This is a genomic window from Secundilactobacillus sp. MJ173 (genome assembly GCF_059704265.1).
Map to the genome: position 1 here is coordinate 57,672 of NZ_BAAKGN010000013.1, position 57,671 is coordinate 115,342.

Annotated in this window: 47 protein-coding genes and 1 riboswitch (2 of these 48 cut by a window edge); of the genes, 31 read left to right on the forward strand and 16 right to left on the reverse strand. The window is 43.4% G+C overall.

Translation table 11 applies throughout. The annotated features are described in order from the left end of the window. The 4 genes in view from AC6H04_RS02065 to thiS are tightly spaced (at most 13 nt apart) and all read right to left on the reverse strand, a layout consistent with a single transcriptional unit that may run on beyond the window. On the reverse strand, positions 1-867 hold the 5' portion of the coding sequence (locus tag AC6H04_RS02065) for a M20 family metallo-hydrolase (RefSeq protein ID WP_497570119.1). The gene continues 357 nt to the left of window position 1, outside the view; 867 of the gene's 1,224 nt are visible here — the first part of the coding sequence; it begins with the start codon at positions 865-867; the stop codon falls past the left edge of the window. Then, on the reverse strand, positions 864-1,634 hold the full coding sequence (locus AC6H04_RS02070; protein WP_497570120.1) for a thiazole synthase: 771 nt from the start codon (positions 1,632-1,634) through the stop codon (positions 864-866). The genes AC6H04_RS02065 and AC6H04_RS02070 overlap by 4 nt, the downstream gene beginning before the upstream one ends. A gap of 11 nt (positions 1,635-1,645) precedes the next feature. Further along, positions 1,646-2,287, reverse strand: coding sequence for a sulfur carrier protein ThiS adenylyltransferase ThiF (gene thiF / locus AC6H04_RS02075; protein ID WP_497570121.1), 642 nt, complete (start codon positions 2,285-2,287; stop codon positions 1,646-1,648). 13 nt (positions 2,288-2,300) lie between these two features. Continuing rightward, positions 2,301-2,501: a sulfur carrier protein ThiS gene (gene thiS / locus AC6H04_RS02080; protein WP_098824854.1), complete on the reverse strand. Its 201-nt coding sequence runs from the start codon at positions 2,499-2,501 to the stop codon at positions 2,301-2,303. A gap of 112 nt (positions 2,502-2,613) precedes the next feature. Then, a riboswitch (TPP riboswitch) is annotated at positions 2,614-2,703 on the reverse strand. A 161-nt stretch (positions 2,704-2,864) separates the two neighbouring features. Between thiS and thiE the strand changes: the two genes are divergently transcribed. Then, positions 2,865-3,497 (forward strand): thiamine phosphate synthase, encoded by a 633-nt coding sequence (gene thiE, locus AC6H04_RS02085; RefSeq protein ID WP_497570122.1) that lies wholly within the window; start codon positions 2,865-2,867, stop codon positions 3,495-3,497. Between the two features lie 71 nt (positions 3,498-3,568). On the opposite strand, the gene AC6H04_RS02090 is transcribed toward thiE, so the two are convergent. Together AC6H04_RS02090 and AC6H04_RS02095 are read right to left on the reverse strand one after the other, a co-directional pair. Further along, the gene (locus AC6H04_RS02090) at positions 3,569-4,330 is read right to left on the reverse strand and encodes a flavodoxin family protein (protein WP_497570123.1); all 762 of its coding nucleotides are present in this window, start codon (positions 4,328-4,330) and stop codon (positions 3,569-3,571) included. A 153-nt stretch (positions 4,331-4,483) separates the two neighbouring features. Further along, the gene (locus AC6H04_RS02095) at positions 4,484-5,662 is read right to left on the reverse strand and encodes an RNA-guided endonuclease InsQ/TnpB family protein (protein ID WP_497570124.1); all 1,179 of its coding nucleotides are present in this window, start codon (positions 5,660-5,662) and stop codon (positions 4,484-4,486) included. A 458-nt stretch (positions 5,663-6,120) separates the two neighbouring features. On the opposite strand from AC6H04_RS02095, the gene AC6H04_RS02100 reads away from it, so the two are divergent. The 5 genes from AC6H04_RS02100 to recO are packed head-to-tail and all read left to right on the forward strand — an operon-like array spanning position 6,121 to position 9,689. After that, positions 6,121-7,089, forward strand: a complete 969-nt coding sequence (locus tag AC6H04_RS02100; RefSeq protein ID WP_497570125.1) for a PhoH family protein — start codon at positions 6,121-6,123, stop codon at positions 7,087-7,089. A 15-nt stretch (positions 7,090-7,104) separates the two neighbouring features. After that, positions 7,105-7,590 (forward strand): rRNA maturation RNase YbeY, encoded by a 486-nt coding sequence (gene ybeY / locus AC6H04_RS02105; protein WP_098824846.1) that lies wholly within the window; start codon positions 7,105-7,107, stop codon positions 7,588-7,590. Continuing rightward, positions 7,574-7,975 carry a diacylglycerol kinase family protein gene (locus AC6H04_RS02110; protein WP_497570126.1) on the forward strand — a complete coding sequence of 134 codons (402 nt, stop codon included), beginning with the start codon at positions 7,574-7,576 and terminating at the stop codon, positions 7,973-7,975. The genes ybeY and AC6H04_RS02110 overlap by 17 nt, the downstream gene beginning before the upstream one ends. A 14-nt stretch (positions 7,976-7,989) precedes the next feature. Then, on the forward strand, positions 7,990-8,895 hold the full coding sequence (era, locus tag AC6H04_RS02115; RefSeq protein ID WP_497570127.1) for a GTPase Era: 906 nt from the start codon (positions 7,990-7,992) through the stop codon (positions 8,893-8,895). Between the two features lie 14 nt (positions 8,896-8,909). After that, a complete protein-coding gene (gene recO, locus AC6H04_RS02120; protein ID WP_497570128.1) occupies positions 8,910-9,689 on the forward strand; it encodes a DNA repair protein RecO in 780 nt (259 codons plus the stop codon). A 91-nt stretch (positions 9,690-9,780) separates the two neighbouring features. Here recO and AC6H04_RS02125 read toward each other — a convergent pair whose 3' ends face one another. Next, positions 9,781-11,202 carry an NAD-dependent succinate-semialdehyde dehydrogenase gene (locus AC6H04_RS02125; RefSeq protein WP_497570129.1) on the reverse strand — a complete coding sequence of 474 codons (1,422 nt, stop codon included), beginning with the start codon at positions 11,200-11,202 and terminating at the stop codon, positions 9,781-9,783. A 351-nt stretch (positions 11,203-11,553) separates the two neighbouring features. Between AC6H04_RS02125 and AC6H04_RS02130 the strand changes: the two genes are divergently transcribed. The 5 genes from AC6H04_RS02130 to AC6H04_RS02150 all read left to right on the forward strand — a co-directional run bounded on the left by AC6H04_RS02130 (position 11,554) and on the right by AC6H04_RS02150 (position 18,651). Further along, on the forward strand, positions 11,554-12,963 hold the full coding sequence (locus AC6H04_RS02130; RefSeq protein ID WP_497570130.1) for an MFS transporter: 1,410 nt from the start codon (positions 11,554-11,556) through the stop codon (positions 12,961-12,963). A gap of 304 nt (positions 12,964-13,267) precedes the next feature. Next, positions 13,268-14,194 carry a glycine--tRNA ligase subunit alpha gene (gene glyQ / locus AC6H04_RS02135; RefSeq protein WP_497570131.1) on the forward strand — a complete coding sequence of 309 codons (927 nt, stop codon included), beginning with the start codon at positions 13,268-13,270 and terminating at the stop codon, positions 14,192-14,194. After that, entirely contained in the window at positions 14,194-16,266 is a 2,073-nt protein-coding gene (gene glyS, locus AC6H04_RS02140; RefSeq protein ID WP_497570132.1) for a glycine--tRNA ligase subunit beta, read from the forward strand. Before glyQ ends, glyS begins: the two co-directional genes overlap by 1 nt. Positions 16,267-16,492: 226 nt before the next feature. Beyond that, entirely contained in the window at positions 16,493-17,518 is a 1,026-nt protein-coding gene (locus tag AC6H04_RS02145; protein WP_497570133.1) for a hypothetical protein, read from the forward strand. Positions 17,519-17,775: 257 nt separating this feature from the next. Continuing rightward, positions 17,776-18,651: a DNA/RNA non-specific endonuclease gene (locus AC6H04_RS02150; protein ID WP_497570162.1), complete on the forward strand. Its 876-nt coding sequence runs from the start codon at positions 17,776-17,778 to the stop codon at positions 18,649-18,651. A gap of 121 nt (positions 18,652-18,772) precedes the next feature. Here AC6H04_RS02150 and AC6H04_RS02155 read toward each other — a convergent pair whose 3' ends face one another. Then, complete coding sequence (locus tag AC6H04_RS02155) at positions 18,773-19,405, reverse strand: HAD family hydrolase (protein ID WP_497570134.1); 633 nt, start codon at positions 19,403-19,405, stop codon at positions 18,773-18,775. A gap of 273 nt (positions 19,406-19,678) precedes the next feature. On the opposite strand from AC6H04_RS02155, the gene AC6H04_RS02160 reads away from it, so the two are divergent. The 6 genes from AC6H04_RS02160 (at position 19,679) to AC6H04_RS02185 (ending at position 23,798) form a co-directional block, all read left to right on the forward strand. Then, the gene (locus AC6H04_RS02160) at positions 19,679-20,041 is read left to right on the forward strand and encodes a hypothetical protein (RefSeq protein WP_497570135.1); all 363 of its coding nucleotides are present in this window, start codon (positions 19,679-19,681) and stop codon (positions 20,039-20,041) included. Between the two features lie 13 nt (positions 20,042-20,054). Then, entirely contained in the window at positions 20,055-20,609 is a 555-nt protein-coding gene (locus AC6H04_RS02165) for a helix-turn-helix domain-containing protein (RefSeq protein WP_497570136.1), read from the forward strand. Next, on the forward strand, positions 20,609-21,037 hold the full coding sequence (locus AC6H04_RS02170; protein ID WP_497570137.1) for a protein-export chaperone SecB: 429 nt from the start codon (positions 20,609-20,611) through the stop codon (positions 21,035-21,037). Before AC6H04_RS02165 ends, AC6H04_RS02170 begins: the two co-directional genes overlap by 1 nt. 236 nt (positions 21,038-21,273) lie before the next feature. Further along, on the forward strand, positions 21,274-22,050 hold the full coding sequence (locus AC6H04_RS02175; RefSeq protein WP_497570138.1) for a spr1630 family ClpXP-sensitive toxin: 777 nt from the start codon (positions 21,274-21,276) through the stop codon (positions 22,048-22,050). Positions 22,051-22,074: 24 nt separating this feature from the next. After that, the gene (locus AC6H04_RS02180) at positions 22,075-23,256 is read left to right on the forward strand and encodes a spr1629 family repressor/antitoxin (RefSeq protein WP_497570139.1); all 1,182 of its coding nucleotides are present in this window, start codon (positions 22,075-22,077) and stop codon (positions 23,254-23,256) included. 344 nt (positions 23,257-23,600) lie between these two features. After that, positions 23,601-23,798: a hypothetical protein gene (locus AC6H04_RS02185; protein WP_497570140.1), complete on the forward strand. Its 198-nt coding sequence runs from the start codon at positions 23,601-23,603 to the stop codon at positions 23,796-23,798. A gap of 51 nt (positions 23,799-23,849) precedes the next feature. Here AC6H04_RS02185 and AC6H04_RS02190 read toward each other — a convergent pair whose 3' ends face one another. From AC6H04_RS02190 to AC6H04_RS02200, 3 genes are all read right to left on the reverse strand, one after another. After that, complete coding sequence (locus tag AC6H04_RS02190) at positions 23,850-24,434, reverse strand: TIR domain-containing protein (RefSeq protein WP_497570141.1); 585 nt, start codon at positions 24,432-24,434, stop codon at positions 23,850-23,852. Next, a complete protein-coding gene (locus AC6H04_RS02195; protein WP_497570142.1) occupies positions 24,431-24,868 on the reverse strand; it encodes a DUF4231 domain-containing protein in 438 nt (145 codons plus the stop codon). Before AC6H04_RS02195 ends, AC6H04_RS02190 begins: the two co-directional genes overlap by 4 nt. A 438-nt stretch (positions 24,869-25,306) precedes the next feature. Next, positions 25,307-25,471, reverse strand: coding sequence for a hypothetical protein (locus AC6H04_RS02200; protein ID WP_497570143.1), 165 nt, complete (start codon positions 25,469-25,471; stop codon positions 25,307-25,309). A 195-nt stretch (positions 25,472-25,666) separates the two neighbouring features. Between AC6H04_RS02200 and relB the strand changes: the two genes are divergently transcribed. From relB to AC6H04_RS02215, 3 genes are all read left to right on the forward strand, one after another. Next, positions 25,667-25,906, forward strand: coding sequence for a type II toxin-antitoxin system RelB family antitoxin (relB, locus tag AC6H04_RS02205; protein ID WP_497570144.1), 240 nt, complete (start codon positions 25,667-25,669; stop codon positions 25,904-25,906). Positions 25,907-26,044: 138 nt separating this feature from the next. Beyond that, on the forward strand, positions 26,045-26,293 hold the full coding sequence (locus AC6H04_RS02210) for a hypothetical protein (RefSeq protein WP_497570145.1): 249 nt from the start codon (positions 26,045-26,047) through the stop codon (positions 26,291-26,293). Between the two features lie 211 nt (positions 26,294-26,504). Beyond that, on the forward strand, positions 26,505-26,636 hold the full coding sequence (locus tag AC6H04_RS02215; protein ID WP_497570146.1) for a hypothetical protein: 132 nt from the start codon (positions 26,505-26,507) through the stop codon (positions 26,634-26,636). Between the two features lie 11 nt (positions 26,637-26,647). On the opposite strand, the gene AC6H04_RS02220 is transcribed toward AC6H04_RS02215, so the two are convergent. Beyond that, positions 26,648-27,016 (reverse strand): DUF1828 domain-containing protein, encoded by a 369-nt coding sequence (locus tag AC6H04_RS02220; protein ID WP_497570163.1) that lies wholly within the window; start codon positions 27,014-27,016, stop codon positions 26,648-26,650. 581 nt (positions 27,017-27,597) lie between these two features. On the opposite strand from AC6H04_RS02220, the gene AC6H04_RS02225 reads away from it, so the two are divergent. The 3 genes from AC6H04_RS02225 to AC6H04_RS02235 all read left to right on the forward strand — a co-directional run bounded on the left by AC6H04_RS02225 (position 27,598) and on the right by AC6H04_RS02235 (position 29,357). Continuing rightward, positions 27,598-27,687, forward strand: a complete 90-nt coding sequence (locus AC6H04_RS02225) for a type I toxin-antitoxin system Fst family toxin (protein WP_497570147.1) — start codon at positions 27,598-27,600, stop codon at positions 27,685-27,687. Positions 27,688-28,033: 346 nt separating this feature from the next. Then, the gene (locus tag AC6H04_RS02230; RefSeq protein ID WP_497570164.1) at positions 28,034-28,102 is read left to right on the forward strand and encodes a type I toxin-antitoxin system Fst family toxin; all 69 of its coding nucleotides are present in this window, start codon (positions 28,034-28,036) and stop codon (positions 28,100-28,102) included. A gap of 493 nt (positions 28,103-28,595) precedes the next feature. Continuing rightward, positions 28,596-29,357, forward strand: a complete 762-nt coding sequence (locus tag AC6H04_RS02235) for a hypothetical protein (RefSeq protein ID WP_497570148.1) — start codon at positions 28,596-28,598, stop codon at positions 29,355-29,357. An 896-nt stretch (positions 29,358-30,253) separates the two neighbouring features. Here AC6H04_RS02235 and AC6H04_RS02240 read toward each other — a convergent pair. Continuing rightward, positions 30,254-31,444, reverse strand: a complete 1,191-nt coding sequence (locus AC6H04_RS02240) for a helix-turn-helix domain-containing protein (RefSeq protein WP_497570149.1) — start codon at positions 31,442-31,444, stop codon at positions 30,254-30,256. 114 nt (positions 31,445-31,558) lie between these two features. Between AC6H04_RS02240 and AC6H04_RS02245 the strand changes: the two genes are divergently transcribed. From AC6H04_RS02245 to AC6H04_RS02255, 3 genes are all read left to right on the forward strand, one after another. Continuing rightward, the gene (locus AC6H04_RS02245) at positions 31,559-32,539 is read left to right on the forward strand and encodes an NAD-dependent epimerase/dehydratase family protein (RefSeq protein ID WP_497570150.1); all 981 of its coding nucleotides are present in this window, start codon (positions 31,559-31,561) and stop codon (positions 32,537-32,539) included. An 82-nt stretch (positions 32,540-32,621) separates the two neighbouring features. Further along, a complete protein-coding gene (locus AC6H04_RS02250) occupies positions 32,622-33,356 on the forward strand; it encodes a glucose 1-dehydrogenase (RefSeq protein ID WP_497570151.1) in 735 nt (244 codons plus the stop codon). A 725-nt stretch (positions 33,357-34,081) separates the two neighbouring features. After that, positions 34,082-35,005, forward strand: coding sequence for a DMT family transporter (locus AC6H04_RS02255; protein ID WP_497570165.1), 924 nt, complete (start codon positions 34,082-34,084; stop codon positions 35,003-35,005). A 264-nt stretch (positions 35,006-35,269) separates the two neighbouring features. On the opposite strand, the gene AC6H04_RS02260 is transcribed toward AC6H04_RS02255, so the two are convergent. The 3 genes from AC6H04_RS02260 to AC6H04_RS02270 form a co-directional block, all read right to left on the reverse strand. Further along, positions 35,270-35,470 (reverse strand): hypothetical protein, encoded by a 201-nt coding sequence (locus AC6H04_RS02260; RefSeq protein ID WP_497570152.1) that lies wholly within the window; start codon positions 35,468-35,470, stop codon positions 35,270-35,272. A 218-nt stretch (positions 35,471-35,688) separates the two neighbouring features. Then, positions 35,689-36,789 carry an iron-containing alcohol dehydrogenase family protein gene (locus AC6H04_RS02265; protein ID WP_497570153.1) on the reverse strand — a complete coding sequence of 367 codons (1,101 nt, stop codon included), beginning with the start codon at positions 36,787-36,789 and terminating at the stop codon, positions 35,689-35,691. Between the two features lie 179 nt (positions 36,790-36,968). Further along, positions 36,969-37,217 (reverse strand): hypothetical protein, encoded by a 249-nt coding sequence (locus tag AC6H04_RS02270; RefSeq protein WP_497570154.1) that lies wholly within the window; start codon positions 37,215-37,217, stop codon positions 36,969-36,971. 246 nt (positions 37,218-37,463) lie between these two features. Here AC6H04_RS02270 and dnaG point away from each other — a divergent pair, with 246 nt between their 5' ends. The 5 genes from dnaG to AC6H04_RS02295 form a co-directional block, all read left to right on the forward strand. Then, positions 37,464-39,329 (forward strand): DNA primase, encoded by a 1,866-nt coding sequence (dnaG, locus tag AC6H04_RS02275; protein WP_497570155.1) that lies wholly within the window; start codon positions 37,464-37,466, stop codon positions 39,327-39,329. 11 nt (positions 39,330-39,340) lie between these two features. After that, complete coding sequence (gene rpoD, locus AC6H04_RS02280) at positions 39,341-40,468, forward strand: RNA polymerase sigma factor RpoD (protein ID WP_497570156.1); 1,128 nt, start codon at positions 39,341-39,343, stop codon at positions 40,466-40,468. 382 nt (positions 40,469-40,850) lie between these two features. Next, positions 40,851-47,849, forward strand: coding sequence for a mucin-binding protein (locus AC6H04_RS02285; protein ID WP_497570157.1), 6,999 nt, complete (start codon positions 40,851-40,853; stop codon positions 47,847-47,849). 365 nt (positions 47,850-48,214) lie between these two features. Next, positions 48,215-54,229: a mucin-binding protein gene (locus tag AC6H04_RS02290; RefSeq protein WP_497570158.1), complete on the forward strand. Its 6,015-nt coding sequence runs from the start codon at positions 48,215-48,217 to the stop codon at positions 54,227-54,229. A 347-nt stretch (positions 54,230-54,576) separates the two neighbouring features. Beyond that, positions 54,577-57,671, forward strand: part of the annotated coding region (locus tag AC6H04_RS02295) for a beta strand repeat-containing protein (RefSeq protein ID WP_497570159.1) (this coding region is incomplete at its 3' end). 771 nt of the annotated region lie beyond the right edge of the window; 3,095 of its 3,866 annotated nt are in view.

Genomic DNA, 57,671 nt, shown 5'->3' on the forward strand with positions numbered 1-57,671 from the left:
AGCATGACGGGCATCAATCGTAAAGGTTACAGTTCCTGGAATCACGTTTGACGTATTCGGTGAAACTGTTAGCTGACCCACGGTGAAGGTTAAATGATCGCTCAACTGGTGAGCATACTGGTTCAGTGACGAAATCATAGTTACTGTGGCTTGAAGTGCGTCGTGCCGTTCATCCATCGGGGTAGTGCCAGCGTGATTTGACTCGCCTTGAACGGTGACCGTCCAACGACGCTGACCAACGATGCCAGAAACTAAGCCAATCTGGTCGTGACTCGTAATCAGTCTAGGACCTTGCTCAACATGCAATTCGGTAAAACTAGCTGGAATCGCCGGTCGTTGCACCATCACGTTGGACAATGACTGCAGTTGGTTGACAGCATGATGACGAGCTTGTTCAAAACTTACACCGCCAGCATCGATTAACGCGGTCACTGATTGGTGAAGCGCATAGTATTTAGAACCGCTGAAGGTGGTGTTGAAGCGGCTACCTTCTTCTTCGCTAAAAGAAATGAGACGCAGGGTGTGCTGCGGTGTCCCCAGCCGATTTTTCAGTGCATTAATGGCTTGAAGGCCACCGAGCACGCCGTATAACCCGTCATATTTACCACCGTCAATGACGGTATCCATATGCGAACCAGTCGCAATCACTTGATCATCTTTACCGGGTAAGTCTAAGTAGACGTTGCCGTAGTTATCCACCATGGTGGTAAGACCGATTTGCTGACCGAAGTGGATCAAAGCCGACTGTGCGGCTATCCAGTTGGATGAATAGACCAAACGATTTTGACCAGTAGTGTGGTTAGAAAGCTGAATGATTTGCTGAAATCGGCGTTCAAAAGTCAGCCACTCATTAGTTTCACGAATCATTTGCTTAAGCCAGTTAACGGAGAAGAAGCGACCGCACCACGTTCAATAATGCGACCAGGACCGGCCAGATAGGCTTTTCGGCCAGCTTCAACACCGAGGCGAAAGGCCTCTGCCATGAGTGGAATATTTTGCGCGGTGGCCATAGAGGTGTTAGCCATGATGGCGTCAGCACCCATTTCCATCGCTGCGGCTGCTTCGCTAGGACGGCCAATCCCGGCATCAATAATCACCGGCACATCAATTTCATCAATCAAGATTTGAATCAGATCTTTGGTTGCTAAACCTTTATTAGTACCGATTGGAGCGGCTAATGGCATCACGGTGGCAGCTCCGGCATCCACTAACTGGCGAGCAACGTTTAGATCGGGCAGGACGTAGGGCATGACGATGAATCCTTCATTGGCCAATACTTCTGTGGCTTTGACGGTTTCGTTGTTGTCTGGCATCAAGTATTTTTTATCCGGGACAACTTCCAGTTTAATAAAGTTACTGCCACTGAGCTCTCGGGCTAAACGGGCGGTACGAATGGCTTCTTCAGCGTTGGTTGATCCTGAAGTGTTCGGCAAAATGGTAATCCCTTCAGGAATGTAGTTGAGAATATTTTCCTCGGCTGAATCCGTCCGACGTAACGCCATGGTGATGATCTGGGCCTTAGCCTGGTTGATGGCTGAATCAATCAGGTCATAAGAATATTTGCCGGATCCGAGAATGAAACGTGAGGTGAATGTGTGACCACCAATGGTGAGTAAATCTGCATCTTCAGACATGCTATTTCCTCCTAAATATTAGTTTCTCCTAAAATTAAACGGGTAATCATATTGGCTTCATGGCCGGCTGCAATCATGACTCGCGGTGCCATGAGCCCCTCTGCACCAGTAGTCGTGCCATCACCAGCAATGTAGAGGTTAGGGCGAACCTGCTTGGTTGTAATTGAGTTAGAACTGTGCGTGCCGGCCATCCCGGTAGCCATGACCATGGGTTTGTCAGGGAAAAATTCACTGGCAGCATCTAATAGCATGGCTTTGGCACTGGGATTGTCAAAGGCTTCACAGATAATATCGGCATCGGCAAAGAGTTCTGCTACGTTGTCATGGTCCACTTTTTGAACCAGCGTATCGATGGTGACGAAGGGGTTGAATTCTTGCAGATTTTGCTTAAGGGCAGTCACTTTATCCATGCCCACTTGGCTGAGTTTAAACTGCTGCCGGTTTAAATTACTCAGTTCAACCTGGTCGAAATCAATCAACGTTAAATGGCCGACACCGATACGAGCTAGTGCGATGGCGATGTTGGAGCCCAAACCGCCAGCGCCGGCGATGGTGACGTGGGCGGCGGTTAGACGGTCGGTGGAGTTAGCCACGTTACGGTCTTTCATCCCCTGATAAACATCCTCGATGGCCATTCCTTGAATGGTTGGCATAAGCAATCCCTCCTTAGCGTCCGCCGCCGACAAACGAAATCAGCTCCAGTTTGTCGTTTGGTTTAATCAACGTCTGCTCGTATTCAGGACGGTGGATAATCGTCCCGTTTAACTCCACGACAATGTTGTCGATGGGTGCTTCGCGTTGTTGTAAAAATGTGAGTAGGTTTTTGCCAGCAGCTTCCGCTAATGGCTCGCCGTTTACTGTAACCATAAAAAAGCCCCTTTCCGTTTGTCTACGAGGAAGGGGTTACATCAAGTCGAATTCTCAAAGCTATCCTGCATGAAAAAAGACCTTTCACGCAGGAAGGTCTTTGGACTGATAAATTCAGTAAAAGTTGTCTTCCTTCGGTAGTACAAACTACATCAGGTTCGATGGGTTTAATCTCAGCCAATTGGCACCCCAGACGAACTAACGTTATTTAATTTTTAGTTTGAGTCAGTTAAACGACTCATTGGTTATATTTATAAGCTAGAACATTGTGGAAGTCAAGCAAGAATATTCACGTGACAACTCAGAAAAATTTCGGTAGACTGTTGGCGAGAATTAAAAGTTCAGTCAATCTGGAGGCAAATAATGGAGATCAGTAAGCGACCACTTTACTTAGTTACCGATGCATTAGATTATTCCCAAGCAACGTTTTTAAACCGAATCGACGCTGCGTGTCAGGGTGGGGTAGACCTTGTTCAATTGCGCGAAAAAGACCTGACCAGCCTGCAGTATTTTCAGCGGGCGTACGCGGTCAAACAGATAACGGATAAGTACCGTATTCCACTGTTGATCGATGACCGGCTGGATATTGTTCAAGCGGTGGGAGCAGCAGGGGTTCATCTGGGTCAAAAAGATTTACCCGTTGACGTGGCACGACAGATATTAGGACCGGATGCCATCATTGGTGCGACCGCCAAAACGATGAATCAAGCTCGGTTAGCGGTTGAACAAGGCGCTGATTATCTGGGAGTAGGAGCAATTTTTCCTACAACCACCCACGTTGAAACCGTTCGAACCAGCGTTGATACGCTGAGGGCTATCAAGCAAGCAGTGGATATTCCGGTGTATGCGATTGGGGGGTTAAATGCCGATAACGTGGAGACGGTGAAGCCAGCTGGCGTTGATGGTGTGGCAGTTGTCTCAGCGATTATGAAAGCCGCTGATCCTTTAAAAGCGACTCAAAAATTACGGCGAAAGGTGATTGAAGTGACAAATTAAAAACGCTCATTGCAAAAAAAGAGCGTTTATTTGTAATATACAATTTTGATTATTGCTATATACAATATCTATTAACGTCGGCGATGTTTCACAATGGTAAAGAAATGCAAGATACTGGCTAGCAACACAAAGAAAATGACCACAAAGCTGACATAGATCAGCCAAAATTCACTAGCAGAAATCAAGTGAAATAAAAACTGGATGCCCATCGTTAAAAAGGCCATTACAGCAACCATGCAGAACAGTTCAATATAACGTTTCAATGTATTGTCATCTCGTTTCGGTTTAGTGATTAATTTGGTTCCCAATCGTTTACATTCAGCGAGTTTGGCAGCCGGAACCTGTTTCATGAACAGGGTGCCTGGCAAGACCAATTCGTTGATTTTAATGAGCCCTGCAGCAGACATAATTTTATCAATGGTACGAAAAGTGTTATCTGTGATACCAGAGACAAAGTTTTCAACTGTTCCGGCATAACAGCTGGTAATGCTCAGATAGTGTTTATTTTTGAACCGGTCTGGATGCGTACCCCCTTTATGATCAAAACGCACCAACCGGCCACGCATGCAATCGAGAAAATCCTTCATTCTACCGGCTAGGCCACCCCAGTATGTCGGTGCAGCGAATACCCAGACATCGCTTTCTAACAACTTGTCAGTGAGCTGGTCTAAAACTGGGTCGCGATGTTTCCCCTGATCAGGGTGGAATGGGTAGTCCTCCAAGTAAATCGTTTCCGTGACGTGGGGTGCCGGCACACTGTTTAAAACGGTGTTCAGCATGGTGGCAGTTAAGCCGTTTTGCCTGTGAGCTCCAAGAATCCCAAGTATTTTCAAAATAGTCCCCTGCTACTGATAACTTATAAAAAGTTATAGATTTTTCTTGCTTCTTCCTATCCTGCCTTGCACAAAACTCGCTAATACAGTTGATATGATAGTCCACAAGCGTTAATTCCCGGCTAGCCACCGGTACATTCTTTGAAGCCCGTTTTAGTAGGCTAGTTCAAAGTTTTCAGTATCCCTGATATTCAGGGCCGCATTAATATCACGATCGGCAGTATAATTACATTTAGGACATTGATAGGTTCGCTCACTTAGCTTTAAATCAACTTTCTTATAGCCACATTGATGGCATAACTTAGAAGTTGGTTCAAAACGGTGGGCCAAGTGCACTGGAATTCCTAACTGCTGGCATTTAGAAACTAATTTGATTCTAAAATTATAAAACCCTTGGTAACTAACAGCTTTAGCTAAATGCCGGTTTTTCATCATACCTCTAACATTCAAGTCTTCTAAGGCTACCCACTGCGGTTTGGTTCTCACTACAGCAGCAATAATCTTATTTTGATAATCTACCTGAATGTTGGTTAATCGTTGATATAAGCGTTGCACCTTCCGCTGAGTTTTAGCTAGATTAAAATCAGTAGCAGATTTCCCTTCTTTCTGTCTTCTAGCTTTCAGTGCATGATACTGACGGGACATTTTTCTTTGCAGGCGTCTAAGGCGTTTTCTGATGTATCTTACGCGACTGCTTTTATTCTGATTATGATACAGAGTACCATCATTTAAGATGGCAAATTCTTTTAGACCAAGATCAATACCAATTGGTTCGCCAGTCAGTGCTGACTTTGGCAGTTCAGCCTGTTCCACTAAACAGGTCAGGTAATACCGACCAGCCTTAATTTTAATCCGGCCTTGTTTGATAACGAAATGTTCTGAGTCTGTCGGAATGTAGCCCAACTCTTTCAAACGAACCCAGCCAAGCTTCGGTAACTTAATCCGGTGACGTTCGCAGGCAATCACTTGCGTATTACTGTTTTTAACAAAGTAGTAACTGCCTTGACCGCGCTTAAACGAACGCCAATGTGGGAAAACATTCAGCTTCTTAAAAAAACGCTTCATGGCAGTATCCGCATCAATAAAGGCCTGTTTAACCGATTTGGCATATAAATCCTTGATCCATATATCATCAGGGTTAGCTTCTAGATATTCATGGTTAAACCACTTACTAAAAGCGTAAGCATTTAAGTAGCAATAGCCCATTTCGTAGCGTTGCTGATTGATATCCAAAAACAGGTTGTAGGCCCAGCGACTGCCACCAATATGACAATCAATCTGCCAAGCCTGTTTTTCAGTCGGCTTAATTTCGACTTTATAGGTGAGTAACATCAGTTATTCCGCCTTATTGAATTTAATCACCAAGGTGAGGTGTCCCACATATTATACGGGATGGATTTAGCCCAAAAAGCCTTTTAATGAAATTCATATAAATCACTACATATAAGCTATTAGCTAATACGGAAAGTTTAGCTCCTAACTTTAACCTTGTGATATCTTTTACCAGACTTATAAGAATACAGAATAGGATAGAAGCACCACTTTACAAAGATTGATATCTTTGTAAAGCAAAACAGTTACTGTTTATTCCTCCCATTCTAAGCAATATCATAACGCAAAGCTGGGCCAATTTGGCCGCTAATTTCGTTATATGGTGATAAGTAAAACACGACAGTTTAATGCAAAGAGAGCGGGCTAATCGCTTATGTCACACTTGTTCGAGCTTTTCTGTTTGCTTTGTCGTATAATGGTCTAAGAAATCTATTTTAATGTAAAGGAGTCAATATTTTTTGGCTGACAATACGCAAACTGAAAAAGAATATATCTTAGCAAATCCGGAGCAGGGAGTGGCTATTTTGGGTGCGCAGGATCAGTTCGTTTCGCTCTTAGAAGAGGGACTGAACGTGACGGTTCATCCATTTGGGAATTCCATCAAGGTTGCTGGTGAGCCGTTCCAGGTTCAAAAGACCATGGATATCTTAAAAAATATGGATAAGTTGCTCCAACAAGGGATTCAACTGAACAGCGCTGATGTGGTCAGCGCTATGAAGATGGCAGATAAGGGCACTTTAGAGTACTTCTTGGATCTGTACACAGAAACCTTGATCAAGGATGCTAAGGGTCGGGCTGTTCGGGTTAAGAATTACGGACAGCGGCAGTACGTTGATGCCATCAAGCATAACGATATTACTTTTGGTGTTGGCCCCGCTGGTACGGGGAAGACATACTTGGCTGTGGTCATGGCGATTGCTGCTTTGAAGCGTGGTGACGTGGAGAAAATCATTTTGACGCGGCCTGCCGTTGAAGCTGGTGAGAGCCTGGGCTTTTTGCCAGGGGACTTAAAGGATAAGGTTGATCCTTATCTACGACCAATCTATGATGCTTTGTATGCTATTCTTGGCGCAGAGCACACTAACCGGTTAATGGAACGCGGTGTGATTGAGATTGCGCCATTAGCCTACATGCGTGGCCGAACTTTGGACGGGGCGTTTGTAATCTTGGATGAGGCTCAAAACACCACTAACATGCAGATGAAGATGTTTCTGACACGGTTAGGCTTTGGTTCGAAGATGATCGTTAACGGTGATATTACCCAAATCGATTTACCACGTCATAGTCAAAGCGGCTTGGTACAGGCAACTGGCATTTTAAAGCATGTCAACCATATCGATTTTGTGCAGTTTACCGCTGACGACGTGGTTAGACACCCAGTCGTTGCCGCAATCATTAATGCCTATGAAGCAGTTGAAAATAAATAAGGACGAGTATAAAAAATGGATTTAGAAATTTATGATGAAACTAAAAACGGTGTACCAGAAGAACATGTTCAGTTAGTCAAAGACGTGCTGGAATACGCTGGGAAGTACATTAAACTCAAAGAAAATACCGAAATGTCGGTAACATTTGTGAATAACGACCGGATTCAAGAAATTAACCGCGAATATCGTGGTGTTGATCGGGCCACTGACGTCATCAGTTTCGCCATTGAAGACAGTGCTGAAGACGATGAATTTCCAATCGTGATGGATGAAGAATTGGAAGAGGAGATTCCAGAAAATATTGGCGATATTTTCGTTTCTGTGGATAAAGTGGGCGAGCAAGCCGAATACCTGGAACACTCTTATGAACGTGAACTGGGTTTCTTAGTTGTTCACGGTTTTCTCCATCTTAACGGTTATGACCACATGGAGCCGGAAGACGAAAAAGTAATGTTCAAACTGCAAAGGGATATACTCGACGCTTATGGGCTTAAACGATAAACAAATTAATAAAAATCACAATTTTTTCCAATCACTGATTCATGCTCTGGATGGCATATACAGTTTAGTGTCTACGGAGCGGAATTTTCGCAAGCACATTAGCTTTGCTATCATTGCGGTCATCATGGGGATTTGGTTGCACTTGACGACTAACGAGTGGCTGTGGATTACCTTAGCTATCTTCGTAGTGGTCGTAGCTGAGGTTTTGAACACCGTCGTGGAGTCGATCGTCGATTTAATCGTTGGTCACCACTACCATGATGAGGCTAAAAAAGCGAAGGACGTTGCTGCTGGTGGCGTCTTGATTGCGGCTTTTTTTGCGGTGGTGATTGGCTGTTTGATTTTTATTCCGGAACTGTTACAGGAATTTCACGTTCATTTATAGGAGGATAAATTATTTTGGATAACCCAAATTATCGAAGTGGTTTCGTAGCCATTGTTGGTCGGCCAAACGTCGGCAAATCAACCTTACTTAACCGAGTAGTGGGTCAGAAAGTGGCTATCATGTCTGACAAGCCACAAACCACCCGTAACAAGATTCAGGGAATTTATACCACGGATGATGCTCAAATCGTGTTTATTGATACACCAGGGATTCACAAGCCTAAGAGTGAATTAGGGGACTACATGATGAAGTCAGCTTTGTCTTCCCTTAACGAAGTGGACGCAGTGATCATGATGGTTAACGCGGAACAGCGTCGTGGCGCCGGTGATAACTTTATTATTGACCGTCTGAAAACCGTTAAAAAGCCGGTTTATTTGGTTGTGAATAAGATCGATCAGATTACGCCGGATGATTTATTGGTCGTTATCGATCAGTACAAGGATGCCTTAGATTGGCAAGAAGTCCTGCCAATCTCTGCTTTGGAAGGGAACAACGTTGAAGAACTGCTCAGCGAGTTAGTTGGCAAGTTACCTCATGGTCCTCAGTATTACCCAGAGGATCAGGTGACCGATCACCCAGAACGGTTCGTGGTTTCTGAACTAATTCGTGAAAAGATCTTCCAGTTGACCCGTCAGGAAATTCCCCATTCAGTCGCAGTGGTAATTGACAAAATGAGTCGTCAAAACGAACAGAAAATTCACGTTCAGGCGACCATCATCGTTGATCGACCAACGCAAAAAGGAATTTTAATCGGTAAGGGCGGTTCCATGTTAAAGAAAATCGGGACACTGGCTCGTCAAGATATTGAAAACTTGTTGGGCGATAAAGTTTACCTTGAACTTTGGGTGAAAGTTGTTCCGGGCTGGCGTGATAAGTCTTCAGCACTACAGTCATACGGGTACCGTAAAGACGATTATTAGAGTGTGGTGATACCATGGCCGGACAACTCATGAATTTTCATGGCATTGTCATGTATCAAAAAGCGTATCGTGAACGAGATATGCTGATTAAGTTTTTTACCGAAGAAGCGGGCAAGCGGATGTTCTTCATTCGCGGGGCCAAAAAACGTGGCTTTAAGATGACGGCGGACTTGCTGCCGTTTACTTACGGTGTGTACGCTGGCGATATTCGGGAACCGGGCCTGTCGTTTATTAACGCGGCTAAGGATACCGAGAACTTCACTAATATTGCTCAGGATATTTCTAAAAACGCCTACGCCACGTATATGATGTCATTGTTGGATATGGCGATTCCCGACAACCAACCCCTTGGTGGCTGGTATCAACGGCTTTTTCACGGGCTGTCTTTAATCAACGATGGGCTGGATGAAGCTATCATTACTAACATCTTCGAAGTCCAAATGATGAGTTTGTTTGGTGTAGAACCTAACTTAAGACAGTGTGTGATTTGTGGCCGAACGGATCTGCCCTTTGATTATTCCGAATCTTACGGTGGCCTGTTGTGTCAAGCACATTGGCACCTAGACCCTAACCGGCTAGACTTAGATCAGCGGACGATTTATTATTTGCGGCAATTTTCAGCCGTAGATTTAACCAAACTGAAAACCATTAGTGTCCACGAAGAAACGAAGCAGCACTTGCGTCGAGCACTGGATATGATTTATTCAGATACTATTGGGGTTTATCCCAAGTCCAAACGTTTCTTAGATCAGATGATGAAGTGGCAACCGTTGGATAAGTCGAAAAAAGATTAAAAACCAAACTAAAAACGTCTGTAACTGGTCAAAGACCAAGTTGCAGACGTTTTTGTGTGCCAGAAAATATTCAATTAGAAAATAGAGATGTTTATTCTGGATCAGTTGCGACTAAACCACCAGCAAGGTTGTTCAAGTTAGGCTTGTCAGTCTTAACGATCAGCTGTTCGTTGACAAAGGCCATTTCACCAATGTGGCTCATTTCACGGCCGTAACCGGAAAGTTTGACACCACCAAATGGTAATTCTGGTAAGGTTACCATGAAGTTGTTCACGAAGACCATCCCAGTTTCGATTTGAGCGGCAACTTCCGCACCGTGGTCAGCGTCGCCAGCAAAGACGATACCACCCAAGCCATAAGGGTTGTCGTTAGCAAGTTCAATGGCTTCTTCTTCAGAGTGAACTTTGTAAACAGCAGCAACTGGGCCGAACATTTCTTCTGAGTAAGCAGGGTTGTCCTTGTCGATATCAGTTAAGATGGTTGGCATGAAGAATTGACCTGGTAGATCGATTGGTTCGTTACCATAGACGACCTTAGCGCCTGCAGCGATTGCAGCATCAACTTGTTTTTGCAGTTTATCCTTAGCTTTTGCACGGTTCATTGGTGCTAAAGAAGTTTTAGGATCCAGTGGGTCACCGGGAACGACTTTGCTGAACTTTTCCTTCAGACCTTCAACAAATTGATCGTAAACTTTATCCATCACGATAAAACGCTTGGATGAAGTACATACTTGACCCGCGTTATAGAGACGGGCACGCCATGCGATATCGATCACGTCATCCATGTTAGCGTCATCTAACACAATAAATGGATCCATGCCACCGAGTTCCATGGTGTTCTTCTTCAGGTTCTTGCCAGCAGCTTCCGCAACAGCGGTACCGCCACGTTCTGAACCGGTCAGCGCAACGCCTTGAACCCGAGGATCTTCAATGGCTTCAGTGACTTTATCATACGATAGGAATAGGTTAGTTAATGAGCCTTCTGGCGCACCAGCTTCAGCCACAACGTCCGCAAACATTTGGGCGCTGGTTGGGGTGTTGGCAGCGTGCTTCAAAATCATTGGGTTACCGACGATAAAGTTAGGTGCGAATACCCGCATGATTTGGTAGTATGGGAAGTTCCAAGGTTCTACCATCATGACGATACCCGTTGCGGAATGGTGAATCTCGGCCGTTCCAGTAGCGATGGTATCGATGGTTTCAGGTTTTAGGATTTCCTCGCCATGATCAGCGAACCAGTCGGCAATAATGGCAACCAGTTCAACTTCGCCTTCTGATTCGCGAAGTAACTTACCCATGTCGATGGTGCAGGCACGTGCCAGTTCTGCGGAGTGTTCACGTAACTTGGCTGCCACGTTGTGCAGAATCTTAGCTCGTTCGGCCACCGGTTGTTTACGGTTCTTTTTATAAAGTGCGTGGCCGGTTGCTAAGGCCGCCTGTAATTCTGCTTCAGTGGTATAAGCGTATTCCTTAACTGCTTCGTTGTTGTACGGATTGATCGTTGCATAAGCCATTAGATAATTCCTCCTTCTAGTTTATGGAAAACTAGGTTAAAAATAAATTGGTTAACCATCCATAACCTTTTTGATACAGTATGAGGATACCCTTTTTTGTATTCGTTTACAATACCTTTGCTTGTGATATTTAATTCAAAATCCTTTTAGAACAGTTAAAATATGGACTGTTTAGTTCACAAAATCAAGGATAAGAATGAATGGAATTGTGGAAACAATTAAATTGATGGCGATTAAATTGTAAATTGGTATAGCTTAATGCAACGGTTCTTTCACGTGAGCTTTAACGCCCCCTAAATCTCCAATACCAGTTATAATCAGGCCATTAAGAGTAGATTGGGGGTTGTTAAAATGAGTGAAACTCAGCCACGACGGTGGTGGATTTTACTTTCTATCGGAATTTTTGCGTTTATGAGTAACTTGGATGCTAGTATTGTCAACGTTGCCATGCCGGTGATGGCCAAACAGTTAGTGATTCCCATGAATCAGATTGAATGGGTGGTGTCCGTTTATTTGATCGTGGTAAGCGCGCTATTGCTATTTTTCGGTAAATTAGGTGATATGTACGGTAAAATAAATATTTTTCGGATTGGGACCGCTATTTTCATCATCGGGTCCTTCATCTCCGGTCTGCAGTGGACCTTCGAATGGCTGTTACTAGGTCGGGTGATTCAGGGCATCGGATCGGCAATGACGTTATCCAATACTTATGGCATTACCACCGCCACTTTTAGTTTGAAGGAGCGAGGGAAAGCCATGGGACTGATTGGAACTTTTGTTTCATTTGGGGCTGTGGCCGGTCCAGGGGTCGGAGGACTGGTGCTGTCTCACTTTAGCTGGGGGTATATATTCTGGCTCAACGTGCCTTTGGGGATTTTTGCAATTATTCTGGGTCAGATCGTGCTGCCAAAATCAACGCCGGAATCAGCGGATAAACAAATTGACTGGTCTGGATTTGTGTCATTTGCCTTATTAATCGTGAGCTTATTCTTGGCGATTTTCTGGGGGCAAGAAGTGGGTTACTTCACGGCAGTGCCACTGGCGGGGTATGTGATCGCGATACTATCCTTGATATGGTTTATCCGTGCAGAGCAGCACAGTTCAGTACCGCTGATGCCCCTAAGTATTTTTAAAATCAAACCCTTTTCTTACGGCATTGGTGCCGCCATTTTAATTTTCTTCTCGAACTTTTTCACCGTTGTGCTGATGCCATTCTATCTGGAAGACGCACGGCAGTTAAGCGCTGGACAGGCGGGCTTGTTGATGATTATTTTTCCGGTGGTCAGCATGATTGCTGGACCAATCGGTGGTGTGCTAGCCGATCGCTTTAACCCGGCTAAGATTGTGACGCTGGGGCTGAGTACCGTTGCGCTATCGCAGTTGGGTTACTGGTTTTTAGACCTGCACAGTTCACTGTGGATTTATGGCGGCATTACCGTGATGATGGCAATCGGTACGGGATTGTTCCAATCGCCTAACAGCGATATTGTGATGTCAGTGGTAAGCAAGGATCAGTTAGGTAGTGCCGGCAGTATCAACGCCTTGGCACGAAACGTCGGCATGGTTTCCGGCACGGCGCTTTCCACTACCGTATTGTTCAGTGTTATGAGCTGGATTGCCCATACCAAAGTCACCACTTATTTGCCCAATCATCCTGAACTATTCATTTCGGGAATGCACGTGGCATTTACGGTATCCTTCGTGTTGATCGTGTTCGCCATTCTGCTGTCGTTAAGGCAAGGTGAGCTTGATCTGAAGTAATTAGCAATCGAGATTGACTTTTATTTTCCAGACGCTTAGAATAATGGAGAATTGAATAGTGATCGGCAATGAAAAAAGAGGGTTGATTCAACGGTTAAACAGCGACTTCGGGTAAGTGTGAGCCGGAGTGATCGTGAATTGATTGGCACTTTTAGAGCTGGCGCAAACGAAGCTGCTGGGGTGATCCCAGAAGTAGGGTGGAACCGCGAAAATCAATTTTCGTCCCTACGTAGGTCTACAAGACTACGTTGGGACGTTTTTTTGTGCCTGATCATCGCCGTCACACAATAGGAGGATATTAGTTTTGACCAAGAAATTGTCAATGCAACAAATCATCTTGACCTTGCAGCAATATTGGTCCGCACAAGGCTGCATGTTAATGCAGGCTTACGATACGGAAAAGGGTGCCGGAACCATGAGTCCTTACACTTTTTTGCGGGCAATCGGTCCAGAACCTTGGAACGCGGCCTACGTTGAACCATCACGGCGGCCAGCGGATGGTCGGTATGCTGAAAACCCTAACCGGTTATATCAACACCACCAGTTTCAAGTTGTGATGAAGCCTTCACCAGAAAACATTCAGGAACTTTATTTAAATAGTTTGAAAGAATTGGGTATCGATCCCTTGGAACACGATATTCGTTTCGTTGAAGATAACTGGGAAAACCCTTCAATGGGCTGTGCCGGTGTTGGTTGGGAAGTTTGGCTTGATGGGATGGAAGTCTCACAATTTACCTACTTCCAAATCGTCGGTGGCCTAGAAGTGGACCCTGTCACTTCAGAAATTACTTACGGTCTCGAACGTCTAGCTTCATACATCCAAGACGTTGACAGTGTCTTCGACTTGGAATGGGGCGACGGTGTACTGTACGGTGATATTTTCCGTGAACCCGAAGTGGAACACTCCACTTACAGTTTTGAAAAGAGCAACCAAGAGATGTTGCTGCAGATGTTTGACGATTACGAAGCAGAAGCCAAGAAGCAGATTGCTAACGGTCTCGTGCACCCAGCTTACGACTACATCTTAAAGTGTTCTCACACCTTTAACCTGTTAGACGCTCGCGGTGCTGTTTCCGTTACTGAACGAGCCGGCTACCTGTCTCGGATTCGTCGTATGGCACACAGCGTTGCCAGAGCCTTCGTTGATAAACGGAAAGAATTTGGCTTCCCGTTGATCAAGGACGAAGAAAAACGGCAAGCATTATTAGCAGACGGGGAGGACAAAAAGTAATGGCACATACATTTTTACTTGAAATTGGTTTGGAAGAGATGCCCGCTCACGTTGTGACGCCAAGTATTCAGCAATTAGTCCAAAAAACCAAGAAGTACCTCAAAGATGAACGTATCAGTTTTGATGACGTTAAATCATTTTCAACACCACGTCGGCTAGCCGTTCAAATCAGCGGTCTGGCTGACAAGCAGCCCGACATTGATGAAGAAGTTAAGGGCCCAGCTAAGAAAATCGCCTTGGATAAAGACGGTAACTGGTCAAAGGCCGCTCAAGGTTTTACCCGTGGTCAAGGCGTGACGGTTGACGATATTACCTTTAAAGAATTAAAGGGTACCGAATACGTTTACGTTGAAAAACACATTGCTGGCCAATCAGTTGAATCAGTATTGGCTGGTTTGAAAGATGTTGTCACTGGCATGACTTTCCCAACCATGATGAAGTGGGGCAGTTACCACTTTGAATACATCCGTCCAATCAAATGGTTGGTCGCTTTGTTAGATGACAAGGTGATTCCATTCCAAATCTTGGATATTGCAACGGACCGGAAGACGCGCGGTCACCGGTTCTTAGGTAAGACCATCACCTTGGCAAATGCCACCGATTACGAAGACGCTTTGAACAGCGAATTCGTCATTGCGGATGCTAAGAAGCGCAAGGCTGAAATTCAACAGCAGATTGAAAAGATTGCCGCTGACAATAACTGGGTGATCAAGTTGAACCCAGACTTATTGGAAGAAGTGAACAATCTAGTTGAATGGCCAACTGCCTTTACCGGTGGTTTTGATGAGAAATACCTGTCGATTCCAGACGAAGTGTTGATTACATCAATGCGTGACCACCAACGGTTCTTCTACGTGCTGGATCAAAACGGCAAGCTGTTGCCACACTTTGTTTCGGTCCGTAATGGGAACGCTGACCACATTCAAAACGTGGTTGCCGGTAACGAACGTGTGCTGGCTGCCCGGTTATCTGATGCCATGTTCTTCTATGAAGAAGACCAGAAGCAGACTGTTGCAGACTACGTAGAACGCTTGAAGTCTGTTAGCTTCCACGACAAGATCAGTACCATGTATGACAAGATGCAGCGGGTTGCTGTCATTGCCGAAAACATGGGTAAGAAGCTAGGCTTAGACGATACGCAAATCAAAGACGTGGTTCGTGCTGCTCACATCTATAAGTTTGACCTGGTAACGGGTATGGTCGGTGAATTCGCCGAACTGCAAGGGGTCATGGGTGAAAAGTACGCTTTACTAAACGGTGAAAATGCCGTGGTAGCGCAAGCTGTTCGTGAACACTACATGCCGATTTCAGCCGATGGTGATTTACCAGAATCCACTGTTGGTGCTGTCTTGGCCATTGCTGACAAGATTGACAGCATTTTGACCTTCTTCGCCGCTGGGATGATTCCAAGCGGTTCCAACGACCCATATGCGTTGCGTCGTCAGGCCACTGGCATCGTGCGGATTATCCGCACTAACAAGTGGCACTTCGACCAGCAGATGGTAGAAGACGCCATTGCTGCTGAAACCAGTGCTAACGTAGCCCCTGATTTGGATCAAAAAGCCCAAGTTAAAGCTGTTGGCGACTTCTTACGTGACCGGATCAAAGTCACCTTATTGGGCGAAAAGGTTAAGCACGATATCGTGGATGCCGTCATTGGCGGACCAAACACGGATCTGCTGGACAACTTTACCAGCGCCCAAGTTTTGAGTGATCACCAAAATGATGATGACTTCAAGGGTACAATTGAAGCCTTGACTCGAGTTCTGCGGATTGCTCAGAAGGCTGATAAGAGTAAGGTAACTGCCGTTGATACCAGTTTATTTGATAACGACAGTGAACCAAAACTTCACGAGGCTGTAGAACAGGTTGCTCAACAAGCATCAGAGTTGGATATTCCGGCTTACTACGATGCGCTAGCTGGGTTGAAGTCGGTGATCAACGACTATTTCGAAGCCACTATGGTCATGGCCGATGACGAAAAGGTTAAAAATAACCGTCTCAGTCAGTTAAGCCAGTTATCCGATTTGATCCTACATCTCGGCGATCTTAACCAGCTAATCGTTAAGTAAACAATTGGTCTAACGCACTTCTAGCCCTGTCTGGCTGTGTTACTCGACAACGGGGTTAAAAGTGATATAATTAAGATACGCTATTAATGAAACTGAAATCAAATACCAGCTTGAGCGGCGGAGGCTCAGGCTGGTTTTTTGTTGTAAAAATACCGCTATTGATTTCACGACTATGTTAAAATCAACTTGTTAAGGTATAGTGATTAATCAATTAGGGGGAAAACGGATGTTAAATAGATGGGTAAAAGGGTTACTCACAGTGAGTGTGATTGCTGGCGGTATTGGTGCCAGCTCAGTCATAGCCCAAGCTAAGAGTTATGCGAAAGTGGTGAAAACGTCCCGGGCGTTGATCCAATCGAGTACTTACATGAATGTTACGGGTAAAAACGCGCTTTACAACAAGGTTGGGACAACTAAGGGCGCTAAGGTCGTCAAAACAACTAGTCAGCTTAAAAAATACGCCACTTCAAAGCGTGGTATGGATTCTTTCATGTGGCTGCAAACAGCGACCACGAATCGTCACAGTGTCTACGTTAAAATTGCGACATTTGATCATAAGGTGAAAGGCTGGATTTATACGGGTAAAACAACCAATTATCGCATTGGTGATGTTCGATATAAGGATGCCGCCCATACTAAGCCAGCTGGAGGCGTCACCGTCTTTCGTACAGTTACGCCTAGTCCCTTAACCACGGATGAGGCTACCGGTTTCTACCACTTGGCTAATCCTGGTACTGCCAATGATGGGACGGCGAAGGTATATTCCACACCATTTGAGACTAGTCCGTATACCGTGGCGATCAATATGCCAAACAAGGTTTCGTCAGCTGACTACTCCAATGATGTGTTTGTGATTATTGGTGCCGAGACGCGGACTCGCCAAGGTGATCGCTGGTTAAGCGTCCAGGATCTCTCTAACAGTCGGATTGCTGGCGTCATTAGGGCGGGATCCTTGAAAAAGATTGCCCCCGTTAGTGCAAAGGATGGCGTAACAGTCAATTACGTTGAGAAGAGCACTGGTAAAACAGTGGGTTCAGTAATCGTCCCGTTTGGCGCAGCAGTTGGCAAAACGACTATGGATTTTGGCTATGAATTTGATACTCATCCAGGTGCGTCTTTGCAGTACATGAACATGCCTGCTGGTTACGTTGGTGCTTATTCGGAGAATGATTTCTTCGGTACTCAACCGGGCACGTTCAACGTTAAGAAGGGCGCCGTGGTAACTTATTATGTCCAGGCTAAGGTGAACTAGGGCTGATTGAAAATTAAAACAACGCAAAAGACGTTCAGTGTGTGCAATATGCTGAACGTCTTTTTATTTGAGTCAAATTTAAAACGCTTACATAAACAAATCGTTATCGTTTGAACACATTTTTAATTGACCCCAATATATCATGACTCGTATAATTAATAAGTTACTAATTCAATAATAACGGCTGATTACTAGTCTGTTTGGGAGAAGAGAAAATGTCGAAGATGTTCAAAACGGTACTGTCATTGATCGTAGCGATGACGATTTTGGCGGTACCAGCGGGTATTACTGGAGAACCAGACAATGCCAATGCAGCAACCATGGTTTACGTCACCAGAACGGGTAAGCACTACTTTTATCATCGCCATAACCGTGGGCTAAACCGGGCGCGAAAAGTGTTCAAGGTTAGTTTGCAAACTGCCAAGCACAGGGGCTTGACACTGGCTAAAACCGATCAGGCAACCGCGCATCACAAGCGAGTAACGCATCACCGCCACGTGAAGCGTCGTACAGTTGTGAAGCGAGTGCCTGTGAAGCATATCAAGCAGGCCAAAGCCAGCGCTTCAGGGTTACAAAAACTCAAGTATCACGGGCAGCAAATCGTGATCATCAATCATAATCAGCCGAAGTTAAACCGGCTGAGTATTAAGAAAGGTGCCTGGCAGCATTACGGGAACCTGGACCGGTTGAACAGGGTGACTACGGCTGATGCCATGTTAAACAAACGGCTGATGCCACATGCTGAGCGTCAACCGCTATACGTTAATCCCACTGGTTGGCACAATAAACGCGGTCATGGTGGCTGGCTTTACAACCGGAGTCATTTAATCGGCTATCAGCTGACCGGTCAAAACAATAATCTGAAGAATCTCATGACGGGAACGCGATCACTGAACGCACCCGGTATGGAAAAGTACGAAAACCAAGTGGCGAGTTATTTACGGAGCAGCCGCTCACATTATGTGCGCTACGAAGTTAAACCGGTCTTTGCTGGTAATAACTTATTGGCAAACGGGGTGGAAATGCAGGCTGAATCAATTGGTAGCCACGCGATTCGGTTCAACGTCTACATCTTTAACGTTCAACCAGGCTTCCATTTGAATTATCGAACGGGTACTAGCAAGGCAGCTTGATTTTTAAATCAAATCATTAGAAAACGCCCAATACTCTGTGTTTCTGTCGCAGAATATTGGGCGTTTTTATTTCTGGGAGATCTGATTGATAAGCGGTTTTAATTCATTTGCAGTAAGCTGTTTAATTCAGTAACTTTGTCTGCAAAGCCGCCACTGTTTCATAAATATCAGCGTTGACAGCTTTCAGCTGTCCTAACTGCGTGCTAGGCGACCAAGCTGCTGAAAAACAGTGGATGCCAGCAGCTTGGGCAGCCTTGATATCACTGGTAGCATCACCGACATATGCTAATTCGTTTGGAGCAAGGTGCTGAGTGGTTAGAAGATGCTTGAGGTTATCCGTTTTGACGTTGCGGTCCGGTGAGCCCACCAAAACGGGCTTAAAGTAGCCGGTCAAACCTAGCGTTTCCAGCGAGATGTCACACGCCTGCTGACCCTTACCAGTGAGCAGGGAGATTTGGATACCATGATTGGTTAAATTCTGGAGTAGATCTACGATGCCAGGAAATGGCTGTCGCAAGTTTTCATGGGCCTGCTGATAAACTTCGTAAAAGTAATTCGAAGCGGTATCTAATGGCACACTCTGTAATAAGCTGCGAAGCATGCCCTGTTCGTTGGTGCCAAAGGTGTCAAAAATTTGCTGGTCATCAATCTGTTCACCCGTAAAGTGCTGCACCGTGCTGTGAAACGACTTCAAAATCACCGGAAAAGTGTCTGCCAAAGTGCCGTCTAAATCAAAACTGATCATGTGATACATATGATTCACCCAACTTTCTAAGTGCCTTAATATTAGTTTTAGTATTGCACGCTGATTGGTTGGGTTCAAGGTGTGACTGTATGAAAACTGTTACGTGACTATTTACGAAACTATATAGTAGTTAGATTTGCGTTTCAGCAAGTTACGAAATTAACCTTTAATCTTAGGAATACCTATTTTTCAATCGCTTTATGAAAGATTAAAGGCTAAATCGTATTTCCTGAGATACAGATATGCTAAAATATAGATAATGAAGTCTGGATGTGTAAATAGTTGGCTGATATTGACAGCATAAAGAACATATTAAGATCGATTCGACAGCAGCGAAGGCTTTGGAAATTAAGCCGACGTCGGAAAAATCAACAAACTTTGAGTGTTCTTGGAATTGATGATAAATTGGCATTAGATATTATTGATAATAATTTAACATACCAAAATTACATTTCTGGACCAGAATTAGATAATCACACACCGATTATACCTGGAGCAATATGGGTATTTGGCTTGAACATTAACGGTGAAGATTGCTATTTAAAGTTTCAGGACCGGCCTAATGGCGCAGTGATTTGGATATCATTACATATTTCCGAATTTCCAATGTTATTTCCATATGGCAAAAATAGGCATTCATCTTAAGGGGGACATCAAAATGACGACTAAAAAGAGGTTTTACAACGAAGAATTAGGTACAACAGACTTGTACACCGAGGTCTGGACGCTTGAGACAGTTAGGGTTAAAGATGTTGATGATTTGTTAGTGGAAAATCACTATTGGCAGGATTCTGATGGTGAATTGTGGAGTGACTTTGATCATCCGATGGAAAATGTTGAAAGGTCTTTTGATGCTTATCGGATGCGTAAAGGGTATATGACACCACAAGAAATCAGAACATTGCGGGAAAATATGGGGTTGTCAGTTAGAGAATTTGCGGATGAACTAGGTATCGCGTCGTCCACTCTGACTCAGATAGAAAATAACCGGCGAGTACAGGTCAAGTATCAAGAAAATTTGTTCCGGAGTGCTGAGAGAGATTATCGAAATGGTATTTGCCATAAAATAAATTCTCCCCAAACTACTAATGAGTTTTTAAATCAGCGTTTAGCTACTTCTACCTATGCTTCGCATACACCTAAATATAAAACCATCAAGTTAAGCAAATTTGATAAAGAGTTTAAGCTAACTAATTTTGGAGGGATAGCATAATGAACGCATTAGAATTTGAGGGATACCACGTTGATAATATGCAGTATCAACGAAATTTAGATTATAAAGTGACATCAAAATGCGATATCAAGTTAAATCCCAAGATTACGGTGAATAATCACATCAATGCCAATTATATTGATGTGTCTTTGTCAGTCTTAGTAGGATCAACTAGAGATTCGAAAGTACCGTTTGAGGTCACATGTACGCTTACTGGGTCATTCACGTATCACCCAGAGGCTGATAAAGACAATGTTGGTCCTGACAGTTTGGTCCGTAATAATGCAGTCGCAATTCTTTATCCGTATCTTCGAACTGCGATATCCACACTCACAATGATGTCGAATGAATATCCGAGTTACATTATGCCAACTGTTAATGTGAGTGAAGTAATAGCTAAGCAAAATGGTAATAGTGACAGGTTGTAAGACGGGTGATGAACGCTCGTCTTTTTTATTGAGATATAAATGTTTATTCTCGATTAAGTTGATTGAATTAGAGAATAGTTGATATTTATTTTCTTGAAAATGATTCGCTCAATGCTAATAATTTAATAAAAATATTGCATATATCATATTTACTTTAAAAAAATTCAATAAAATACTGTAAATAATTAAAAGACCGTGTATACTTGAATTATAAAATCTGAAAGGGGTTAGTATACATGACAGACTTAAAACTTGACCCAGAACTGAATCAAAAAATTGTAGATGGCATTCTTTCTGGTTATAAGTCATATTTAGCGGAACGTAAGCGTGCCAGCGATATGCTTAAAATCAGTGATGCTTATGCTTGGACTCGTGGAAATCATGTCGATTCTAAGGTGTGGGAACAATGTGAAAGCTTAGAGGGTCTTAGTTGTACTGCTGGGAAGGCAGGACGTTCTTGGCGATACCTGCAAATCACGCTGAATTCAAACAATAACAAATACTTGATCTTGGTAAAAAATGCGACTTCGGCTAGGAAAACTTTCGATGCAGCACCTGCTGATGCTAACAAGGATAACTACTTATTCGATTTTGCGCGTGCTAACAATCACCTTGTGCAGAATGGTGAACTTAAGGGTGATTTAGTTGGTCAAATGTCATTGGATTTATACGATCTACCGAACCAAAGTGACTTAGCGGAATTTAAAGCTCAAAATGGCGATATAGCCCAATTTGACCGATTCTACATAGTGACTTATGATACTGATGAAAATAAAATGATTAAGAATATCTATTTGACGGTACCCAACCAACAAAAGATGACCTTATATATCGCGGACAACTTAACACCATATATTGAAAAGAGTAATGTCGAAATTGGCGATGAAGAATTGGCTGCTGTGAAAAATGATCGTATTCCAGATAGCACTTATTCAAATAGTGAGTTTTCATTTGGTTACGAGGTACCTTCGAGAAAGGAAGAAACTGGCGATCAAGATATTCAAAATGGGTAACTTCTTTAGAAAGATGTGATTGGTATGTTTTTTGGCGAGAAATTAGTTAATCTTAGAGAGCTCAATGGCATGTCCAGAAAAAATTTGGCGGATAAACTGTCGATTTCTGAACAGGCTGTTTGGCAGTACGAAACCAAGGACGTTATTCCTAAGATTGAGGTTTTAAACCAAATCCGAAACTTGTTCAATGTTGAGTCGAAGTATTTTTTTGAGAATGGTGAGTTACAGAGGAGTGTTGACGAATCCCAGGTTGCATACCGATCTAAGGATCGTGATTCTCGAAAGAAGACGCGCTTGGAACTGAGATTCTTAGATTTTCAAAATTACTATCTTGATGTATTTGAGCAGACTTTGAAACTGCCACAATCGACTATCTCTGATCTCCAAAAACGGGTCCAGAACTACATTGAAAAGAACCCTGGAATGGCGCGCAATCAGCTGATTGAGACTATTGCTAAAGGTAGTCGGAAAATACTTAAAGTTACTGATAATCGTGATTTGATGTATGTGTTAGAGCGTAGTGGGATATATATTGTAGAAAAGGACCTCGGCGCCACCATTGATGCATACAGTGCATCGACATCTGAGCGGACGTTCATTGTGCTGGGAAACATCAAAAAGTCAGCAGTGCGTAGAAACTTCGATTTGGCGCATGAACTAGGTCACATTTTGCTTCATCGTGACATTGATATGGCCATTCTTGATAAATCAGAAGTTGATGAATTGGAGAGTGAGGCCAATGCTTTTGCTGGAGCATTCTTGCTGCCTCAAGAGCAATTCACGCAGGATTTTCAGCAACTCACTCGCAAATCAAATCCTGACTTCTATCTTGATCTAAAACAAAAATACGCTGTTTCAATCGCTGCCATGGAGCTAAGAGCTTACCATATTGGATTAATGTCTTATCAGGAACATCGATATTTCTGGGGTAAATTATCCAAATTGGGGTATAAAAGTCTTGAACCTCTAGATGATAAGTTGGTCCCTTTGAAGCCAGGTAAAATCAGAGCATTAGTTAAACTCGTTTTAGATCATCATCTCATTAACGCTTCCGAGTTCTTTGAACAGCGGCATATTCTGCCAAACTTTTTGGTGAAATTATTCAGTCTTGATGATCATTTCTTTGATCAGTATGTGGAAAAATCACCGAAGTATTTCAATGAGGATTCTATTATTTCCATGCTGGATGATTATCGGCAAGGGTGATAATAAAACAATATGTGTTTCAAAATTAGGCGGTTAGAATGAGATTACAGTCTGAGTGCTTTTTATGGCCCTTTGTGAAACTATAAAATTCACACAAAAATGGTACCTCTACATTGTGAGGTACCATTTTTGTTATTTATGGGGTGCTGTTAATACAAAGAGTATCAAAAAAGCGTTAATTCCGGGATCCATGGTATTGAGGTGCATGCTTTTAAATACTTAAGTATTAGTTGAGTATCTCCACAAGCAAGTTAATCGACAGAACAACATTGTGTGTTATATTTTAGATATATTAAATCCGACTAGTATTTGGATAATTACTGATTAAATTGGGGGCACTAATAATGAAATATCGCACTGTTAACGCTATAAAAAAACCAATTCCTGTTAAAGCCGTTCAAACTAGGATACCTTTAGATATACAGACATTAGAAGGAATTATGCATGCTAATATTGGAGACTGGATTATCACTGGAGTTGAAGGGGAGCAATGGCCGGTAAATCAAGAAATTTTTGAAAAAACTTATTATATTCTGGACTAACTCTGATGTGTACCCCCAAAGTCGCTTCCAACTTTGGGGGTACACGTCACTCTACTTTGGGAATACTTTAATCTTTTTAGCTACAGGATCAGTTCGTTTATCGAATGATGCTTGAATGTAGCGCGCAGGACTGTTAACGAAGTCATCCCATTTTGTTAGTACACAGTACTCGTCATTATAGCTCCAAGCGCAGCCAACATGATCTGCGATATAGTAGTTTGAACTAAATTCTTTAATTACGGTATCATCATTAATTGCAACGGCATTGTGTTCGTTATTACAGATTGAGCAAGTGTATTTTCCTTTAAAAATGCTGTCATACATTTCTGGAAGAACTATGCCTAATATTCCGTTAGGCTTATCGTATAAACTGGCTTGCATTTCGCGCTTAATATAATGTTGGTTTTCTGTAATATTATTTTCAGCGCTGTGTGATCCAATTAAAGTAATAGTAATCGTAGAATCCTGAAGATAATTTTGACGGATTTTTCGCATGATGTATTCTTCATTCATGGAATTAATAGGGCTATTTAAAGACTTATCAATCATATCGATATCTAAGTCGTTCTGAATAATATTTTTGTAATTAAGATCTTCAGTTTTGAAAGAAATAAAGCATTTATGGCTATCAATCATTTTTTGTCTCCCCTTTTATTGTTGTTCATGTTAGCCCAATTAATATTTTCACTTGAAATAATAGATTCGCAACGTTCTACAAGAGTTTTAAGTTGATCTGTATCTGGCGAATCATAAACTCCGGATGAGGTACTAAACATATATTTTTCACGCTTTAGTGCTTCAGCAATAGTTCGGTATTGTATCCATTTTTCATGTAGCTTTGTTAAAGTAGAAATTCCTTCTATGGCTCCAGTTAATGCACCTAGAATTGCGATAATGTGGAGCATCCAGGAATACTTTGGAACGAATCCTGTACAGACTGGAATCGAAGCAGCAATAATGATTGAAGTGATTCTGGAGAGGTAGAAATACCTTTTCTGGATGCTACTTTTTTTGTCATACCACTCAATTTGATCATCTAAGCGACTGTTAATGTACTTGTTCTTGTCCATGAGGCGTACTCCTTAGATATTCTTTTAATCCCATTTGTCAGAAATTCTAGTGATTTCCAGTCTTAATTTTTAGTTATGAATTTAGTCTTTTTACATTTCGAGCAAATAATGTTTACTGCATGATATAAGTTGGTGCAGTTACTGTTTGAGCTCATTTGAAGTATCTCCCATTTTTAATTATTTGGAACGATATTTTTTATTAACTGAGACTGTTTTGTTAGAATGCAAGCCAATCTACTAATGGTGATTATACTACCATCACTAAGATTGATATAACATACTAAATCGTTACAAAATAAGAAATCACTAACCATAGATGACTCCATAAAAAAGGCCAACCAAGTCTGCTCCGATTCCTCGAAGCCTGGTTAGCAATTAATGAGTGTAGTTTAGCATGGCTGCCTAAGTGCGTCAAATCATCAAAAGGCTGGGACAAAATCAAAGTTTAGAAAGTTCCCGTAGTATTTCCTGTACCATTGGATTCCCAAACACCTCAGCTGCTGATGCGTCAATAATTTGTTGCTTCTCTGTTGCTGAAAGATGGATGGGCTGGATATTTAAATCTGCACGTTCAATACTAAATGTCACGTTCGTATTCTCCACGACAATTACCCCCAATGTGTTGGTTTCGTCGGATCTTGTTGAAACAGTTGCAGAGTACGCCATCGCGCATGACGAGGGTTGATCCGACAATTTCCAATAATATAGTCTTTAATTTACTGCAGGTCAACTCAAACCACATCCCTTTGGCAATTCTACCATCATGTAATACGATGAAACACAGAGAGGCGACTACTCATGGCAATGATTACTGTTCATGTCAGTCATTTAGAAAAGAAATGGCTGCACTGCATGGCCGAATTCTACGGCATCACACTGTCTAACTTGATTAAGAAGTACTCAATGGAACAACTTAAAGATGAATACGATAAGCAAGTTGCCCAAGTCGCTTATAAACGCTATCAAGCAAGCGGCAAAGAAACGCAATCAATGGAAGAAGTTTTCTGTAAATTTGGCGGGGCGGATGATGACTTATAGCCTGGGATTTTCCAAAGTTGCAGTGATCAGTTGGTTATACGGTCATTCTCTGTTAGGCATAGCGAGATGTGTATCGCCTTTAATGGTAAAATGATAGAAGAATACACCCACTAAATTTCTGAAAGCTGATGACGAATAATGAAAACTGCAAAGGTATGGATTGCCCCATACGACAAATGGAATCGAATCAATAGTAAATTTGATACACTTGCTTTTGTGTTAATGATCATCACCATCTTTTCCCATCCGCTCTGGCTGGCAGTATTATCGGGTCTTGCATGGGCCTTCAGCAGTGGGGCGTTCTTTGTCTTGCTTTGGCTGAATGAGCGCAAGAAACATCAGCTTGCTAAGGCTGATGTACAGAGTAAGCGACATATTAGTAATTGAAATATTGAAGTATCATCGTAAAAATGAAGTCTTCCGACCCAGAAAGGTTGGAAGATTTTTTGCTTTTCAGCACGAAAAAGGCCAGCCAATGCAAAATACATCAGCCAGCCTTCTCAATAACTAACGTTCAGCAGTACCTTAGTTAGCCAAAATGGGGTTAACAGTATCCGAGTACGTCCGACTGTCCTTAATCAAAGCAGCTGATAATGACGTGAAATTAATCAGTTTCCTGGATACCCCGGAAGCGCAACACGCAAAGTACGAAGATCAACACCATATGGCCGAAACGATTGGTGATACGGATGACTTTGAAGAGTGGGCAAGAACGCTAGATGAAGATTAAAGTTCCCGCCTTTAAGTGATAATCGACAAGCCATTGATTTGAATCATAGCTGAAATCAGGCTTTGTATCATCCTTGGAAAGTCAGAAACATGACCAGTGGTTGAAAGCACATCATCGAGTAAATCAATTGAGAACTGGCGCGCTATTCGGTCGATAATCGTTCTATGAGCCGTTGAATTGATGTCAATGCCATACAGCAACAGATCTTCTAACGATGTACCATCGTCGGATAAGCGAATCCGATTATTGGATATTGGGGTTACATATACCCGCATGTTATCGCCAATCATATTAGTGAATGGGGTTGTGATCTCCTCAGAGGTATCAATTCGTTTGGTTCTATATTGGCCTCGAAGCCAGTGAGTATAATCGTCAAGCAGCTATCAGTATCCAAGATGTTCGCCTCTACGCTTCCAATAAAATTCACTTCACTCATTCAAACATTATTCTAGCACATATGTTCCCCTTGAATACGCCAATCCCCAAATTGAGATAAAGATAGTTAAGTATTTAATCTGGTACATAATCATAAATATGTGTAAATTAACCGGTGTTTGACTGCAAGGTGAGGGTCATAATCTCTTCTCCTGCGCTGAAGTCACAAAAAAACGACCCGATTCTTATTAAAGCAGTCAGGTCGTTTTTATCATCAAAAGTTTTTTTCGAAATTAAAGCTTGTAAAGTTCCCGTAGTGTGTCCTGTACGACTGGTTGCCCAAATATCTCAGCCGCTGATGCGTCAATAATACGTTGCTTTTCCTCTTCTGAAAGATGAGTAGGTTGGATATTTAAATCTGCGTGCTCAATACTAAATGTCATGTTTGGATCAGCCACAATAATGACCCTAATTGTGTTAATTTCCCAACAAACCTTGTAACAGCCACCCAAGTTCTATAGACTACTAAGGTCGCCCGACTTTCAAAGTAATCCACATCTGATTACGGAGAAGGGAGGTGTTGGCCGTGATTTACTTTATAGTTACTGTTGCTGCTAGTGTGCTCTCCGGCATCCTTGTGGCACTATTCGCCAATTGGCTGAGTCGGAGACGCTAGTCAATTAACGGGCGACAAAATTCAGCCAAGAAACAAAAAAGAGAGCCGTTGCAGGGCTCTCTTTTCTGTGTTGATCATGATTTACTTTATTCAAATTCATTGTACCAGAGATTTCAGTTAAGTAAAGCTCAATATCTTAAATACACAGCTCAATATTAGACAATGTCTTAAATCTATCGTACTCCTCGAGTTATGCCATTCCACCGCTAAAGCATCCAGCGAAACATTGTGTCAAATTTCCAACAACTCTTGTAACCACTATCCAAGTTCTATAGACTACTACGGTCGCCCGACTTTCAAAGTAATGCACACCTGATTACGGAGAAGGGAGGTATTTATTCTGACGATACTTGCCAGCGTTATTTCCGGTATTCTTGTAGCGATATTCGCTAATTGGTTGGACCGGAAACGTTAGCGGAGACCGGGCGATGAAAACCAACCAGAGCATTAAAAAAGAGAGTCCGTCACAGGGGCTCTCTTTTCTTGTGTCATTAATGATAACGTTCATTCCTTTAGTGTCTTACCAGAGAATGGAACCGAGTCAAGTCTACGCACCTTCACCGATGCCTCCCAAAACGCCTCCAAAAATAAATAAAGTTCAAAAAACTTTTTCTACCTCAGACACCTCAAAATACTAATCGATACCCTTTAAAACTCAACTAACGGCTCAGCCGAAACATGTTCACATATAACTAGGGAAAACGATGGTATAGTCCACTTCTTCAAAATTCAATCACAACTAAGCTATAAATCACCGCCAAATCTTCCATACCGACCACCTAATCAATCAGCACCCAAATAGCCCAATCTGCCAGCCACCGCCGATTCGTTTGACTTTCCATTTTGGTATATTCCAGTTATGATGCTCTCGTACCATCAATTCTATTATTAAAAGGAGCGTACATTCCATGACATATTACATGGATCTTACTCCCGAAAGCCGGGAAAAAGTCGAAAAACAGGGTTACTTAGAACCCAGTGAGTTACAACTTGACGAGGTGGTCACTGCTAGTGAGGATATGAAGCTCGTTCCAGAATGGGAACATGTTCTTGCTATAATCAATCAATCGGACACCCAAAGCCACTATAATGGCATCATCTTGTATGATGATCAGCGGCTGATCAAAGTCCGGCCGACACCTAATCGGCTGCTGAAACGTCTACGGAAGCACTTTCCTATGGATTATCACAACGATATTCGCCACACAATAGCTAAGGCGCTGAAAATGAAAAGGGGGGTGCCGTACGTTTGCCGTGATTTTTGGCTCATGCCAGCGGGGCCAGTCGCCGCCACTAACCGGTCCTGGTTTCGCTGGCAATACAAACGCGATATCTGGGACTTTCCAGATAATTGCAGCCGCGTGATCGTTGACCACCATCTGGTTTTACAGTGGCCGATGTCGAGACGTTCAGTCGAATGCCGTCAAGAATTGTGCAAGGCCATCGCTGGCTTCATCAAGCAGCAGACAGCCTTAATCTGTCCTACGTTTGATATGGCAGACTTAGGCGAGCATCATTCGGAAGAAACGCTCAAAAAACTCATGATTAAGATTGAGAAATACAAACGGGGGCTCATCCTCGGCAAAGTCGGCTTTCTGGAGCGCACCGATGAAGTCGACGATGATCTTAACCATTACCGGTACGGGCAGTTACCCGAAACGGAAGTCTAAACGGTTATTCTTTTAGCTAGATGGTTTGAAAACAAGCACTGAGTTCTGTCTGTCACGCAGCATATCAAAGTAAACGATTAAAGGCAGTTTAGCTGTATAAGTCGGCAACCTCTGAGTCTCTTCCAAATTTTTAAAAAAAATCGAAAAAATTGATAAATCTGTTTTTAAGTGTATTTTTATTAAAATTTGTTTAAAAGGGAAATAAGTGCATAACTTTTTAGGGTACACCCGAAAACATACAAAAGTTTTTGTGTAAATTGTTCAGTAAACCAGTATTTTCTTAGCGCTTTCATCCTTCTCCAGGCTGGAATTCTAGTTCGCTAAACTCGAGTAAAATATATCACCCAATACATAAAAGTACAATCCCGTATTAGTTGAATTACCTTTCTTTGAATAAATAATTATTAATTTATGTGAATAATTAAATGATTTATCCTATTATTAGAGAACTTGAATGCTCGAAAAAGACAACATCGTAAATAACATTTATAATTATTTTGTGGGAAAGTGTGATTGTTGCGACGATGCAGGGTGCTTGCTATGGCTGGAGAAGATGATACAATAGAAATTGTAAAAGCTAAACAACGGAACACCAAGAGCCTTAGCAGGTGCTACTGCTAAGGCTCTTTTTTACGCTAAAAGCGCGTGGGTTAGTTTGTTGCCTGGAGTTTACTTGTGGTGTCTACAATCTAACCAATCCGTAAACCAAATAGAAATGATTGAAACCACAAGGGGGTGCTACTAGTACGCTAAACAACGGAACCACCTCCCAACGGCTGCGGTGTGGGTTAGGCAATATTTAAAATTGTATCATGTGAAGCCTCGTTTACCTACAGTTTACATAGGCTTTGTAAAAATGGGACATAATTAGAAAGCGTCTGAAATAATTTCCTATACTAATGTTTTGTCCCGTTCCCACGATCAACGTTAGGCGTTACCTGCCACACTTTTCGGTAGTTTCGTACAAAACTTACAGTATCGTGGTAGCCGGCTTTAATGGCGATTTGTGCAAAAGTTAGTTTTGAGGTTAAGACGAGCGGCCGAGCTAATTCACAGCGGAAGAGATTTAGAAGGGGTTTAAAGGTTAAACCAAAGTGCTCTTTTAAGCGGTCGGTAATCGTATCAACTGAAAAATTCAATTTTTGGGCTACTTGTTCAACCGTCAGGGGTTCATAACAGTGCTCCAGCAGATAAACGCCGATCACCCAGCCATCGCTGAGCCCCACAAGTTGCTGATGCGTGCTGAGTTGGCTGCGGTACTCTACTGGTAATAGGCGATGAGTCTTTTTAAACTGATAATAGAAGGTGCCAACTGAATGATACCCGCAAATATTGGCAATCTGACGAATAGTGAGTTCTGAAAACTCTAGTAATGCTGTTGCGTTCCTGATCCTGACTTGATTTAGTAATTGATCAAATGAGAAGCCCGTAATTCTGAGCAATCCTTCTTGAACAGTGTCTTCGGTTTCGCTGAAGACTTTTGCAACCTCTGCTAAAGTGACTTCAGACTGATGATGAAACTGCAGATATTTTAACCATTGCCAAGCTGGTTCCATATGTTGCTTTGGGAGCGGGACCTTGGTTCCTGTTTGAAACAAATACATCACGTAAGAAACTAAGGATAAGTTTAGACTTGATGATCCGCCTAACGGTAATTGTTTTTGGCGAATAACTTCTTGGCAAAATTGAGTTAAAAAAGCCTTTTCAGTCGTGTTGACCCGTACAACTGGGTAGAATCGATCTGTGGTTTTAAGGGCTTTTGAATACTGTGCTTCGTCTGTGGAAGATAGTAAGAGCAATCCCAAGGACAAACGAATTCGGAAAAGGTCCACCGATTGATTGGCGGATAGTTTTAACTGTTGCATTTGATAGGGCATGAGTTGGATAATTTCGCCGGCAGACAGGTTGATTGGTCGCCGGTTTAGTTCCAGAGTCATCTGACCATCAGTAATCACGAGTAACTCAGCCTCATCGGAAAAATGAGCTGGCTGAGTTTTTTGCAAATGCTGATGCACAATCGTCAGTGATTGCGGCTGATATTGACCCGATAAATAATTGGTACTTACATACGGAAAATTTTGATTCATGTTGTCACCCACCCAATTTGAACACTTAACGGATTTTTGTTACTAAAGTGCTATTGGAATCTATTATACTGGTTGTGAATTAATTATCAAACAACCTAGAAAAGAGGGATTTCAATGTCGAAAGTGTTTGTTTTAGGTGGGACCGGTTTTTTAGGCTATTACACCATTAAAGAACTGTTGTCACGCGGCTATCAGGTCAAGACAATGGCATTGCCACCATTGCCGAAAGCGGATTTGCTGCCTGAAGAGGTCGAATTAACTCTTGGTGATATGAACAAACTTAGTGATTCACAGATCGTTGATTTACTAGCTGACTGCGATGGCTTTATGTATGCCGCCGGTGCAGATGAACGTTCGGTTCCGGATAAGCCGGCCTTGAGCTTTTATTATCAGGCTAACGTTCTACCAACTCAACGATTTGCACGATTAGCACGGCAAGCCGGGGTCAGCCATTTCGTGTTATTTGGCTCTTATAATAGTGAGTTTGCGATTAAGCTGGCAGCTAAATACCCAACTTATCAAGACCAACCATACGTTAATACCCGGCTGTTGCAGGAACAGGTGGCCTTTGCGGAAGGTGAAGGTGGCATGACAGTGACATCACTGCGATTACCTTATATCTTTGGTACCATGCCAGGCAGAATGCCATTATGGAAAATGTTTGTTGATATGATCCGTGACCAGTCTGTCTACCCAGCTCTAAAGGGGGCAACCTCGTCTGTAACTGTTGAGCAGGTTGGTGAAGCTGCCGTTGGTGCGCTGGAGAACGGTAAACATCGACAAACCTTTGCGATTAATAGTTATAACCTTAGCTATCAGGAGTTCTATACGATGATTGTGGCGGCCTTAGGTCAGACCGGTAAAACGCAAGTACGAGTGATTTCATTTGATCAAATGAAGCCACAACTGGAAGATGCTCAAGCGGAAGTTGACCAGGCTGGTAAAGAACATGGGATTAACCTCTTGCTGTCTCAACAACTACAAGAGGAGCAGTTATGCTCTGATCCGGCTGAAACGCAAGCATTCCTTGGTATTAAAGATCACGACGTACCTGCTTCGATTCGCGAAACGCTGGCTAAATGCGTTAAGGGCTAGTAACAAATAAGTGCAGGAACCGTTATCTGGAAAGTTATTGTTGACAGAATAGAAAACGCTTACAAAAAGGAAGATAATCATTATGAATAAATTAACCGGAAAAGTAGCAATCATCACGGGTGGCTCACAAGGTATGGGTGCCTCGCACGCTAAGTTGTTCGTTAGCGAGGGTGCTAAAGTGGTCATCACAGATATTAATGAAGCAACAGGGACCAAATTAGCGACTGAACTGGGAGATAATGCCGTCTTTGTTAAGCAAGACGTTGCTAGTGAAGCCGACTGGCAAACGGTGATTAAAGAGACCATTGCTCATTTTGGTCAACTGGATATTTTAGTTAATAATGCCGGCATCACGTATGCCAAATCACTATTTGACATCACCACGGATGAATACCTGAAAATCTTCAAGATCAATCAGTTGAGTGTGTTCTTGGGAATGAAATATGCTGCAGCTGAAATGAAAAAAGCGGGTTCTGGCAGCATCGTGAATATTTCTTCTATTAATGGCTTAGTCGGCGGTGCCATTGGCTATACTGACACGAAGTTTGCCGTTCGCGGGATGACCAAGGCTGCAGCACTGGAGTTAGCACACAATCATATCCGGGTTAACTCCGTTCATCCAGGTGTAATCTCAACACCAATGATTCATCAGGGCGATACGGATGAGGCGGTAAAACAATTTGCCAAAATGATTCCGTTGCAACGAATTGCTGAACCTGAAGAAGTTTCTAAGATGGTGCTTTTCTTGGCGTCAGATGATTCGAGTTATTCGACGGGTGCAGAATTCACGGTTGATGGGGGATTGACGGCACAGTAATCATTATTAGAAAACCGAATTGAATTAAGTCTGTGCAAGGTGGTACGAATTAAGTTGTGGTTGCTTGCTATGGCTGGGAAAGATAATATAATAATGAGTGTAAAAAGTTGAACAACATGAACACCAAGAGCCTTAGCAGTTGCAGCTGCTAAGGCTCTTTTTTACGCTAAAAGCGGGGGGTAGATTGTTGCCTGGAGTTTACTTGTGGTGTGATCTAACCAGTCCGTAAACCAAATTGAAACTAGTGAAACCACAAGGGGTGCTACTAAAAAGTTGAACAACACTCCCAACCGCTGTGGTGTAGGATAGGCAACATTTAAAATTGTATCATCCGAGGCTATATTTACCTACAGTTTACGGGGTTTGCAGAAGTAAGACATAGTCAGAAAATATCCTAAATTCCGCTCAGATTAATTTCCCGGATTGTGACTATAAAGAATGACACCAGAAAGTCGCCGAAGCGGTCAAAGTTTTGGGCGACCTTTTAGTGCCATCATTAACACTCGGCGGTACGGTCATTGAACGTTCTGGGTTGGTGGGTGGTCATCATGTCTAATATAATAGGAAGATTCAGGTAGAATATGGCTGAAAAATTTATTGTTAGTCAGCCAAATATCATTCTTGTTGCTAGCGATGATGTCCTAGGGTTCTCTAAAAGTTTGGGGTATAATTATCAGATACGTGAACTGGGAAAATATTATAAGATTGTAGGGACTGGTAAACAAATGAAAGAAGTAAACAAACGGTCGTTAATCCTCGGAAGCTTGGCTGCATTAGGCTGTGAGGGACTGTATGGTTTGAGTTATATTTTCACAAAACAAGCAACGAATCAGGCGAGTGTCTTAGCCTTGCTGGGGTGGCGCTTTGTGATTGCCTTTGTGGTGATGAGTGGATTGATAGCGGTTGGGTTCGTGCATATTGATTTACGGGGGAAGGCGGTAAAACCGCTTTTGTTAGTCAGTCTATTTAACCCCGTTCTATATTTTGTTGGTGAAACGGTTGGCATCAGTCATACGACTGCTTCGGAAAGTGGTGTTTTTTTAGCTTGTATTCCAGTGGCAAGCTTACTGGCATCAACTTTAATTTTACACAAGCGTCCGAGTCGTCAACAAGTGATCGGAATTTTGATGACTTTGGTCGGTGTCATCATCACAGTGGTGGCTGCCGGAACGCAGACAAGTCTGTCAGTGGTGGGATATTTGTTCCTATTATTGGCCGTTGGCACATATGCGCTTTACAGTGTATTTGTGGAGAAAGCTAAGAGCTATACGGGGATTGAAATCACCTATTTAATGTTAGCCGCGGGTGCAATTGTCTTTAGCGTATTAGCAGTTGGTGAAGCTGTGGGTCAAGGAAACGTTGGTACTTTATTGCGTTTGCCGGTGGTCAATATGAAATTTTTGGAGGCCGTATTATACCAAGGTATTGGTAGTTCAGTGATTGCATTGTTTTTATCGAACTTTGCGATTGCAAAAATTGGGGTCAATCAGACTTCATCGTTTATTGGAATCTCAACCGTCGTATCGATTGTTGCGGGTATTTTCATTTTGGGTGAGCAGTTCAACGGTTATCAATTTTTAGGGGCAGCCGTTATTATCTTAGGTGTTTACGTTGCAAATATGTCGATTAATCTGCGGAGAATTCGCTAATTAATTTAGCATAACTTTTTAGGTGATAATACGCACAAAAGATAAGCAACATTTAAAATTGTATCAAGCGAGACCCCGTTTACCTACAATTTAAAAGGATTTTGCCAAAGTGGGACATAGTCAAGGAATGTCCTAAATCGTGGCAATTAATTTAACGGATTTAAATCACCAAACTACAAAAATACCACGCCTCATGATATAATCAAGGCGTGGTAGAAGTAGAACAGTGACTTCACCTAAAGTTACAACAACCATTTAGAAGATCTAAAAAGTCGCCGAACCGGTCAAAGTTATGGGCGGCTTTTTAGTGTCTTCAGAAATTTCCGGATGGCTTTCACCAATCGGGTTGCCCGTTTGACTAGCAGTGTTGCGCAGGTACAAACCCACACAGCTTTCAAGAAAAACAAGCCAATCTCTATCAACAGACAAACTTCCAATCCGTTTGGTCCTCGTCATGATTGTCATGGCATCACCTCATGATTTTTCGTCTGTCACCGTCTTATATTCTACATTGTAAGAGTGTAGCATATAGTAACTTAAATTAAATAAATTTACGGCTAAATGATGTAATTAAAGGGGTTAATTTAAAAATAGTCATTTAAGCTGACATAAGTAAAGCAGCACGACAATTTCCCAAGTTAGAAAATTGTCGTGCTGCCTTGTTTAAAACTCATTTCAAGCATTTATTCTTCAACAAAAGCTGTAATATCTTCAACCGTCAAGATGGCGTCCTTAACAACCTCAGCTGTAACTGGTTCCTTAGTGGGGACAAAGTGCATTTGCGTGCTTGGATCCGCTGCAGCAGTGGCAATTTTTTCGATGTCACTGTCGGGAATGCCGCCGAGGTTCAAGTCTTCCAAGTTAGTTGGTAGGCCGAGCTCATGGTAGAAGGGCAGCAAATCTCTGATGTTATCAGTTTTACCTTCGATAGCCAGCAGAACTAAGATCCCGTAAGCAACCTTCGCACCGTGTAGATGTGGGGCAGTTGCTGGGAAGATAGTCAAAGCATCGTGAATGGCGTGGGCGCCAGAAGCACGACCGTAGTCATCGCCCCAGCCACCAACAGTTCCGGCCATTACAGTAATGGTTTCAACGATTTGACGCCAGCGTGGTGTTAAACGGCCAGCCTTCATATCAGCTACAGCACCGATGGAGTTCTTCAGGAGAACGTCCTTGCAGTTGTTGGCCATTTGACGAGAAATAGTCAGTGCTACCGTGTACTGATCTTCTGGTAATTGTTGGAAAATCAACTCGGATTCATAGAACTTAGCCAAGGTATCACCAATACCAGCCACGAAGTACTCGATTGGTGAGTTCAAAATAACCTTGGGGTTCAGTAACATCAAATTAGCGGTTTCCAAGTAAATATTATGGTTAATGTGTTCGCCGGTTTCCTTGTAATGCACGGAAATGGCTGACCATGGCGAGCAGTTGCTTGCTAGCGTTGGAATCAAAACGAGGTAACGGTGGGTACCCGTTGTGACACTCTTGGAGGTATCCAACACCTTCCCGCCACCAAGGCCAATCACCATGTCAACGTTGTTTTCGTCAGCAATCTGACTCACTCGGTCAATTTCTTCAAATGAACATTCACCGCCAAATGGCACGTCAACAACTTTAACGTCGTCTGGCCATGCTGGCAAATACGGTTGAGCTGCAGCTAATGATTTCTCGCCGTGAAGAAATAAGACTGTTCTCACCTTTAACTTGGCCATGAACCCTGGTAATTCGTCATAAGCCTTATTGTCTGATATGTAGCGTTGTGGTCCACTTTGTGAAATCATTATTCTCAGTCCTTTGGTTAGTCCGTCAGTTAGACAGACTTTAGTATGTAGTTTAGCTTCATCTCACTGGGTGACAGCTAATAGTGAATCATTATCGACTTCGTAAAATGAAATGTCAAGGTGTTTTTTAATTGTTCTTTAATCTCATTTGTGAAGACTCACTTGGAAGTCGGAATAACTCACGACACTTGTGCGCGCACAAAATATTTGTTAATCACGAACTGGTGACGCTGGTTATAGTGACCATAAACGGCTACCTGAGCGCCTGCGTGAGCACGATACAGAAAATCTAGCGCATGTTGGACCACAAGACAGTGTAATGTTTGCCCGTCAACTGTTATGATGGGAATATACAACATCGTGGGAACTTGCTTGATCACTTTGGGTTCAGCACCCAGTACGCCCGTTAAATTAATGAATTTGGTCAATCTCAACACCACCTTTTTAAGATATAGTCATTATACAAACGTGTGTTCGTATAATCAAGCAAAAGGTTATTTTTTATCGACTACATATGAAGGTGTTTTAGTTGCACATATAGTCTTTACTTGATATGATATAACTACGTACGCGGTAGATTGCAAAAAAAGAAAAATTAATAATGAATATGAATCTGTTTTGACAATGTATCCGCATGTTACTTTCGATGTTTTGATAGGTGATTTGGTTGTTAAATGAAGGGGGTTGCGCCGTTGGCGAGAATACCCGAACAGGTAATTGAACAAGTCCGCGATGCAACTGATATCGTGGATTTTATTAGTCAATATGTCCAATTGCAAAAGCAAGGGAAGAATTTCTTTGGGCTGTGTCCATTTCATGAAGAACGGACACCTTCTTTTTCGGTCACTGAAGATAAGCAAATTTTTCACTGTTTCAGCTGCGGTCGGGGCGGTAACGTCTTCAAGTTCCTGATGGAGCTGGAAAACCTCAGCTTTCAAGAAGCAGTGGTAAAAGTTGCGGATTTTTCGCACGTTTCACTTGACGAGCAGATCGTCAACGCAGCAACCGGTGCTGGTCAGCACGGTGATCCGCAGTCACCGACCAATCAGCTGATCAAGTTGCACCAAGAAGCGACAAAACTTTACACGCATATTTTGATGAACACGGAAATGGGCCAGCCAGCGTTGGATTATTTGCATAAACGCGGGCTAACGGACCAAACGATATCGGATTACGGTCTGGGCTATGCCCCCAGCAAGCAACTGCTGAAGCCGTTTTTTGAAACCCGCAAGATCGATTATCAGACTTTGCGGCATTCCGGTTTGTTCATCGAAAACCAAGATGGGGAATTACGTGATCGGTTTGTAGACCGTATCATGTATCCCATCCGCAACCAGTCTGGTCAGGAGATTGCTTTTTCTGGCCGGATGTTGCAGCAGTTGCCAGATCAGCCCAAGTATTTAAACAGTCCGGAAACCGAATTGTTTAATAAACGTAAGGTACTGTTTAACTTCGATCTGGCGCGGGGAGCCGTGCGTAAGCAGGGTAACCTGATTCTGTTTGAAGGGTTCATGGATGTCATGTCGGCGCATCAATCGGGTGTGGATAATGGCGTGGCTTCCATGGGAACCAGTCTGACGGAAGAGCAGATTTATGCGATTCAGCGGATCACCAAACAAGTTTACGTTTGCTATGACGGTGATACGCCAGGTCAAAAGGCGACGCAACGGGCGCTATCCATTTTACGTGATAATTCCAGTTTAACGTTAGGCGTCATTCAGATGCCTGAGGGAATGGATCCCGATGAATACCGGCAAAAGTACGGTGAGGCGAAGTTAGCCAGCGCGTTGGAATCTGCTCGCGAGACACCAGTGGCTTTTGAGATGCGATATTTGAAGACGCAGTACGACGTGGATACGGATACTGGCAGACTTCAATACTTGAATGATATTCTAGCTATCTTAGCCACTGTGAAGTCACCCGTTGAGCAAGACGTTTATCTGACCCAGTTAGCAGAGACTTTCCAACTGGATAAGAGCAGCTTGCGCCAGCAACTCGCCATGGTGAAACCGGCTAAGCAGACACCTGAACGGCCAGCCAAACCAGCGATGAATACCGGCCAAAGTCAGCCACAAACGCAACAGCGTCAGGTGGTCAAGCGCACACCGGTGGAAAAAGCTGAACGGGCGTTGCTGTACCGGATGCTCCACGACCACGATGTGTGGCTGCGGGTGACCGGGATACCGCAATTTAATTTTGTTGACGATGATTATCAGCTGGTTTACACCTTGGCACAAGGGTACTTTGAGTCCCACCAGAGTTATGCACCAGCGCAATTTGTTGATTTTATCCACGATGATCATTTACAAAACCTGGTGATTGATATTGAATCCATGCAGTTAAATGAGTCAACTAGCGAGGGCGAGATCGATGATTATATCCAGCTGATCATGAACGTTGCACCGCTAACCCAGAAAATTGATGAAACAGAACAGGCATTGCAAGAAGCACGGCGATTGGGTGATAACGACCGCGTCCGTCAACTTGTGATCGAGTATATTCAGCTACAACAACAAAAACAGTCTCAAAAACAAGCTTAGGGGGCTTTCTAATGGCAAAAGAAACAAAGAAAAGCAGCAAGGCATTTGATCAAAAAGGTTACGATAAAGCCGTTAAGGACCTGGTAAAAGACTTCAAAAAAAAGGGTCAAGTCACCTATGATGAACTTTCAGATAGAATTGCCTCACCATTTGGCTTAAGCGCCAAGAAGATGGACGGTTTACTGGAAAAGGTAGAAGATGCTGGTATCAGTGTTGTTGACGAAAACGGCGATCCAGATTCACGTGCCGTTAAAGCTGCCAAGAAAGTCAGCGCCAGTGAATTGAAGGATACTTCAGCACCATCTGGCGTGAAGATCAACGATCCTGTCCGGATGTACTTGAAGGAAATCGGTCGTGTTAAACTGTTAACTGCCGATGAAGAAGTTGCCTTGGCGTTACGGATCGAACAAGGCGACGAAGAAGCGAAGCAAGAATTAGCCGAAGCTAACCTGCGTTTGGTGGTTTCCATCGCTAAGCGTTATGTGGGCCGTGGCATGCAGTTCTTGGATCTGATCCAAGAAGGTAACATGGGTCTCATGAAGGCCGTTGAGAAGTTTGATTACCGTAAAGGGTTCAAGTTCTCAACTTATGCCACTTGGTGGATTCGTCAGGCCATCACACGTGCCATCGCTGACCAAGCTCGGACGATTCGGATCCCTGTTCACATGGTCGAAACCATCAACAAGTTGATTCGGATTCAACGTCAATTACTGCAAGACTTAGGTCGTGAACCTACCCCTGAAGAAATTGGTGCTGAAATGGATATGCCAACGGAAAAGGTTCGTGAAATCTTGAAGATCGCGCAAGAACCCGTTTCTCTGGAAACCCCAATTGGTGAAGAGGACGATTCTCACTTGGGTGACTTCATTGAAGATGATGATGCCACTAGTCCAGCTGACCATGCTGCTTACGAACTGCTGAAAGAACAGCTTGAAAGCGTCTTGGATACTCTGACTGACCGGGAAGAAAACGTGCTGCGTCTTCGTTTCGGTTTGGACGATGGCCGGACCCGTACTTTGGAAGAAGTCGGCAAAGTCTTTGGTGTTACCCGTGAACGGATTCGTCAAATCGAAGCTAAGGCCTTACGCAAGCTTCGTCACCCTTCACGTTCAAAGCAACTGAAGGATTTCTTGGAGTAGAATTAGTAAGGCGATAAGAATTTAAAGATTGTTCGTATTAGGCGAAAGCACCTTGATTTTCAGTCAGTAATGACTAGGATCAAGGTGCTTTCGCTTTTTTGATTGATTACGGTTACTTGATTTTTCAAGGAGATGAGTCTCTCATTTTTTTGCAATAATTTTAAAAAATAGAGAAAAATTAAACCGATTAATGACCTTTACTTATAGCCTTTATGCCAGTACAATGATGGAGAAGAGGGGGAGGACTATGGCAAATAACATTAAATTTAACGAGTTGATATTTTACTAGGGGCTTTTTAAAGTCTCGATATTGTATTGGACATTAGAATGGACAGATATATTGAATGATTTGGAGTAGGCCACAAACCTAGGGGGTATCAATATGGTAGGTAAAAATAATCATATTCGGACAGTCAAGTCGAATTTGAAGGAACATTATAAAGCATACAAGGCTGGTAGACGATGGGTTTATGCCAGTCTTGCCAGTTTAGCGCTTGGAGCAGGTTTACTGTTAGGAAGCACGACCGCTTTCGCTGATGATGCCGCAACAACAACGCAGGATCCAGTGGCATCGGTGACTAAGGATGCTGGCAGTGCGACAACAGCTGCTCAAACAGCAAGTACAGTACCGTTGAAAGAAAGTGCAACGGTTGCTGATACTAGCAATACGACAGCTACTGACAGTTCGAATAAGCAAGTAACTGATAATGCAAATGAAAGCGCTAATGCTGATGTGAAGCCTAGCGCCAATGTAAAACCTAGTGATACAACTACCGCGAGCGTTGGGAAGAGTGCAGATACTGCTGCACAAAACACACCTGCAACGACAAGTGATGCAACGGCTACTAAGCAAGCAAGTACACCAACAGCGGATGCAACGCCAGCGGCCAGTTCGTCGGAAAATCAACCGTCAGCAAGTTCCAAGACATTGGTTAATCCAACTAAGGAACAGCTGAACGCGGCTAAGAAGATCGCGGAACAAGTTTATGACGCAACTCATCAGGCGCAGGAGATTGATGCGGTGGCGGGAGATCCGGGACAGACGGGAATTTTAACAATCTCATCATCAACAATAGGTTTTGGGACTAATGTGAAAAGCCCGTTAACACTAACGCTAACAGTTTCTGCGAGGGCGGGTGATGTTTACGTAGTTAACGTACCTGCTAATACACCAGCTTATAAATGGAGCGGTGCTGATCCACTACAAGACCAGGCCGGAACAACTGTCGATAAAAAGAATGACGATGGTTCCCATACGATTACTGATACGTTTACCAACGACACAACCACAACGCAACTATTTAAATTTGAGCTGCAATCAAATTATGCGGGACAATCGGCTGGGATGGAAGACGTTGAGAAAACGGTTACCAAAACGATTACTTATTCAATTAATGGCGTTGAACAGACGCCTATAACATTTACGCAGTATATTCATCCGACTACAAAATTAAGCACAGTTTCGCTGCTTTATCCTGATACAAAAAAGGTCACCAAAATTCAACCGCAGACTAATTACGTTTTTAATATTAGTGTTAATGAGACAACTGGTGTTATGGATGCTTCTACTTCAACGCCACGGGTTAATAGTGCTTCTAATTATGGTGGGAGCAAGGTCATAATTCCAGTACCTACTGGATTTGTTTTAGATGCAACAGACACTAAAAATATTAATTCAATCGACGATGCTACAACAATTACTCAACCCGGTGGTAAGGGTACGGAGGTCATTATTGATGTACCCGCAAAATCCGGATCTCAAAACTTTCAGGAGGTTAAACCCTACAGAATTGTGGGTGCGTTTGATGTTCCCCAGACTGATACAGACCAAACATTAACTGCTAGTGGCAATGTTAGTTTTACACAAGTTGTTAATTCGGATGGAAAAACCATTACTGATAGTGCAACGCCATGGACAGTGATTGTGATGGGGGCTAAAACGGCACCTGAAATCTCGGGTGTAACGAACTCAAAGGGGAATTCCTCAGTTGCTCATAATAAATTAGTGTTGGATGATGATCCTACAGATGATCCTGAAAACATAGGTAGCTTTGGTTTTTCTTATAATGCGCCAGGAGATGCTAAGGACCCGAAAATTCAATTAGAGGTACCAGATGGTCTTAATGTCACAAGCATTCAAACGCCAACTGGCGGTGTAACACCATCGGAATATCTTCCGGGGACTACTAGTTATACTTATACTTTAACTTTGGCAGACCATACAACTCAAACTGGGACTGTCAATGCAGGTGATAGGGTAACTTCTACAAACTCGTCAGCAATACGAACGGCTGTGTTTACTCCGAATAAGTTAGTAGCTGGGGCAACTGCAAACGATTTGGGACAGGCCGCTAGTTTTATTGAGTATGGTACTTTAGCCGCTGAATATGATGATGGCTCGCCAGTAAAAAATAACAATCAGTTAGTTTCAAAAATTACGTTTAGTTTTGATGGTGCAGACGGCAACTCAGTAGATGCAACTTCATCTGTTACACAGACGGTTGTTGAACCCACCTCATTAGGCGTTGGCTATAAAAAACAAGACAGTTCTAAACCTGGTGTTACAAAAGCAGGCAAGTTCCAAGTTGAAGTTGGAGGTCTTCGTGGTCAAACAACTTATAAAATAGCTAGTCCAACATTTTACTTTGTCATTCCAACGGCTACGACGGTTGATTCAGTCACTGCTGCGGCTGGATCTGAGGTATCACAATTTGTAGCGGATGATGGTCACACGGTTGTAAAGATTGATTACTCTGGGTCTGGAACCACAATCGACACTAACAAGGGTACTGGTTACTATGGTACTGTTAATTTGACAAATAACGTGGATGCTTTACCAGGTGCGTATCCGTACCTAATGTACATTGTTTCGCCAACCACTAAATTAGCGAATACGACTAAGGTTGTTGATACTTCATATACTGAAGGGAATGCGAATGCCTGGTTAATGACTGATGGTGGGAAAGGTGACTGGAATATTGTCACTGCCAGTTCTTTCTTTAATGCATCGCTTGCTAAAGGTAATCAGAATACTGATGCGGTGACTAGCGGTACAAGTGATGACCAAGGGGATCCTACACTGACATTTTATGATTCAGTTGTGTACACCGCTTTAGAAGCCAATGCAAAGAATAGCAACGCCACTGTAATGGTGAACTTACCAACGGTTGGTGATGACAAGGGTTCTCAATATACCCTTAAATTAGATGGTCCAATCCAGGTGCCTAAAGAATACACAGTTGCTTCGGGAGTTGCTACTCCAATTAATGCAGTAGTTCTATATTCGACAAAGCTTCAAAAAGTTAGTGAGACCGATACGGCTCCTAATACAGCAGGTTATGTGCCAGCAGGTCAAGTAACAGATTGGTCAAGCATCAAGTCGATTATTATTCAAGTCAAAGATATCAAAGTCAATACTTCTACAGGTAGAATCGCAATTAGTGGGACAACTGATAAATTTAACGAGCAGGCCGGGAAAATAGGCTATTTGCAAACGATATTCTATGGTAATGGTGCCAAAGCAAGTATCAATTCTAATGACGCTTCAATCAAAATTACCGGGACTTCAACTATTAAGACGCGTTATCATTACACCGATAATACTGGTGCTGACCAGTATATCAATCTCGATGATCTAAGCAAGACCCTCAACGATAATGTGGACACCTTCACCAATGATTACCCGACTCAACTCTCTGAATTTTCAACGACTGATCAAGCCTTGATTCCAACAGGCTATAAGCTTGTCACTGATGCATCAGGTAAAAAAGCTACACCAACGATTATTGATGGTACAGGTGATGAAAAGGCTGAATTCGGTCAAGTCGCTCAGTATTACTATGATGGTGATTTCGTTCAGTATGAATTGGTGGGTGAAACCAGTGCGCAGGTCAAATTAGTTGATGATAATAACGGTGGCGCAGTTGTTGGCACCCCAAAGAATATCTCAGGTGCGCCAGGTGCTACAGCAAACTGGACGATGCCAACTATCCCAGCTGGATATCAGTTGGTCGCTGGTCAAGCAACCAGTGGGATCTATACTTTTTCGGCAAATAATCAACCAGTGCTGATTCATGTGACCCATATTCTTGATCACTCAACCAAGACAACGACGCGGACCATTACGTATGTTGTTGATGATTCAAACTACATCAATCAAGTGCCAGAGACTCAGACGCAGAAGATTATGTGGAAGATCACGAGTGATGAAGCCACGGGAACGAGTTTTGCTACTCCAACAGGGGTTTACAGCGAGCAAACCGCGCCAATAATCGATGGTTATACACCTGATAAAAATCAGGTTGATCAAGTGACCTATAACGGTATGGACGCTAGTGGTATTCCAGACGATGAAACTGTCAAAATTATTTATCATGCAAATGCACAAAAAGTGATCATCGAATATGTAGATGATAGTAACAACGGCGCAGTAGTTGGCACGCTAGAAACAGTCAGCGGTCAGACGTCTGGTACAGTCGATTGGAACACCGACAATCTGCCAGCTGGATACAAACTGGCCAAGGGTCAAGTAGCTACTGGCACATATCAATTTAACAATGATAAAAATCAGACGGTTAAGATTCATTTGAGCCACATCATTGATAACACCACTGCTGCAACTACCCGGACAATTAACTACGTAGTGAATGACGCCAACTATCCTGGTCAGACACCAGAAACGCAAACACAAACCATTACTTGGGATGTGGCAACTGATGAGGTTACTCACGCTAGTGTAGCTGTTCCACAAAGCGGCTATGCTGCTCAAACCATTCCAACAATCAGTGGTTATACCGCGATAATTGGTGACGTTGCGGGCACCGCGGTTGCCGCAAAGAATTACGGTGGTGTCGCAACCAGTCAGATGCCGAAGAATGAAACAGTTACGGTCACCTACACACCAAATGCTCAAACGGTCACGGTTGAATATGTGGATGACGCTAAGGGTGGTGCGGTCGTTGGTAACCCAACAACAATCACTGGTAAGACCTTTGGGACAGCTACTTGGAACACAGATAATATGCCAGCTGGCTACAAACTGGCCAAGGGTCAGGCAGCCAGTGGCACGTATCAATTTACCTATGGGACTAATCAGACCATCAAGATACATTTGAGCCACATCATTGATAACACCACTGCTACAACTACCCGGACGATCACGTATGTGGTTGACGATCCTAATTACACGGGTCAGGTTCCAGCAGCCAAGACGCAGACGATTACCTGGAACGTAACGACGGATGAAGTAGGTGGCGCTAGTGTCGCCGTTCCGCAAGGCGGCTATGCTGCTCAAACCATTCCAACGATTTCTGGTTATACCGCAACAATTGATAACGTTGCGGGTACTGCGACTGCGGTTGCCGCAAAGAATTACGGTGGTGTCGCAACCAGTCAGATGCCGAAGAATGAAACAGTTACGGTCACCTACACACCAGATGCTCAAACGGTCACGGTTGAATATGTCGATGATGCTAAGGGTGGTGCAGTCGTTGGTAACCCAACAATCATTTCCGGTAAGACTTCCGGTACGGCAACTTGGGATACGACTAACTTGCCAGCCGGTTACAAACTCGCCAAAGGTCAAGCAACCAGTGGCACGTATCAATTTACGAATGATGGTAATCAAACGGTTCAGATTCATTTGAGCCACATCATTGATAACGCCACTGCCACAACTACCCGGACGATCAACTATGTGGTTGACGATTCAAACTATCTAGGACAAGTACCGGAAACTCAGACGCAGACGATTAATTGGAACGTAGCGATGGATGAAGTTAATGGTGCTAGTGTCGCCGTTCCACAGAGCAGTTATAGCAGTCAGAGCACTCCAGAAATCCCTGGTTATACTGCAGATTCAGCGACAGTTCAGGCACAGAATTATGGTGCTGCAATCAAAGGTAAATTACCGGACCCAGAAACAGTTACGGTGACCTACACACCAAATGCGCAATCAGCTCAAGTTGAATACGTCGATGATGCCAATGGTGGTGCAGTCGTTGGCAACCCAACAACAATTACTGGTAAGACTTCTGGCACAGCTACTTGGAATACAGATAATATTCCAACTGGCTACAAACTCGCCAAAGGTCAAGCAGTCAGTGGCACGTATCAATTTACGAATGATAATCAAACGGTTCAGATTCATTTGAGCCACATCATTGATAACACCACTGCGACAACTACTCGGACGATTACGTATGTGGTTGACGATCCTAATTACACGGGTCAGGTTCTGGCAGCCAAGACGCAGACGATTACTTGGAATGTGGCCACAGATGAAGTCAACGGGCATATGGTTGCCATTCCACAAAGTGGCTACGCAGCACAAACAGCCCCAGCGCTCGATGGCTATACCGCCGATCCACTGAGTGTTGCTCAACAGTCCTATGCGGGTGTAACTTCCTTGCCAGACAACGAAACAGCAACGGTCACTTATACGCCAAATAATCAAACCGTCACCCTGGAATATGTGGACGACGATAATGATGGCGCAGTTGTTGGCACACCAACGACGCTTTTAGGTAAAACTTCTGGGAAAGTTGATTGGAATACTGACAATAAGCCAACCGGTTATAGTTTGGCTGCTGGTCAAGCTGGCAGCGGCACGTATCAGTTCACAACCGGCAGTGACCAATTGATTCAGGTTCATTTGAATCACGTGATTGAATACGCCACGACTAAGACAACTCGGACGGTTCACTTTGTGGTTGATGATCCTAACTACACGGGTCAAACGCCAGCGCCAATGGTTCAGACAGTGATCTGGAACGTGGCCACTGATAAAGCAACGGGTGTCAGCGTCGCAACGCCGCAAACCGGTTACTATGAAGAGACAGTGCCTAGTCTGCCAGGTTACACTGCCAGTCAAACTAAAGTTGGTCAACAAGCGCTTGGTAGCGTGACTGCAAGCGCTGTGCCAATGTACAACGAAGATGTCGTCGTCACCTATACGCCTGATGTACAGACGACACCATCAGATGGCGAGGGTGTCCCTGGCGAGCCAACTGAGCCAACTGAGCCAACAGGGCCAACGACACCAGAAGGACCAACTGGAACGGGATCGATTACTGGAGAAATTGTTCCAGAAACGCCTGCTCCTGGTGAAGCAATCTCGACGACTCCTGAAAAGGGCGAAAAGGGTTCAGCAACGTCAGGAAATATTGATGAAAAAGCTGGTTACGCTGGAACGACGCAGGACGTTAACGGTGCTGCAGCAACTGTTTCGAACGATCAATCTAAGACTTCTGCTTCTAGCCAGGGTAAGTTGCCTCAAACCAATGAGCAAAGTCATTCCGAAGTTGGTTTAGGGTTGCTTGGCCTGCTGACTAGTATGCTAGGTTTGGCTGGTTTAAAACGGCGCAAACGGGATGATGAGTAATGTCGTCATTGAAAAAGTGATGATTCATAAGGGGAGCACCTTGATCATATTTGATTGAGGTGCTTTTTATTTGCGTGAATAGTTATATTAACAAAAGTTGTTTTGACATAATTTAATGGCCAAATTAATTGAAGTTAAAAAATGATGGCAAAAACGTCTTTACATGTACAACCCCCTGAACTATAATAACCACAAGATTGGAGATGTATACTTCGGAGGAGTAGCCAGCTCATGAAATGATGGGGATTCGTGTTCATTTTAATAAAAGGTAAAGCTGGTCTTTAATATCATTTTGAATATTATTCCATAAGTAATTTTTGATAAGGTAATTTACCAACGGTAGGCATAATTAGGGGGTATCAAGAATGGTTGGAAAAAATAACCACATTGGAACAATTAAAGCTAATCTCGACCAGCGTTATAAGGCGTATAAAGCTGGGAGAACGTGGGTTTACGCTAGTATAGCAAGCCTAGCAATGGGTGTGGGTCTCTTGCTTGGAAGTACAACATCCTACGCTGACACAGCTGCTAACGCGAATAGTACTCAAGAACCAGCGAAATCTGAATCAGATGCGTCATCGACTGCCACTGCAACGTCTCAGAAAGCGTCAGTTGTACCGCTGAAGACGACTCAAAACGCTGCCACTGCTGCTAACAAAGCTGATGCCAGTGCAGAATCTAATGTTCAATCGGGTGCTGCTACTGGCAGTGATAAGACTGCTGCAAAGCCAGCTAGTAACTCGGGGACAGCTGCTACTGGCGATGCACAGCCAGCAAATAACACTCAGGTAAGTACTGCAACCACGACTACTGAAAGTTCGGCTTCAGACAAGCAAACGGCTGCCAATGAGCAGGCCAATCAAGTGGTAAACGATTCAACTTCTCAGGCGGCAACGCAGGCATCTCAATCTAAAGTCTTAGTTGATCCAACCGCAGAACAATTGGATGCAGCCAAGCAGAGTGCGGCTCAAACTTATGCGGATACTCATGAACCGCAAGAAATTAAGGCAGTCGCGGATGATTCCACTGACGCGGCACCGCTAACGATTTCTGCTAACGCAGTGGGCTATGGTACTAATGAGCAAGGAGCTTTAACGCTAACTTTAACAGCTCATGCTAAAGCTCGTGACGTCTATGTCATTAACATTCCCGCTAGTACGTCGGTGTACGGGTTTAATTCAAATTCAGTGCAGACTTTGGGAAGTAGCTATGGTACAACGGTTGTGGACAAAAATGAAGATGGTTCATACACTGTTACTGATACGTTTACTAGTGATTTGAATTTCACGCAAACCATCCCTTTGAGCTTAAACAATAACTATCTCGGTCAGCCGACTAGTGGTATGGCAGATGTTGGTAAAACGCTCACTAAGACGATAACGTATTCAATCAACGGGGTTGCACAGACGCCAATCACGTTTACGCAAACCATCCAGCCAACCACTAACCTGACCCCAGTGACAATGGTTATTCCAGATCCGAAGACCGTTACTAATTTAATACCAGGAAAAGACTATGTTTTTAGTATCGGTGTTAATGAAGCTGATGGTGTGTTGGATGATAGTTTGACTTCTGCTCGTGTTAACAGTGCCGATAACTATGGTGGTACTCAAATTACCATCCCAGTACCAGCTGATTTTACGTTAGATGCTGAAGGCACGAGTGAGATGAATGTTTTTGATGATCAGACAACCATTACTCAACCTGGGGGCAAAGGAACGGACGTGGTCATTAATGTTCCCAAAGGATCTGGGAGTCAGGGCTATCAAGATATACCTGCATATAAGTTTGTTGGCTCTTTTGATATTGCTCAAACGGCTGTTAATCAGACGTATACGGCAGATGGTGATGTGACTTTTTCTCAAGTGATAAATTCAGATGGTGATACACTGACTGATACAGCTGCTCCTTGGAGTGTTGTGATCCTTGCTAATAACGGTGGTACTGATATTGGTAAAGTTGCGGCTGTAACTAGCGCAATGGGTAATTCTTCGGTGACGGATGATAAACTAGTTTTGGATAATGATGCCAGCGATGATCCCGCATTCCTTAACAGTTTTGGTTTTACTTATGATTCACCAGACGACACCAACAATGCCCAAATTCAACTTACCATTCCGGATGGATTGAATGTCACTAGCATTCAGACACCGGTTTCCGCGGTTTCACCAACAACCTATTTACCGGGAACGACCAGCTATCAATATACACTGACGTTGGCAGACGGTACGACTCAGACCGGGACGGTTAAGGCTGGTGAACAAGCTAAGGTGACAGGTAATTCCCCCATCAGAACGGCAGTATTCGTCCCTGATAAGCTAGTTCCTGGTGCCACTGATCTTAACAGTTTAGGCAGTGCTAGCAACTTTAATTTGCTTGGCAGTTTGGCAGATAATTACGACAGTGGTGCAGCAGTTAAGAACGGCGATCAACTGACTTCAACCATCCAGTTTAGTTTTGTTTTAAACGGGACGACTTATACTGACGACTCCTCTGCGACGCAAACTGTCGTTGAGTCCGAAGGCAGAATGCCGGGCTGGGGCTATGAAAGTAATGCTGCTCCTGGTGCCAAGGGTGCTGGGGACTTGATGAACGTTTATAATTTTCCGGATGCCGGAGAGACAACTGATAAAATTTTTGAACCTATCTTTTATTACGTAATTCCTAAATCGAGTACTGTTGGGTCAACAACCCAGATGCCTGACGCAAAAGTGAGTGAATTTGTGGCGGATGACGGTTCTACAGTTGTTAAATTTGATTATACGGGTACGGGTATATCGATTGATACCATTACACAAGATGAGTTGGGGGCATATGCAACCGTCCATCTTGATAATAAACCGGATGCTCTGCCAGGTGATTATCCTTATTATATGTACATTGTTTCACCAACCACTAGATTGATGAATAGCACACCAGCAGTGGATCCGTCATATGTTGAAAATAACCCAGATGCTGTTTTAATGTATGATGTAGGTAATGGTAAATGGAGTATTGATACGGTTAGTGCACTTGGTAATAGTTCTTTGGCATTGGGTAATCAAGGTGTGGAGGCGACTACTACTGGGACCAGCGATGATCAGGGTGATACCACCATGAGGTTCTTTGATACTATTACCTACACGTCAAAAGAGGAAAAACCTGAAGACGATAATGCGGGTGTTATCATCAACTTACCAACTGTCGGTGATGCAAAGGGCTCGACGTATACGTTTGAGTTAACCGGTCCAATTACTGTACCAGATAATTACACGGTTACAGAGGGTACGGGGACGCCAATCAATTCAGTTGTTTTATACTCGACTACTGCACAGACGGCAGCTGACGGAACAACACCTGATACCACCGGATACGTGACTGCGGACCAAGTTAAAGACTGGTCGACTATTCGTTCCATTGCGATTGAAATTAATGGGATTAAAGCCAATACCTCTACTGGTAGAATTGAAATTACCGGGACCACCGATAATTTTAATACGCAAGCCGGTCATACGGGATATTTGCAGACCATTTTCTACGGTAATGGTTCCGAAGCAAATGTCAGTTCTACTGACGCTTCGATTGCGATTACAGGGACTTCAACCATTAAGACCCGTCTCCACTACGTTGATGCTGCAGGTAAGGATCAATATGTCGATTTGGATGATTTGAGCAAAACACTTAACGATAACGCAGATACCTTTACAAATGATGACTATCCAACGCAACTTTCCGACTTTTCTACTAATGATCAAGGATTGATTCCTGCAGGTTATGAGTTAGTTACGGACACTTCAGGTAAAGCGACACTAACGCTTATTGACGGTAAAAACGCTTCAGGTAAAGCCGACGGGACAGCCGAATTTGGGCAAGTCGTTCAGTACTTCTATGATGGTGCCATTGTTCAGTATGAATTAACGAGCAATGTGAGTGCCAAAATTGAATACGTTGACGATGATAATAAGGGCGCGATAGTCGGTGATCCGACAACTGTTCCTGGCGTACCAGGTGGTACAACTGACTGGAACACAGATAAGTTACCAGCCGGCTACAAATTGGCAGACGGTCAAGCGGCTAGTGGTACGTATGAATTTACCGGTGATGCCGATCAGACCGTTAAGATTCACTTGAACCACATCATCGAAAATACGACGGCCACGACCACACGGACCATCACGTATGTGGTTGCTGGTCCTAATTACACGGGTAAGGTACCAGCAACTCAAACCCAGACGATTACGTGGAAAGTTACCAGTGATCAAGCTGCGAAGACTAGTTTCGCCACGCCAACCGGTGTCTATGGCGAAGTGAGTTCACCGAAAATTGATGGCTATACCGCTGACCAGAAATCGGTTGGTCAAGAAACCTATAACGATGTTGCCACTAGTGACATTCCCGCAAATGAAGACGTTACCGTGACGTATTCACCTGATAAGCAGACTGTCACAGTAGAATATGTAGATGATGATGACAACGGCCGCGTAGTTGATAAGCCAGCTGTTACTGAAGGTGTGACCTCTGGTACGGTTAACTGGAATACGGATAACTTGCCAGCTGGCTACAAACTAGCAGCAGGTCAGCCAGCTAGTGGCACGTATCAATTTACCAATGATAAGGATCAGATCATTAAAATTCACTTGAACCACGTCATCGAAAATACGACGGCCACGACCACACGGACCATCACGTATGTGGTAAATGACCCCAATTACACGGGTGAGGTACCAGCAACTCAAACCCAGACGATTACGTGGAAAGTTACCAGTGATCAAGCTACGAAGACTAGTTTCGCTACGCCAACCGGTGTCTATGGTAAGGAAGAGACACCAACAATTGACGGCTATAAAGCTGATAAAGATTCGGTGGATCAAGAAACCTATGACGTTGTCACTAATAGTGAATTGCCAGGAAATGAAGAGGTCACGGTGACCTATACGCCGTTACAGCAGACCGTTACATTGGAATATGTAGATGATGCTAAGGGCGGTGAAGTCGTCGGTACGCCAACGACTATTACGGGGACAACTTCTGGTACGGTTAACTGGAATACGGATGATTTACCAACCGGTTATAAACTGGCAGCAGGTCAGCCAGCTAGTGGCACGTATCAATTTACCAATGACAAAAATCAGATGATTCAGATTCATTTGAGTCACGTCATTGATTCCAGTACGGCCACGACCACGCGGACAATCACGTATGTGGTAAATGATTCTAATTACACGGGTAAGGTGCCGACAAGTCAGACCCAGACGATGACGTGGCAGATTATCACCGATAAAACCACTGGCAATCAAGTGATGGTGCCGCAGGTTGATTACAGTGAACGAACTACTCCAGCAATCAGTGGTTACACAGCTGATAAAACCAGCGTGCCGCAACAAGTTTACGGTGCTGTAACCACTTTGCCACAGAATGAAAAAGTAACCGTTACGTATACACCAAACGCGCAAAATGTCACGTTTGAATACGTGGATGATGATAACAGTGGTAAAGTGGTCGGTACGCCAACAACAGTTGCCCTTAACACGTCCAGCAAGTTTAACTGGAACACGGATGATAAGCCAACTGGCTATAGTTTGGCCGCTGGACAGGTTGCTAATGGTACTTATCAAGTTACAGCTAACAGTAGTCAGCTGGTTCAGGTTCATTTGAACCACGTCATTGATCGCACCACCACAACGACTACGCGGACTATCCATTATGTGGTAAATGATCCAAACTATACGGGTCAGGTACCGGCACCATGGGTTCAGACAGTGACTTGGAACGTGGTGACGGATCGAGCCACTGGCACCAGTGTGGCGACACCAGCTGGTAGCTATTATGAAGTGACGGTACCGACACTTTCAGGCTATACTGCCAGTCCAAGTAAAGTCAGTCAGCAAGCGCTTGGCAGTGTATCGGCAAGCGATGTGCCAATGTACAACGAAGATGTAGTGGTCACTTATGCACCGATTAAACAAACTAGTTCAGATGGCGGTGAAGGGATTCCTGATAATGAACCGGGTGATGATCCAGCTGGCGGCAACACCGGCACCGTTACGACTGGAACGTCTGATTCGGGAACCGCTGTGACAACACATACTGGCGCGACTACCACAGAAGTGACTACAGAGAAGGGTGAAGGGTCACCTCTTGAAACGAGTGCTAGCGAGGGAACCGCTGAAACACCAGCGCGTATTTCTGAAACGGGTAAGGCAACAGCTACACCGGTATCAGGACGTTATGCTAGTGGTTCAGTTTCAGAAAGCCGTTCTAACGCTTCGGCCACTAACCAGCAAAAGTTACCGCAAACCAATGAGCAAGATCATTCCGAAGTTGGTTTAGGTTTGCTTGGTCTGCTGACTAGTATGCTAGGGTTGGCTGGGTTGAAACGTCGCAAACGTGATGATGAGTAATTAAACTGAGTGATATAAATAAACACCTTGATTAGGGTCGAAAGTGGCCTTGATCAAGGTGTTTTTGTGTGTCGAAGATGGAGAAATCTCATCCATGTAAAGCTTAAATTTATAATCATTAAAGTTTAATTAAAAAATCATTTTAATTTCATTTGTAAGCCTTTACTTGTGAAATGATTAACCTTACAATAAAGGAAAAAAGGGGGAGAATGATGAAAAATTACAATAAACAGGGTCGATTTTGTTAGTTTATGTGGGGTTTAAGTAAGCCTTAAGGCGACGCGTTCTAATGAATTAATTTAGTTAAGTAGGTAAACAACTTTTTTTAATTTAAGGGGGATATTAAAATGGTTGGTAAAAATAATCATATTCGGACGATTAAGTCTAATTTGAAAGAACATTATAAATCGTACAAGGCTGGAACAAGATGGATTTATGCGAGTCTTGCTAGTTTAGCATTAGGAGCAGGTATTCTGTTGGGGAGTAGCACGACCAGTTATGCCGATGTTACGATAACACATACGCAGGAACCTACTGAGACGGCGACTAACAGTAATGTATCCGGTGGGCCGCAAGCAAAGGCCGTTTCATTAAAGTCGAGTGTAAATACTAATGGCAGCGCTAACAAGACAAGCGAGAATAGTCAACCAGTTGCCGATTCAGAGAATGCAGATGCAAAGAATAACGCGGATCCGGCAACCAGTAACACAGCAGTTTCCACGTCTACCAAAGAAGACGCATCAAAGACAGTAACGAATGCACCCGTGACGCCAAGTGATTCAGTCAAGCAGCCAGCTGTTAATACGGCTAATCAGTCAGCGACACCAGCCGCATCCCAACCAACGGCCTCAAGAACGTTGGTTGCCCCGACTGAAGATCAATTAAACGCTGCAAAGGCCAATGCTGATCAGGCTTATGCTACAACTCATCAACCACAAGAAATTGATGCGGTTGATCCAACAACTCCAGCTACTCCAACGTCACTTACGATTTCAGAGAATGCAATTGGTACCGGTACTAATGCACAAAGTCCATTGATAATCACTCTAAATTCAAATGCAAATGCTGGTGATGTTTACCAAGTTACCATTCCAGCAGACGACGCTCTATATACTTTTGATTCAGTTGATTCTTTGCAGGCTGGAGCAGGTACCACAACAACCACTGTGGGTGAGGGTGGTTCACATATTATTACTGATACTTTCACGACCGATACCGCAAGCACGCAGCAAATCAAGCTGAATCTGTCCAGTCCTAATTTGGCTCCAGGCGCTATGGCTGACGTAGGTAAAACAGTAACTAAAAACGTTACTTTCACAATCAACAATAAGCCTCAACCCGGTGTAAGTTTCACTCAGACCGTGAAGCCATCTACTAAACTATCAACGGTTACCATGCTTCATCCGGATCCTAGCACGGTTGAACAACTATTACCTAACCAAAATTATATTTTTGGTGTGAGTGTGAATGAAAGTGATGGAATTCCTGATGATGATAGGCTTGGTTCAACCAATCGTGTCAGCAAAGTAGATAACTATGGTGGATCAACGATTACAATTCCAGTTCCCACTGGTTTTACTTTAGATTCCAACAATACCAGCAAAATGAATGCTTTTTCGGATGGTACAACGATTACACAACCCGGTGGTAAGGGAACAAACGTGATTATCAATGTTCCAGCAGGGGCTGGTAGTGAAATTGAAATGAGTAGTAACGGATCGCTTAATTTACCAGAATACCAGATTGCCGGGGCTTTTGACGTACCTCAAACGACATCTGCACAAACGCTCACTGCTAATGGAAATGTCACTTTTTCTCAAATTGTCAATGGTGATTCCGCGAACAACACGATTACTGATCAGGCTGATCCGTGGAAAGTAACCATTATTCCTAACCAGAACGGTACAAACGTTGGTAAAAGTGGTGTTCAAGCTATTGCTAAAGGGAATTCTTCAGGGAACTCTTCTCAATTAATCTTGGATGATGGTGATGATACTGAAGCTCTTAATAGCTTTGGTTTTGCGTATAATTCAGCAGCTGACTCAAACAACACCAAAATTACAATTACAGTTCCCAATGGACTTGATGCAACGAGTATTCAAACACCTGCACAAGGTGTAACGCCGTCATCTTATTTACCTGATACGAGTAGCTATAATTACACGATCACTTTAGCAAATGGCCAGACTGAAACAGGCACTGTCGCGGCTGGTGCAACAGTTACTTCTGCTGATGGTTCCGCTATTCGGTCAGCAGTGTTTGAGCCTAATAAGTTAGCAGCTGGTTCTTATACAGACGCTTCAGGTGTGGCCTCCAGTTTTACCGTCAATGGTCACTTGGCAGAAAACTATGATGATAATACGACTCCTGTCAAAATTGGTGATAAACTGACTTCCACTATTGATATTACCTTCAATGCAAACAATCAATCTTATGAAGGTAAAGCATCAGCGAATCAAACAGTTGTGGAAGCTCTGGCCGTTGGTCAAGCTTATCTGGTGACAAGAACTAATAGTCAGACGCCAGGCAACGATAGTGCTGGTACACTTCAAATCAGATATAATGATTTTGGTAATGGACAGAATACGAATAAAATCTATGAACCAACTATCTATTTTGTACTTCCTAAAGTTACAACTGTCGCCTCTGTTAACAGTCTTGGCTATATGGGTGATGATCCGGTTCATGATTCTCGATATACAGCAGATCCTACTGGGGCTCAGTTAACTCAGACAACTGGTGCTAAGGTATCAGAATTTACCGCCGATAATGGTCAAACAGTCGTTAAAATTGACTATTCTGGCACCGGTACTACTGTTGATCTGAGTCAAGTTACAGGTCATTGGGGTGCGGTTACACTGGCAAATGATCCCGATGCGCTACCGGGTAATTATCCATACGAAGTATATATTGTGTCGCCAAAGACTAAACTTGTAAATGCCACGAAACCGACAGACGAATCATTTGTTGAAAATAATCCGAATGCTTACTTAATGGGCGGTGAAAATGGGTCTGGCATGTGGAACATTTCCACTGCAAGTTCGTTTTTCAACACTTCTCTCGCAAAAGGAAATACTGATGCTAACCCAGTAGCTCCAGGTACAAATAATGCTAGTGGTACTAGTGATGATAAGGGCTTACCTAACATGAGCTTTTATGATTCTATCGTTTATACCTCACCTGCCACTGATGCCAAAGATCACAACGCCACAGCTGTCATTAATTTACCTACTGTGGGTGATTCCAAGGGGCCTCAATATACGTTTGATTTAACAGGTCCAATCAAAGTTCCAAGCAATTTTACAACTTCTACGGGTGATGGGACAGCACTTAACGCCACCGTTCTTTATTCCACCACGCTTCAAACCTTTAACACTTCAGATACTGCGCCAAGCACCACTGGTTACGTCACTGCAGATCAGGTGCCAGCAGCTGGTGGATG

Excerpts from the sequence above, each read along its gene's own strand:
- AC6H04_RS02070 (WP_497570120.1), bottom strand. The coding sequence starts at position 1,634 with ATGTCTGAAGATGCAGATTTACTCACCATTGGTGGTCACACATTCACC.
- thiF (WP_497570121.1), bottom strand. The coding sequence starts at position 2,287 with ATGCCAACCATTCAAGGAATGGCCATCGAGGATGTTTATCAGGGGATG.
- thiS (WP_098824854.1), bottom strand. The coding sequence starts at position 2,501 with ATGGTTACAGTAAACGGCGAGCCATTAGCGGAAGCTGCTGGCAAAAAC.
- thiE (WP_497570122.1), top strand. The coding sequence starts at position 2,865 with ATGGAGATCAGTAAGCGACCACTTTACTTAGTTACCGATGCATTAGAT.
- AC6H04_RS02095 (WP_497570124.1), bottom strand. The coding sequence starts at position 5,662 with ATGTTACTCACCTATAAAGTCGAAATTAAGCCGACTGAAAAACAGGCT.
- ybeY (WP_098824846.1), top strand. The coding sequence starts at position 7,105 with ATGGATTTAGAAATTTATGATGAAACTAAAAACGGTGTACCAGAAGAA.
- AC6H04_RS02110 (WP_497570126.1), top strand. The coding sequence starts at position 7,574 with ATGGGCTTAAACGATAAACAAATTAATAAAAATCACAATTTTTTCCAA.
- recO (WP_497570128.1), top strand. The coding sequence starts at position 8,910 with ATGGCCGGACAACTCATGAATTTTCATGGCATTGTCATGTATCAAAAA.
- AC6H04_RS02125 (WP_497570129.1), bottom strand. The coding sequence starts at position 11,202 with ATGGCTTATGCAACGATCAATCCGTACAACAACGAAGCAGTTAAGGAA.
- AC6H04_RS02130 (WP_497570130.1), top strand. The coding sequence starts at position 11,554 with ATGAGTGAAACTCAGCCACGACGGTGGTGGATTTTACTTTCTATCGGA.
- glyS (WP_497570132.1), top strand. The coding sequence starts at position 14,194 with ATGGCACATACATTTTTACTTGAAATTGGTTTGGAAGAGATGCCCGCT.
- AC6H04_RS02145 (WP_497570133.1), top strand. The coding sequence starts at position 16,493 with ATGTTAAATAGATGGGTAAAAGGGTTACTCACAGTGAGTGTGATTGCT.
- AC6H04_RS02150 (WP_497570162.1), top strand. The coding sequence starts at position 17,776 with ATGACGATTTTGGCGGTACCAGCGGGTATTACTGGAGAACCAGACAAT.
- AC6H04_RS02155 (WP_497570134.1), bottom strand. The coding sequence starts at position 19,405 with ATGTATCACATGATCAGTTTTGATTTAGACGGCACTTTGGCAGACACT.
- AC6H04_RS02165 (WP_497570136.1), top strand. The coding sequence starts at position 20,055 with ATGACGACTAAAAAGAGGTTTTACAACGAAGAATTAGGTACAACAGAC.
- AC6H04_RS02170 (WP_497570137.1), top strand. The coding sequence starts at position 20,609 with ATGAACGCATTAGAATTTGAGGGATACCACGTTGATAATATGCAGTAT.
- AC6H04_RS02175 (WP_497570138.1), top strand. The coding sequence starts at position 21,274 with ATGACAGACTTAAAACTTGACCCAGAACTGAATCAAAAAATTGTAGAT.
- AC6H04_RS02180 (WP_497570139.1), top strand. The coding sequence starts at position 22,075 with ATGTTTTTTGGCGAGAAATTAGTTAATCTTAGAGAGCTCAATGGCATG.
- AC6H04_RS02185 (WP_497570140.1), top strand. The coding sequence starts at position 23,601 with ATGAAATATCGCACTGTTAACGCTATAAAAAAACCAATTCCTGTTAAA.
- AC6H04_RS02190 (WP_497570141.1), bottom strand. The coding sequence starts at position 24,434 with ATGATTGATAGCCATAAATGCTTTATTTCTTTCAAAACTGAAGATCTT.
- AC6H04_RS02195 (WP_497570142.1), bottom strand. The coding sequence starts at position 24,868 with ATGGACAAGAACAAGTACATTAACAGTCGCTTAGATGATCAAATTGAG.
- relB (WP_497570144.1), top strand. The coding sequence starts at position 25,667 with ATGGCAATGATTACTGTTCATGTCAGTCATTTAGAAAAGAAATGGCTG.
- AC6H04_RS02210 (WP_497570145.1), top strand. The coding sequence starts at position 26,045 with ATGAAAACTGCAAAGGTATGGATTGCCCCATACGACAAATGGAATCGA.
- AC6H04_RS02235 (WP_497570148.1), top strand. The coding sequence starts at position 28,596 with ATGACATATTACATGGATCTTACTCCCGAAAGCCGGGAAAAAGTCGAA.
- AC6H04_RS02240 (WP_497570149.1), bottom strand. The coding sequence starts at position 31,444 with ATGAATCAAAATTTTCCGTATGTAAGTACCAATTATTTATCGGGTCAA.
- AC6H04_RS02245 (WP_497570150.1), top strand. The coding sequence starts at position 31,559 with ATGTCGAAAGTGTTTGTTTTAGGTGGGACCGGTTTTTTAGGCTATTAC.
- AC6H04_RS02250 (WP_497570151.1), top strand. The coding sequence starts at position 32,622 with ATGAATAAATTAACCGGAAAAGTAGCAATCATCACGGGTGGCTCACAA.
- AC6H04_RS02255 (WP_497570165.1), top strand. The coding sequence starts at position 34,082 with ATGAAAGAAGTAAACAAACGGTCGTTAATCCTCGGAAGCTTGGCTGCA.
- AC6H04_RS02260 (WP_497570152.1), bottom strand. The coding sequence starts at position 35,470 with ATGACAATCATGACGAGGACCAAACGGATTGGAAGTTTGTCTGTTGAT.
- AC6H04_RS02265 (WP_497570153.1), bottom strand. The coding sequence starts at position 36,789 with ATGATTTCACAAAGTGGACCACAACGCTACATATCAGACAATAAGGCT.
- dnaG (WP_497570155.1), top strand. The coding sequence starts at position 37,464 with ATGAAGGGGGTTGCGCCGTTGGCGAGAATACCCGAACAGGTAATTGAA.
- rpoD (WP_497570156.1), top strand. The coding sequence starts at position 39,341 with ATGGCAAAAGAAACAAAGAAAAGCAGCAAGGCATTTGATCAAAAAGGT.
- AC6H04_RS02285 (WP_497570157.1), top strand. The coding sequence starts at position 40,851 with ATGGTAGGTAAAAATAATCATATTCGGACAGTCAAGTCGAATTTGAAG.
- AC6H04_RS02290 (WP_497570158.1), top strand. The coding sequence starts at position 48,215 with ATGGTTGGAAAAAATAACCACATTGGAACAATTAAAGCTAATCTCGAC.